This is a genomic window from Streptomyces asiaticus, assembly GCF_018138715.1.
Classification (GTDB): domain Bacteria; phylum Actinomycetota; class Actinomycetes; order Streptomycetales; family Streptomycetaceae; genus Streptomyces; species Streptomyces asiaticus.
In genome coordinates, this window is record NZ_JAGSHX010000006.1 from 7,254,185 (window position 1) to 7,311,724 (window position 57,540).

General features: G+C 71.0%; 49 protein-coding genes and 1 tRNA gene (1 of these 50 running past the window's edge). 29 read left to right on the forward strand and 21 right to left on the reverse strand.

Going from position 1 to position 57,540, the window contains the following annotated elements; genetic code table 11:
* Nucleotides 1–48 carry the start of an SDR family oxidoreductase gene (locus KHP12_RS38815; RefSeq protein ID WP_086882779.1) on the reverse strand. Its footprint begins 666 nt before the window's first position, so only the first 48 of its 714 coding nucleotides appear in the window; the start codon lies at nt 46–48; its stop codon lies beyond the left edge, outside the window.
* A gap of 104 nt (nt 49–152) precedes the next feature.
* Here KHP12_RS38815 and KHP12_RS38820 point away from each other — a divergent pair, with 104 nt between their 5' ends.
* The 4 genes from KHP12_RS38820 (at nt 153) to KHP12_RS38835 (ending at nt 3,320) form a co-directional block, all read left to right on the forward strand.
* Nucleotides 153–992, forward strand: coding sequence for a helix-turn-helix transcriptional regulator (locus KHP12_RS38820; RefSeq protein WP_086882781.1), 840 nt, complete (start codon nt 153–155; stop codon nt 990–992).
* An 830-nt stretch (nt 993–1,822) separates the two neighbouring features.
* Complete coding sequence (locus KHP12_RS38825) at nt 1,823–1,981, forward strand: hypothetical protein (RefSeq protein ID WP_167396636.1); 159 nt, start codon at nt 1,823–1,825, stop codon at nt 1,979–1,981.
* Nucleotides 1,978–2,526, forward strand: a complete 549-nt coding sequence (locus KHP12_RS38830) for a sigma-70 family RNA polymerase sigma factor (RefSeq protein WP_078956986.1) — start codon at nt 1,978–1,980, stop codon at nt 2,524–2,526. The genes KHP12_RS38825 and KHP12_RS38830 overlap by 4 nt, the downstream gene beginning before the upstream one ends.
* Entirely contained in the window at nt 2,523–3,320 is a 798-nt protein-coding gene (locus KHP12_RS38835; protein ID WP_086886230.1) for a hypothetical protein, read from the forward strand. Before KHP12_RS38830 ends, KHP12_RS38835 begins: the two co-directional genes overlap by 4 nt.
* A 110-nt stretch (nt 3,321–3,430) precedes the next feature.
* Here the strand turns inward: KHP12_RS38835 and KHP12_RS38840 are convergent, their stop codons facing one another.
* From KHP12_RS38840 to KHP12_RS38865, 6 genes are all read right to left on the reverse strand, one after another.
* Nucleotides 3,431–4,099, reverse strand: coding sequence for a potassium-transporting ATPase subunit C (locus KHP12_RS38840; RefSeq protein WP_086886229.1), 669 nt, complete (start codon nt 4,097–4,099; stop codon nt 3,431–3,433).
* A 5-nt stretch (nt 4,100–4,104) separates the two neighbouring features.
* Nucleotides 4,105–6,207 (reverse strand): potassium-transporting ATPase subunit KdpB, encoded by a 2,103-nt coding sequence (gene kdpB / locus KHP12_RS38845; protein ID WP_211834218.1) that lies wholly within the window; start codon nt 6,205–6,207, stop codon nt 4,105–4,107.
* Nucleotides 6,208–6,239: 32 nt separating this feature from the next.
* Nucleotides 6,240–7,901, reverse strand: coding sequence for a potassium-transporting ATPase subunit KdpA (gene kdpA, locus KHP12_RS38850; RefSeq protein WP_086886227.1), 1,662 nt, complete (start codon nt 7,899–7,901; stop codon nt 6,240–6,242).
* 8 nt (nt 7,902–7,909) lie between these two features.
* Complete coding sequence (gene kdpF / locus KHP12_RS38855) at nt 7,910–7,999, reverse strand: K(+)-transporting ATPase subunit F (protein WP_018566520.1); 90 nt, start codon at nt 7,997–7,999, stop codon at nt 7,910–7,912.
* Complete coding sequence (locus KHP12_RS38860) at nt 7,996–8,136, reverse strand: hypothetical protein (protein ID WP_167442805.1); 141 nt, start codon at nt 8,134–8,136, stop codon at nt 7,996–7,998. Before KHP12_RS38860 ends, kdpF begins: the two co-directional genes overlap by 4 nt.
* A 231-nt stretch (nt 8,137–8,367) precedes the next feature.
* Nucleotides 8,368–8,455: transfer RNA gene (locus KHP12_RS38865), tRNA-Leu, on the reverse strand.
* 243 nt (nt 8,456–8,698) lie between these two features.
* On the opposite strand from KHP12_RS38865, the gene KHP12_RS38870 reads away from it, so the two are divergent.
* A complete protein-coding gene (locus KHP12_RS38870) occupies nt 8,699–10,036 on the forward strand; it encodes a M20/M25/M40 family metallo-hydrolase (RefSeq protein ID WP_086881685.1) in 1,338 nt (445 codons plus the stop codon).
* A 363-nt stretch (nt 10,037–10,399) separates the two neighbouring features.
* Nucleotides 10,400–11,317, forward strand: a complete 918-nt coding sequence (locus tag KHP12_RS51600) for a chaplin (RefSeq protein WP_218053772.1) — start codon at nt 10,400–10,402, stop codon at nt 11,315–11,317.
* A gap of 179 nt (nt 11,318–11,496) precedes the next feature.
* On the opposite strand, the gene KHP12_RS38880 is transcribed toward KHP12_RS51600, so the two are convergent.
* Entirely contained in the window at nt 11,497–11,685 is a 189-nt protein-coding gene (locus tag KHP12_RS38880) for a DUF5703 family protein (protein ID WP_014059547.1), read from the reverse strand.
* Nucleotides 11,686–11,732: 47 nt separating this feature from the next.
* Here KHP12_RS38880 and KHP12_RS38885 point away from each other — a divergent pair, with 47 nt between their 5' ends.
* On the forward strand, nt 11,733–12,425 hold the full coding sequence (locus KHP12_RS38885; RefSeq protein WP_086881684.1) for a hypothetical protein: 693 nt from the start codon (nt 11,733–11,735) through the stop codon (nt 12,423–12,425).
* A gap of 227 nt (nt 12,426–12,652) precedes the next feature.
* Here KHP12_RS38885 and KHP12_RS38890 read toward each other — a convergent pair whose 3' ends face one another.
* Entirely contained in the window at nt 12,653–14,926 is a 2,274-nt protein-coding gene (locus KHP12_RS38890; protein ID WP_372455324.1) for a helix-hairpin-helix domain-containing protein, read from the reverse strand.
* Nucleotides 14,927–15,426: 500 nt separating this feature from the next.
* Entirely contained in the window at nt 15,427–16,407 is a 981-nt protein-coding gene (locus KHP12_RS38895) for an aldo/keto reductase (RefSeq protein WP_086881683.1), read from the reverse strand.
* A 127-nt stretch (nt 16,408–16,534) separates the two neighbouring features.
* Between KHP12_RS38895 and KHP12_RS38900 the strand changes: the two genes are divergently transcribed.
* Together KHP12_RS38900 and KHP12_RS38905 are read left to right on the forward strand one after the other, a co-directional pair.
* Nucleotides 16,535–17,584 carry an LLM class F420-dependent oxidoreductase gene (locus KHP12_RS38900; protein ID WP_037956505.1) on the forward strand — a complete coding sequence of 350 codons (1,050 nt, stop codon included), beginning with the start codon at nt 16,535–16,537 and terminating at the stop codon, nt 17,582–17,584.
* A gap of 280 nt (nt 17,585–17,864) precedes the next feature.
* The gene (locus KHP12_RS38905; RefSeq protein WP_086881681.1) at nt 17,865–18,671 is read left to right on the forward strand and encodes a ferritin family protein; all 807 of its coding nucleotides are present in this window, start codon (nt 17,865–17,867) and stop codon (nt 18,669–18,671) included.
* A 20-nt stretch (nt 18,672–18,691) separates the two neighbouring features.
* Here the strand turns inward: KHP12_RS38905 and corA are convergent, their stop codons facing one another.
* Nucleotides 18,692–19,684: a magnesium/cobalt transporter CorA gene (corA, locus tag KHP12_RS38910; RefSeq protein ID WP_086881680.1), complete on the reverse strand. Its 993-nt coding sequence runs from the start codon at nt 19,682–19,684 to the stop codon at nt 18,692–18,694.
* Nucleotides 19,685–19,784: 100 nt separating this feature from the next.
* Between corA and KHP12_RS38915 the strand changes: the two genes are divergently transcribed.
* The 4 genes from KHP12_RS38915 (at nt 19,785) to mshC (ending at nt 23,516) form a co-directional block, all read left to right on the forward strand.
* Nucleotides 19,785–20,480 carry a histidine phosphatase family protein gene (locus KHP12_RS38915; protein WP_086881679.1) on the forward strand — a complete coding sequence of 232 codons (696 nt, stop codon included), beginning with the start codon at nt 19,785–19,787 and terminating at the stop codon, nt 20,478–20,480.
* Between the two features lie 123 nt (nt 20,481–20,603).
* Complete coding sequence (locus tag KHP12_RS38920) at nt 20,604–21,194, forward strand: DUF3090 domain-containing protein (protein WP_037956497.1); 591 nt, start codon at nt 20,604–20,606, stop codon at nt 21,192–21,194.
* A complete protein-coding gene (locus KHP12_RS38925; RefSeq protein ID WP_086881678.1) occupies nt 21,158–22,048 on the forward strand; it encodes an SCO1664 family protein in 891 nt (296 codons plus the stop codon). The genes KHP12_RS38920 and KHP12_RS38925 overlap by 37 nt, the downstream gene beginning before the upstream one ends.
* A 238-nt stretch (nt 22,049–22,286) precedes the next feature.
* Nucleotides 22,287–23,516, forward strand: coding sequence for a cysteine--1-D-myo-inosityl 2-amino-2-deoxy-alpha-D-glucopyranoside ligase (gene mshC, locus KHP12_RS38930; RefSeq protein WP_086881677.1), 1,230 nt, complete (start codon nt 22,287–22,289; stop codon nt 23,514–23,516).
* 206 nt (nt 23,517–23,722) lie between these two features.
* On the opposite strand, the gene KHP12_RS38935 is transcribed toward mshC, so the two are convergent.
* The gene (locus tag KHP12_RS38935; protein WP_211834220.1) at nt 23,723–24,997 is read right to left on the reverse strand and encodes a PAC2 family protein; all 1,275 of its coding nucleotides are present in this window, start codon (nt 24,995–24,997) and stop codon (nt 23,723–23,725) included.
* A 337-nt stretch (nt 24,998–25,334) separates the two neighbouring features.
* Between KHP12_RS38935 and KHP12_RS38940 the strand changes: the two genes are divergently transcribed.
* The 7 genes from KHP12_RS38940 (at nt 25,335) to KHP12_RS38970 (ending at nt 33,125) form a co-directional block, all read left to right on the forward strand.
* Nucleotides 25,335–26,654 (forward strand): enolase C-terminal domain-like protein, encoded by a 1,320-nt coding sequence (locus KHP12_RS38940; RefSeq protein WP_372455326.1) that lies wholly within the window; start codon nt 25,335–25,337, stop codon nt 26,652–26,654.
* Nucleotides 26,651–27,427: an SDR family NAD(P)-dependent oxidoreductase gene (locus tag KHP12_RS38945; RefSeq protein WP_211834221.1), complete on the forward strand. Its 777-nt coding sequence runs from the start codon at nt 26,651–26,653 to the stop codon at nt 27,425–27,427. The genes KHP12_RS38940 and KHP12_RS38945 overlap by 4 nt, the downstream gene beginning before the upstream one ends.
* A 142-nt stretch (nt 27,428–27,569) precedes the next feature.
* On the forward strand, nt 27,570–28,604 hold the full coding sequence (locus tag KHP12_RS38950; protein WP_086881674.1) for a sugar ABC transporter substrate-binding protein: 1,035 nt from the start codon (nt 27,570–27,572) through the stop codon (nt 28,602–28,604).
* A gap of 2 nt (nt 28,605–28,606) precedes the next feature.
* Nucleotides 28,607–30,193 (forward strand): sugar ABC transporter ATP-binding protein, encoded by a 1,587-nt coding sequence (locus tag KHP12_RS38955; RefSeq protein WP_086881673.1) that lies wholly within the window; start codon nt 28,607–28,609, stop codon nt 30,191–30,193.
* A complete protein-coding gene (locus KHP12_RS38960; RefSeq protein ID WP_086881672.1) occupies nt 30,190–31,224 on the forward strand; it encodes an ABC transporter permease in 1,035 nt (344 codons plus the stop codon). Before KHP12_RS38955 ends, KHP12_RS38960 begins: the two co-directional genes overlap by 4 nt.
* A 16-nt stretch (nt 31,225–31,240) precedes the next feature.
* On the forward strand, nt 31,241–32,248 hold the full coding sequence (locus KHP12_RS38965; protein ID WP_244202767.1) for an aldo/keto reductase: 1,008 nt from the start codon (nt 31,241–31,243) through the stop codon (nt 32,246–32,248).
* A gap of 25 nt (nt 32,249–32,273) precedes the next feature.
* Nucleotides 32,274–33,125, forward strand: coding sequence for an amidohydrolase family protein (locus tag KHP12_RS38970; RefSeq protein WP_086881686.1), 852 nt, complete (start codon nt 32,274–32,276; stop codon nt 33,123–33,125).
* A gap of 373 nt (nt 33,126–33,498) precedes the next feature.
* On the opposite strand, the gene KHP12_RS38975 is transcribed toward KHP12_RS38970, so the two are convergent.
* From KHP12_RS38975 to KHP12_RS39000, 6 genes are all read right to left on the reverse strand, one after another.
* Nucleotides 33,499–34,170 carry a FadR/GntR family transcriptional regulator gene (locus KHP12_RS38975; protein WP_020872565.1) on the reverse strand — a complete coding sequence of 224 codons (672 nt, stop codon included), beginning with the start codon at nt 34,168–34,170 and terminating at the stop codon, nt 33,499–33,501.
* A gap of 148 nt (nt 34,171–34,318) precedes the next feature.
* Entirely contained in the window at nt 34,319–34,789 is a 471-nt protein-coding gene (locus KHP12_RS38980; protein WP_086879690.1) for a hypothetical protein, read from the reverse strand.
* 321 nt (nt 34,790–35,110) lie between these two features.
* Nucleotides 35,111–36,724, reverse strand: coding sequence for a glycerol-3-phosphate dehydrogenase/oxidase (locus KHP12_RS38985; protein ID WP_086879691.1), 1,614 nt, complete (start codon nt 36,722–36,724; stop codon nt 35,111–35,113).
* Nucleotides 36,725–36,727: 3 nt separating this feature from the next.
* Nucleotides 36,728–38,275: a glycerol kinase GlpK gene (gene glpK, locus KHP12_RS38990; RefSeq protein WP_086879692.1), complete on the reverse strand. Its 1,548-nt coding sequence runs from the start codon at nt 38,273–38,275 to the stop codon at nt 36,728–36,730.
* A 33-nt stretch (nt 38,276–38,308) separates the two neighbouring features.
* Entirely contained in the window at nt 38,309–39,103 is a 795-nt protein-coding gene (locus KHP12_RS38995) for an MIP/aquaporin family protein (RefSeq protein ID WP_037956482.1), read from the reverse strand.
* 274 nt (nt 39,104–39,377) lie between these two features.
* A complete protein-coding gene (locus KHP12_RS39000; protein WP_037956481.1) occupies nt 39,378–40,142 on the reverse strand; it encodes an IclR family transcriptional regulator in 765 nt (254 codons plus the stop codon).
* 238 nt (nt 40,143–40,380) lie between these two features.
* Here KHP12_RS39000 and metH point away from each other — a divergent pair, with 238 nt between their 5' ends.
* The 4 genes from metH (at nt 40,381) to KHP12_RS39020 (ending at nt 48,331) form a co-directional block, all read left to right on the forward strand.
* A complete protein-coding gene (gene metH / locus KHP12_RS39005) occupies nt 40,381–43,884 on the forward strand; it encodes a methionine synthase (protein WP_086879693.1) in 3,504 nt (1,167 codons plus the stop codon).
* Nucleotides 43,885–44,043: 159 nt separating this feature from the next.
* Nucleotides 44,044–44,745, forward strand: a complete 702-nt coding sequence (locus KHP12_RS39010) for an HAD family hydrolase (RefSeq protein ID WP_037956472.1) — start codon at nt 44,044–44,046, stop codon at nt 44,743–44,745.
* 338 nt (nt 44,746–45,083) lie between these two features.
* Nucleotides 45,084–46,682 carry an ABC transporter substrate-binding protein gene (locus KHP12_RS39015; protein ID WP_086879694.1) on the forward strand — a complete coding sequence of 533 codons (1,599 nt, stop codon included), beginning with the start codon at nt 45,084–45,086 and terminating at the stop codon, nt 46,680–46,682.
* A 53-nt stretch (nt 46,683–46,735) separates the two neighbouring features.
* Nucleotides 46,736–48,331 (forward strand): ABC transporter substrate-binding protein, encoded by a 1,596-nt coding sequence (locus KHP12_RS39020; RefSeq protein WP_086879695.1) that lies wholly within the window; start codon nt 46,736–46,738, stop codon nt 48,329–48,331.
* A gap of 59 nt (nt 48,332–48,390) precedes the next feature.
* On the opposite strand, the gene KHP12_RS39025 is transcribed toward KHP12_RS39020, so the two are convergent.
* Together KHP12_RS39025 and KHP12_RS39030 are read right to left on the reverse strand one after the other, a co-directional pair.
* Nucleotides 48,391–49,062, reverse strand: coding sequence for a response regulator (locus KHP12_RS39025; RefSeq protein WP_009719179.1), 672 nt, complete (start codon nt 49,060–49,062; stop codon nt 48,391–48,393).
* A 132-nt stretch (nt 49,063–49,194) separates the two neighbouring features.
* The gene (locus KHP12_RS39030; RefSeq protein WP_372455260.1) at nt 49,195–50,082 is read right to left on the reverse strand and encodes a RecB family exonuclease; all 888 of its coding nucleotides are present in this window, start codon (nt 50,080–50,082) and stop codon (nt 49,195–49,197) included.
* A 129-nt stretch (nt 50,083–50,211) separates the two neighbouring features.
* Here KHP12_RS39030 and KHP12_RS39035 point away from each other — a divergent pair, with 129 nt between their 5' ends.
* The 3 genes from KHP12_RS39035 (at nt 50,212) to KHP12_RS39045 (ending at nt 53,307) form a co-directional block, all read left to right on the forward strand.
* On the forward strand, nt 50,212–51,462 hold the full coding sequence (locus KHP12_RS39035; protein ID WP_037956467.1) for a site-2 protease family protein: 1,251 nt from the start codon (nt 50,212–50,214) through the stop codon (nt 51,460–51,462).
* 50 nt (nt 51,463–51,512) lie between these two features.
* On the forward strand, nt 51,513–52,508 hold the full coding sequence (locus tag KHP12_RS39040; RefSeq protein WP_244202509.1) for a tRNA (adenine-N1)-methyltransferase: 996 nt from the start codon (nt 51,513–51,515) through the stop codon (nt 52,506–52,508).
* 211 nt (nt 52,509–52,719) lie between these two features.
* Nucleotides 52,720–53,307: a hypothetical protein gene (locus tag KHP12_RS39045; RefSeq protein WP_086879697.1), complete on the forward strand. Its 588-nt coding sequence runs from the start codon at nt 52,720–52,722 to the stop codon at nt 53,305–53,307.
* Nucleotides 53,308–53,325: 18 nt separating this feature from the next.
* On the opposite strand, the gene KHP12_RS39050 is transcribed toward KHP12_RS39045, so the two are convergent.
* On the reverse strand, nt 53,326–53,616 hold the full coding sequence (locus KHP12_RS39050) for a ferredoxin (RefSeq protein ID WP_037956463.1): 291 nt from the start codon (nt 53,614–53,616) through the stop codon (nt 53,326–53,328).
* A gap of 257 nt (nt 53,617–53,873) precedes the next feature.
* On the opposite strand from KHP12_RS39050, the gene arc reads away from it, so the two are divergent.
* On the forward strand, nt 53,874–55,640 hold the full coding sequence (arc, locus tag KHP12_RS39055) for a proteasome ATPase (protein ID WP_037956461.1): 1,767 nt from the start codon (nt 53,874–53,876) through the stop codon (nt 55,638–55,640).
* A 259-nt stretch (nt 55,641–55,899) separates the two neighbouring features.
* Nucleotides 55,900–57,411 (forward strand): depupylase/deamidase Dop, encoded by a 1,512-nt coding sequence (gene dop, locus KHP12_RS39060; RefSeq protein ID WP_086879698.1) that lies wholly within the window; start codon nt 55,900–55,902, stop codon nt 57,409–57,411.
* Nucleotides 57,412–57,540 lie beyond the last annotated feature (129 nt).

Here is a 57,540-nt window from a genome sequence, read left to right on the forward strand (position 1 = left end):
CTCGAAGCCGAGACCCTTGTTCGCTCCGGTGATGAGTGTTGTCGTCATGCCGTCCAGGCTGCGTCAGGGGCCGCGCGGGCAGCCAGGTGCTCCGTCTTCCTGGGACCGCGGGTACCAGGCTCGTCCCCGGCCCGGGGTGCAGACTGGTGACCATGGCGACTACGGAGTTCGGGCAGGCGGTACGGCGCTGGCGGGACCGGGTCCCCCCGGAGGCCGCCGGGCTGCCGGCCGGCGGGCAGCGGCGCGCGGCCGGGCTGCGCCGCGAGGAGCTGGCCCTGCTCGCCGGGATCTCCGTCGACTACGTCACCCGCCTCGAACAGGGCCGGGCGTCCCATCCCTCGACCCAGGTCGTCGAGGCCCTGGCCAGGGCCCTGCGGCTGTCGTCGGCCGAGCGCGCCCACCTCTTCCGGCTGGCCGGGCTTGCCCCACCCGGCCCGGAGACGGTCCCGTCGTACATCACCCCGAGCGTCCAGCGGCTGCTGGACCGGCTGACCGGAACGCCCGTGGCCGTGAGCGACGCGTCCTGGACGCTGCTCATGGCCAATCCGCCGTATGTGGCCCTGAGGGGCGATCCGTCCCGGTGGCGCGGCAACGAGCGCAACGGAGTCTGGCGCCATTTCGTCAGCGAGGACACCGGGTCCCGGCAGACCCATGAGGCCCGCACCGAGTTCCAGGCTGCGCTGGTTGCCGACCTCCGCACGGCCGCCGCCCGCTACCCGGCCGACCAGCGGCTGCGGCGGCTGGTCGCGGAACTGCGCGCGAACAGCGAACGGTTCGCCGAGCTGTGGGACTCCGGCGCCGTCGGCCACCACGAGGCCTCGCGGAAGACCATCGACCATCCACGGGTGGGTCCGCTGACGCTGGACTGCGATGTGCTCACCGTGGCGGGCAGCGATCTGCGCATCGTGGTCTACACCGCCGAGCCCGACACCGAGGACGCCGAACGCCTCGCCCTCCTCACCGTCCTCGGCACCCAGTCGCTCACCGGCTAGGCGAGGCCCACCGGCCCACGCCGCCTGCGGCGGGCTGCTCCCCGCCCCCGGCCCTTTCCCACAGCCCCGCCATGCAGCCCCAGACACGCCTGCGGCGGGCCGTGCCCCTCCCCGCCCCTTCCCATAACTGGGGCTCCGCCCCAGCCCCCGTCCGGTGAACTGACCACGGCGACGGCCGGCTTGTCGCCCCCCTGGGGCCCAGGGGGAGTAAACCCGGGGCCCCGCCCCGGACCCCGGCCGGGCGGCCCGGATGTGCGCGGGCGTCCGTGCGGTCTTCCGCTGCATCGCGGGTGGCGCGGTCGTTGCCGTGGGCTGGTGAGGTGATCGCGGCGGCGGTCGGTTTGTCGTCCCCCGGGTCGAGGGGCGGAGCGGAGCCGGGGCGCCGCCCCGGGCCCCGGCCGGGTGGCCGGGACGTGTGCGGGCGTCCGTCCGGTCATTCGGCGCACCGACGTGCCGACCGCTATCTGCGCGCTGGCGCACGCGTTCACGGCGCGACGGCCGGCTCGTCGCCCCCGGGGTCCAGGGGCGGAGCCCCTGGTAGCGGGAAGGGGCGGGGAGGGGAAAGATCCGCCGGGCACCCCGTAACCCGCCGCTCGCGCCCAACGGCGCAGGGCGGCGCGGGTGGTACGGGGTCGGCCCGCACTCCTGAATCTGGCGATGAGATTTTCATATTTGCGTAATTGGATCGCTGCGTTCCGTAAGATTTTAGGCTCATCCGATGCACGAACCGGCGTTGGTACGCGCTATCTGAACAGAGGGCGCAACACCGCGCACTCGCGGGGCGTGTGGGGGCCACCCTCGTACGACGAACAGAAGGACAGCGAAGTCCGGTGAATCTTCAAACCGTGGTGAACGTCGTCACCGCCGTACTCGTCACCCGGGTATTCGGCAGTGACGCCATCGCCCTCCTGCGCCGCGCGGCCGCGATGGGAGTCCGCGTCGGCGTATCGGAACTGCATCGCAATAACCAGGAGGGAGGGGAGCGGTGACCAACGACTTCCCGCGCTCGCGCGAGATCACCTCGATGACCGCCGGACTCCCCGCCGACTTCCGTGCCTTCCACCAACTCCACCGGAAGGCGTACATCGACCGGGCCATGGTCTACCTCGGCAACCACGCGGACGCCGAAGAGGCCGTCGACGCCGCCTTCGAACAGCTCCTGCGCTGCTGGCCCAAGGTGCTGACCATGGAGAACCCGGCCGCCTACGCCTGGAAGGTGATGAAGAACCGGGTCATCGACCTCGCCCGGGCCCGCAACCGGGGCCCCGCCCTCCTGGACAACGCGACCTTCGAGACCGCGATCCTCAAGGACGCGGTCGACCCCATCGCCGCCCTGGAGGAGAGCCTGAACCTCTATCAGGCGATCAAGAAACTCCCCGAGCGCCAGCAGGACGTGGTCATCCTGCTCCACTGCCGCGGCTACAGCGTCGCCGAGACCGCCACCCACCTCGGCATCACCGAGGCCGGTGTGCGCTCCACCGCCCGCTACGCCCGCCGCCGTCTGCAACAACTCCTGGCCAAGGACAACCGATGACCTCACCCATTGACCGCATCCTCGCGCGGGCCCTGCTCAACCCCACCCCTCCCATCGACTTCGAGGCCGCCGAGGCCCGGCTCGCCGCCCGCCACGCCAACCCCGGCGGCGTCCCGCCCCAGGAGCGTCCCCCACAACAGGGTCCGGGGACCACCGCGGCCGCCGGAGCCGCGGTGCCAGGCGCGGACGAGCGGATGGCGCAGGATCTGCACACCCTGTGCGAGGCGATCATCGCCCGGCCCGACGCCCTGACCCAGCTGCGGGACTTCCTCACCCGCCGCATCCTCGAACCGCCCGGCTCCCGGGTCCTGGGATGCGTACTCCAGCTGGCCGGGCACGAGGACCACGCCCAGTTCTGGTGGCAGTTCGCCGCCGGGGCCGGCGACCCCGCCGCCGCGTACTGCCTCTACCTCCACCACATGGCCCTCGGCGAGGACGGCCAGGCGCACGCATGGCTCGAGTGGTGGCACGAGCAGGCGGGCAACGACATCCCGCCGGTCACCGACACCGTGGAGGACTGGACCGCCACCGACCACGAGATGGCCGCCGCCCTGCGCATCCTGCACGGCCTGAAGCGGGGACAGGAGGTCCCGCCCGCCACCAGGGCGGTCATCCACTACGTCGCCGAGGCCGTCGACTTCACCGACGACCCCGACATCGACCTCCCGCTGCCGGAGCCGGGGTTCGCCGACCGCATCGAGGACCTCACCACCACCAAGACCACCACGGACGCCGCGCCTCCCGCCGACCGCGCCGTGCTGCCGGAGCGGCCGCGCAGCGGTTCACCGGCGTAAGTGCGGCCGCCGCGTGGCAGGGGCTTCGCCCCCGGACCCCGGGGTCCAGGGGCGAAGCCCCGGTTGTGGGAAGGGGCGGGGAGGGGAACAACCCGCCGCAGGCGTCAACCTCAGCGCCGGGCCACCAGATCCTTGAGCGCGACGTTCAGCTCGAGGACGTTCACCCGCGGCTCGCCGATGAACCCAACCATGCGCCCCTCGGTCTTGTCCTTGACCAGCCTCTCCACCTGGCCGACGGACAGCCCGTTCCGCGCCGCGACCCGATGGACCTGGATCTCCGCGTACCGCGGGGAGATGTCCGGGTCCAGACCGGAGCCGGAGGATGTCACCGCCTCGGCGGGGACCTGGGATGGCTTGACGGTGTAGCCGGGCACCGAGTTGTTCCTGACGACCGCGGCCTTGGCGTCCCGGACCTGCTGGAGGAGGTCCTTGCTGTCGGCGGAGAGGTTGGTGGCTCCGGACAGCAGCAGCTTGTACTGGGTGTTGACGCTGTTGCTGCCGAGGCCGTTCGCCGGGCGGCCCTGGAACCACTTCAGATCGGGGTCCGGGGTCTCCTGGCCCTTCTTCAGCGGCAGGTCGTACGGCTGCCCGATCAGCGAGGAGCCGACGACCTTGCCGTGCGCCGTGATCTCGGAGCCGTTCGCCTTGTCGTGGAACAGCCCCTGGGCGACGCCGGTGACCAGCAGCGGGTAGATGACGCCGGTCACCAGGGTCAGCATCAGCAGGGCGCGCAGCCCGGCGCCGAACAGCCGGACGGTGTTCGTGACGGAGTGGTTCATGGCGATCAGCCGATCCCGGGGATGAGGGAGATGAGGATGTCGATGATCTTGATGCCGATGAAGGGCGCGATCAGGCCGCCGAGACCGTAGATCCCGAGGTTGCGCCGCAGCATCCGGTCCGCGCTCATCGGCCGGTAGCGCACCCCCCGCAGGGCGAGCGGCACCAGCGCGATGATGATCAGCGCGTTGAAGATGACCGCGGACAGGATCGCCGAGTCCGGCGAGGACAGCTGCATGATGTTCAGCCTGTCCAGGCCCGGGTAGACCGCCGCGAACAGCGCCGGGATGATCGCGAAGTACTTCGCGACATCGTTGGCGATGGAGAAGGTGGTCAGCGCACCCCGGGTGATCAGCAACTGCTTGCCGATCTCCACGATCTCGATCAGCTTGGTCGGGTTGGAGTCGAGGTCGACCATGTTGCCGGCCTCCTTGGCGGCCGACGTCCCCGTGTTCATCGCCACCCCGACGTCCGCCTGCGCCAGCGCCGGGGCGTCGTTGGTGCCGTCGCCGGTCATCGCGACCAGCTTGCCGCCCGCCTGCTCCCGCTTGATCAGGGCCATCTTGTCCTCGGGCGTGGCCTCGGCGAGGAAGTCGTCGACGCCCGCCTCCTCGGCTATCGCCTTGGCCGTCAGCGGGTTGTCACCCGTGATCATGACGGTCTTGATGCCCATGCGGCGCAGCTCGTCGAACCGCTCCCGCATGCCCTCCTTGACCACGTCCTTGAGGTGGATGACGCCCAGCACATGAGCGCCCTTGTCGTCCTGGACGGCCACCAGCAGCGGGGTGCCACCGGCCGCGGAGATCTGTTGGGCGAGCCCGTCCGCGTCCTCGGCGACCGTACCGCCCCGCTCCCGGACCCAGGCGATGACCGAACCGGCCGCCCCCTTGCGGATCTTCCGCTCGCCGACGTCCACACCCGACATCCGGGTCTGCGCGGTGAACTCGATCCACTCGGCCCCCACCAGCTCGCCCTGGTGGCGCTCGCGCAGCCCGTACTTCTCCTTCGCCAGGACGACGACGGACCGGCCCTCGGGGGTCTCGTCGGCCAGCGAGGACAGCTGGGCGGCGTCCGCGACCTCGGCCTCGGTGGTGCCGCGCACCGGCAGGAACTCCGCCGCCTGCCGGTTGCCCAGGGTGATGGTGCCGGTCTTGTCCAGCAGCAGCGTGGAGACATCACCGGCGGCCTCGACCGCCCGGCCCGACATCGCCAGCACATTGCGCTGCACCAGCCGGTCCATGCCCGCGATGCCGATCGCCGACAGCAGCGCGCCGATCGTCGTCGGGATCAGACAGACCAGCAGCGCCACCAGCACCACCATCGTCAGATGCGTGCCCGCGTAATCCGCGAACGGCGGCAGTGTGGCGCAGGCGAGCAGGAAGACGATGGTCAGCGAGGCGAGCAGGATGTTCAGCGCGATCTCGTTGGGAGTCTTCTGCCGTGCGGCGCCCTCCACCAGGTTGATCATCCGGTCGATGAAGGTCTCGCCGGGCTTGGTGGTGATCCTGATGACGATGCGGTCGGAGAGCACCTTCGTGCCACCGGTCACGGCCGAACGGTCGCCACCGGACTCGCGGATGACCGGAGCCGACTCGCCGGTGATCGCCGACTCGTCGACCGAGGCGACGCCCTCGACGACATCGCCGTCGCCGGGGATGACATCGCCGGCCTCGCAGACCACCAGGTCACCGATGGTCAGCCCGGTGCCGGGGATCCGCTCCTCCGCGCCGTCCCCCAGCAGCCGGCGCGCGACGGTGTCGGTCTTGGCCTTGCGCAGGGTGTCGGCCTGCGCCTTGCCACGGCCCTCGGCGACCGCCTCCGCCAGATTGGCGAAGATCACGGTCAGCCACAGCCAGGCGCTGATCGCCCAGCCGAACCAGTCGCCCGGGTTCTGACACGAGAACGCGGTGGTCAGTACGGACCCGACCAGCACGACGAACATCACGGGCGACTTCACCATCACCCGCGGATCCAGCTTGCGGAAGGCGTCCGGTAGCGACCGCAGCAGCTGCTGGGGGTCGAAGAGGCCCGCGCCGACACGGTCCTCGGCCGAGCTGTGCCCGGTGGGAACGCCGCTGTGCGGCGCCCTGGTCGGAGTGGCAGTGGACATGGAGTCCTCGTGTTCTTCTCTGCGGGGGGTCATCACGCCAGCCCCTCGGCCAGCGGCCCCAGCGCCAGCGCCGGGAAGTACGTCAGACCGGTAATGATCAGGATCGCGCCCACCAACAACCCGGTGAACAGCGGCTTCTCGGTGCGCAGCGTGCCCGCGGTGGCCGGTACCGGCCGCTGCCCGGCGAGCGAGCCCGCGAGTGCCAGCACGAAGACCATGGGCACGAAGCGGCCGAGCAGCATCGCGAGCCCGGTCGTGGTGTTGTACCAGTCGGTGTTCGCGTTCAGGCCGGCGAAGGCCGAGCCGTTGTTGTTCGAGGCGGAGGTGAAGGCGTACAGCACCTCGGAGAAGCCGTGCGCACCGGAGTTGAGCATCGAGTTCGGCGGCGTCGGCAGGGCCATGGAGGCGGCGGTGAAGACCAGGACCAGCGCCGGGGTGACCAGGATGTAGCAGGCCGCCAGCTTGATCTCGCGGGGACCGATCTTCTTGCCCAGATACTCGGGCGTACGGCCGACCATCAGCCCGGCGATGAACACCGCGATGATCGCCATGATCAGCATCCCGTAGAGGCCGGAGCCCACCCCGCCGGGCGCGATCTCGCCCAGCATCATGCCGAGCATGGTGATGCCGCCGCCCAGGCCGGTGAAGGAGGAGTGGAAGGAGTCCACCGCTCCGGTCGAGGTGAGCGTGGTCGACACCCCGAAGAGCGCCGAGCCGCCGACCCCGAAGCGGGTCTCCTTGCCCTCCATCGCGCCACCGGCGGCCTGGAGCGCCGGGCCGTGGTGGGCGAACTCGGTCCACATCATCAGGGCGACGAAGCCGACCCAGATGGTGACCATGGTCGCCAGGATCGCGTAGCCCTGCTTGACCGAGCCGACCATGACGCCGAAGGTGCGGGTCAGCGCCAGCGGGATGACCAGGATCAGGAAGATCTCGAAGAGGTTGGTGAACGGGGTCGGGTTCTCGAACGGGTGGGCGCTGTTGGCGTTGAAGTAACCGCCGCCGTTGGTGCCCAGCTCCTTGATGGCCTCCTGCGAGGCCACGGCGCCGCCGTTCCACGCTTGCGAGCCGCCCATGAACTGGCCGACCTCGTGAATGCCGGAGAAGTTCTGGATCGCCCCGCAGGCGACCAGCACCACGGCGGCGACCGCCGCCACCGGCACCAGGACGCGGACCGTGCCGCGCACCAGATCGGCCCAGAAGTTCCCGAGCTCACCGGTGCGCGAGCGCGCGAAGCCGCGCACCAGCGCCACCGCGACGGCGATGCCCACCGCCGCCGACACGAAGTTCTGCACGGCCAGACCGGCGGTCTGCACGACGTGGCCCATGGCCTGCTCGCCGTAGTACGACTGCCAGTTGGTGTTCGTCACGAAGGACGCGGCCGTGTCGAACGCCTGCGCGGGCTCGATCGAGGAGAACCCCAGCGAGCCGGGCAGGCCGCCCTGGAGCCGCTGCAACAGATAGAGGAAGAGCACCCCGGCCGCCGAGAAGGCCAGCACCCCGCGCAGATACGCGGTCCAGCGCATCTCGGTGTCGGGGTTGGCACCGATGCCCTTGTAGATCCACTTCTCCACGCGCAGATGCTTCTCGGAGGAGTAGACCCTGGCCATGTAGGTGCCGAGGGGGACATAGGCGAGCGCCAGCGCCCCCATGAGGGCGAGCAGCTGGAGCACGCCGGCGAGTACGGGACTCATGCTTGTTCTCAGAACCTCTCCGGGAAGATCAGGGCGAGGACGAGATAGCCCAGCAGGGCGACGGCCACGATCAGGCCGACGACGTTTTCGGCGGTCACAGCTTCGTCACCCCTTTGGCGACAAAGGCCACCAGCGCGAACACCGCGATGGTGACGACGACGAAGGCCACATCGGCCATCGCGAACTCCTGGAAAGAGGTCGGGGGAGATCCGCGAACAGCGGATCGAACGGACAACGCAAGAAGGAAACCCCGCCCCATGGCCGGATCCGGCCGCCGTTGACGGGTCCCATACGGCGATCAGCGCGCCTTTGACGCGCCTCTTACGGGCGCTGCGGCGAGGGGTGGCCGGAACCGATCGTTCTGCCGCCGAGGAGTGGCGCGGGGCGGCGCGGGAGAGGGGGAAGGAGCCGAAACGACGAACACCCGCACCCGGCGGAAAGCCGGAGGCGGGTGTCGATGTGTCTGTGGTGTCCGAGGGGGGACTTGAACCCCCACGCCCGATAAAGGGCACTAGCACCTCAAGCTAGCGCGTCTGCCATTCCGCCACCCGGACCAGGTGTCTGCCGGTCGGCCCGTGGCCGTTCCGACAGGGAAAACCATAGCAAACATCGGGGCGTGCTCGATCACGGCCGGTCGTGCCCCGGAGTGGCCGGGTGGGCGGGCTGTGTGACGGGGGCATGACGGCGGTATTGCCGCCTTGGGCTGGGCGGGCGAGCGGAGGAGTATGGGCGGGTGACCCCTGCCGCGGGGGTCCGTGGCAGGGCGTTCCGCGGCAGCGCAACGACGAGGAGGCATCGTGAGTGAGTCGCTTTCGGGCGCGACGACGACCGGGACGGTCAAGGGCGAGGACGAGGTGGTCGACCTCTGCCGTGACCTGATCCGGATCGACACCAGTAACTATGGCGACCACTCCGGCCCCGGTGAGCGCGCGGCCGCCGAGTACGTCGCGGAGAAGCTGGCCGAGGTGGGGCTCGAGCCCAAGATCTTCGAGTCGCACAAGGGCAGGGCGTCGACCGTGGCACGGATCAAGGGGGAGGATCCGTCCCGTCCCGCGCTGCTCATCCACGGCCACACCGACGTCGTACCGGCCAATGCCGAGGACTGGACCCACCACCCCTTCTCCGGCGAGATCGTGGACGACTGCGTCTGGGGCCGGGGCGCGGTGGACATGAAGGACATGGACGCGATGACGCTCGCGGTCGTCCGGGAGCGGCTGCGCAGCGGGCGCAAGCCCCCGCGCGACATCGTGCTGGCCTTCCTCGCCGATGAGGAGGCGGGCGGGGTCTACGGGGCCAAGCACCTGGTCAACAACCACCCCGAGCTCTTCGAGGGCGTGACGGAGGCGATCGGCGAGGTCGGCGGCTTCTCCTTCACTGTCAACGAGCAGCTGCGGCTCTATCTGATCGAGACCGCCCAGAAGGGCATGCACTGGATGCGGCTCACGGTGGACGGCACCGCGGGTCACGGCTCGATGACCAACAACGACAACGCCATCACCGAGCTGACCGAGGCGGTCGGGCGGCTCGGGCGGCACAAGTTCCCGGTGCGGGTCACCAAGACCGTACGGTCCTTCCTGGACGAGCTGTCCGACGCCCTCGGCACCCCGCTCGACCCGGAGAACATGGACGAGACGCTCACCAAGCTGGGCGGCATCGCGAAGATCATCGGGGCCACGCTCCAGAACACCGCCGCCCCGACCATGCTCAGCGCCGGCTACAAGGTCAACGTGATCCCGGGGCAGGCCACGGCGCATGTGGACGGGCGCTTCCTGCCGGGGTTCGAGGAGGAGTTCCTGGCCGACCTCGACCGCATCCTCGGCCCGCGGGTCAAGCGGGAGGACGTGCACGCGGACAAGGCGCTGGAGACCACCTTCGACGGGGCGCTGGTGGACGCCATGCAGTCGGCGCTGAAGGCGGAGGACCCGATCGCCCGCGCCGTGCCGTACTGCCTCTCGGGCGGTACGGACGCGAAGTCCTTCGACGACCTCGGCATCCGCTGCTTCGGCTTCGCGCCGCTGCGGCTGCCCCCGGAGCTGGACTTCGCCGGGATGTTCCACGGGGTCGACGAGCGGGTGCCGGTGGACGGGCTGAAGTTCGGTGTGCGGGTGCTGGACCGGTTCCTGGACGCCTGCTGAGGGCCTGTCCGAGGGGGCTGCCGGGTCCGCTGAGGGGCTGACACGATCGGCCTAATCGATCACACATACCGAAGGGACCAAAAAGGGTGAATGGTGTCGTAGCTTGATAGCTTGATTGCTCCTTCCTCGTTACATGGTGTGTGCGGCTCGTAACCGGGCCGTGATGCCGACAAGGGGGTGGTGCTGTGCCCCGCCTTCGGCAACTACCGCATCGATCACGTGACATCGGGTCACGGTCCACCGGGGTGTGATCCCGGGCGGTCTCGGAGTGTGCGCGCTCCGGGGCCGCCCGGGGATGGGGGTGCGGGCGAGATCGCCCGCGCGCACTCCGTCCGGGACGGAAGGCTAGGGGAGCAGAAAGTTATGCGACAGGTTGCGAAAAAGGGCCTGATCACCGTAGCCGCGGCCAGCGGCGTTCTCGCCGTGACCGGCGGCTATGCCCACGCGGCGGGGTCGGGCGCCGACGGTGGCGCCGCGTACTCGCCGGGCATTGTCTCGGGCAACAACATCCAGGCCCCGGTGCATGTGCCGGTGAACCTGTGCGGAAACACGGTCAGCGTCGTCGGTGTCCTCAACGGCGCGGGCGGGGGGCAGTGCGGCGACCGGACCGGCGGCGGCTCGGGCGACTCGTCCGGCGGTGGCGGCTCCCAGTCCGGCGGCTCGCAGGCGCAGGGCAGCAGCAGCGACTCATCGGGCATCGGCTCCGGCAACAACATCCAGGCCCCGATCGGCGTCCCGGTCAATGTGTGCGGGAACAACATCAGCGCGGTCGGGTACGGGAACAGCAGCGACGGCGGCGAGTGCGGGGAGACGGTGCCGGCGGTGCCGGAGAACCCGGGGAACCCTGGGAACCCGGGGAACCCCGGAAACCCTGGCAATCCGGGGAACCCCGGGAACCCGGGGAATCCTGGCAACCCGGGGAACCCTGGGAATCCTGGCAACCCGGGGAACCCTGGGAACCCGGGCAACCCGGGGAATCCGGGCAACCCCGGAAACCCCGGTCAGCCTGGGAACCCGGGCAACCCCGGCAATCCCGGTAACCCGAGCAACCCGGGGGGCTCGAACCCCGGTGGTGGCTCGGAGCAGCCCGGGGACTCCTCGCAGGGCCACCAGGCCGAGCACGCGGGAGCCCACGGCCTCGACCCGTCCGCGAACCTCGGCAGCAAGGAGCAGCTCGCGCACACCGGTGCGGGCCCCGTCGAACTGGCCATTCCGGCCGCCGCGGGCATGCTGCTCGCGGGCACGGTGCTCTACCGCCGGGCCCGCGCCGCGCAGCGCTGATCACACTTCGCGCTGATGGGCGCTGACAGGTGCCGGGCGGTGTCCCCACCGCACCACACACCGTGCACCGCACCTCACACGCCGCGCATCACACCCCGGATCCCGTACGCCGGGTGATGGTGGCGTCACTCCGGGCGGGCCCGCACCAAGCGGGGCCCGCCCGGTCATGCCCCGGCCCGCTACCAGGTCGCCCGTAGCTGGCGGATGATCCGGCGCCGCAATCGCACTCTGCGGCTGCCGTCGGGGTTGAGTCTCAAGCGATCCAACTCCCAGTGTCCGTACTCGGCATGGTCGGTGAGCAGGCGGGTAGTGGCCTTGCGGGAAACACCCCGCGGCACATACACATCACAGAATTCGTATTCCGGCATCGCATCTATTGTGCGGGAACTGCCCTGCTACGGATAGCGTCTGCACTATGTCTGATGCTGCGCAGCCATCCGCTGCCGAGGTACGTGCCGCCGCTGAAGCGGTGAAAGCCGCACTGGATCGTCACCTCGACGCCGTCGAACGTCGGTCGGGGGAAGGCGATCCGGCCGTCTACGCCGCGTTCAACGAACTGGCGGCGGCAGCCGAGGTCTACGACGAGCTGCTCTATGACGCCTACGACGAGGTGACGCCCTTCGAGATCCCTGGTGACGACCGCCTCCCCGCCTACACCGGGCCGGAGGAGCCGAGCGCGCTGAGCGTGCTGATCCGCAGGGACTACGTCGTCGCCGAACCGCAGCGACTGCTCTCGCAGGCGCAGCGGATCGCCGACCTGGATCCGGACATCGACACGGGGAACGACAAGCAGGGCGGCGGGGCGGCCGCCGGGGAGAGCGTGCACACCGCCCTGGGGGTGGTCTTCGGCGAGTTCGAGCCGGACGAGATCGCCTCTCGGCACAAGGAGTTCGGCCTGGAGGAGGGTGACTCCACGCTCTGGGTGGTGGCGGCCGAGGAGCCCCCGGAGCCGGGGGAGTGGCTCTCCGCCCCCTTCGACCAGGCGGATCCGCATATGGTCGTGTGCCGCTTCGACATGAGCTCGGTCTTCGACGAGGAGCTCGAGGACGACGAGGAACTCGAGGACGAGGACGAGGACGACCTGGAGGTCCTGGAGCCGGGCAGCTGAGGTCTGGGGTCCCGGGCCGCTTGGCCCGGGGTCGGTTGCCTTCGGATTGTTCGGTTCCGGGCGGCTCGGGCCCGGCGGTGGCTTCGAGCCGCCCGGAACCGGGTCACCCGGCTCCGTACCCCGGCCGTGTACCCCGGCCCCGGAACGCTTGGTCATGAGACCGGCGATCCGGGGCCGGGGGCGTGCTGGAGGCCCGTCGCGTGGTGGGGCCCGGCGCGGGCCGTCGGTCAGCCGGTGGGCGCGGGTGGGACCTGGGCCTGGAGGAGGGCTCGCAGGCGGGTGGTGCGGTCCTTGAAGGGGGTTTCCGCCACCGCTCGCGGCAGCGCCGCATCCGCGCCGTGGACCACGGACAGATGGCGCTCACCGCGGCCGAAGGCCGTGTAGACCCAGGCCCGGGTCAGCCCCGCCGTGGCGTCGCCCGGCAGCACCACCACGGCCGCGGGCCAGCGCGCTCCCGCCGCCTGGTGCGCGGTGAGGGCCCAGCCGTGCCGCACCAGCTCGCCGACCTCCTCGCGCGCCACCACGACCGGTGTGCCCGCACAGTCCAGACGCAGCCCCTCGGCGTCGGCCGAGACCACGGTGCCCGGCACCGTACGGCCCGGGGCCGGGGTGTACGCCACGCGGTCGCCCGGGTCGAAGCCGCCGAACCGGCCGGGGCCGGGGTTGAGGCGCTCCTTCAGGGCCGCGTTGAGCGCGCGGGTGCCGGCCGCGCCGCCGTGGCCCGGGGTGATCACCTGGGTCTGCTCCGGTGGGACGCCGATCGCACGGGGCACCGAGTCGGCGACGAGCTGCACGGTGCGGTGCACCGCCTCGCCCGCGTCCCGCACAGGCACGATCACGACCTCCTTGCCGGGCGCCTCCACCTGGTTGAGCTCGCCGATCCCGATGCCCGAGACCAGCTCGCCGATGGGGCCCGGGTCGGGGGTGCGGGAGACGACCTGCGGGCAGCGGCGGGCCGCCACCAGATCCGCGAAGACCCGGCCGGGACCGGCCGACCACAGCGCTCCCGGGTCCCCGCTGAGCACCAGACGGGCGCCGTCCGGCAGCGACTCGACCAGCATCGCGGCCGTCTCCACATCGAGCTGCGGGGCGTCCAGGACGACGAGCAGATCGAGCGCCAGAGCGCCCTCCTCGTCGCGTCCGGGGCCCTCGGCGTCGGCCAGCAGCCCGGCGACCGTGACGGCCGCGGAGGCGGCCTCCGGGGCCTCGTCCGGGCCCGCGGCGTCCGGACCGGCGCCCGGGTCCTCGCTCAGCGCGGCGGCCAGCCGCCGCCTGCCGTCCTCGGTGTGCGCGGCCGCGTAGGCCCGCAGGCCCATCGTGCGGGCGGCGGCGACCAGCGCCGCCGGTTCGGCGCGCGCCGCCTCGCCACCGCTGTGGGCGACCAGGCCGTGGGCCGCGACGGTACGGATGAGCTCCGCGGCGGAGGCGGAGGCCGCGGCGGCGGCCGCGCTCTCCCACTCGGCGTCGCCCACCGGCGCCTCGCCGTCCTGTGCGGGGGCGAAGGTGCTCGCCAGCCGGGCGAGACCGTCGGCCAGGCTCTCCTCCGCCAGGGCATAGCGGTCCAGCCCCAGCAGCACCCGCACCGGCTGCTCGGCGTCCTCGTCCTCGGCTGCCCGGGGCCGGGCCCCCGCCGGGGCGTCGAGCGCGTCCTGGAAGACCAGCACCGCGCCCTCCGCGATCGCGGTGCGCAGCGCCTCGTCCGGGTCCGGCACGGACGCCTTGGCGAGCGCGTCGCGCAGCGCGGACGACTCCAGCGCGGTGTGCCCCTCGAGGGCGGCGCGCTCCAGCAGCCAGCCGGTGAGCGCCAGCGCGCGGCGCTCGTCACCGGGCTCGCAGGCCGGGCCGAGGAGGCAGCGGGCGAAGCCGTCCGCCTGGTCGGGGCGTACGCCGGGCACGGCCAGGAGCTGCCAGGGGTCCTCGCGCAGCGCCTCGGCGGCGTGCTCCCCGAGCGTTTCGGCGACCTTCCCGGCCAGGGCTTCGGGGGCGCCGCCCGCCGCGAGCACCTCCCGGACGCCGCCACTGCCGGGGACCTCGCCCCCCGGCCCGCGCGCCGGACGGGCCGACGCCGGACGTACGGGAGCGGGCGCGGAGGCGGGCGCCGCCGCAGAGGCCCGCTCACGGGGGGTTGCGGGTGCGGCGGGCGCCGCCGGACGCGCTGCCGGGGCGTCGTTGAAGAACGACGCCGCCGACCGCTCACCGCTCTCCACGGCCCGCACGGCGGCGGCCAACGCCTCAGCCGCCGCCGACCGCCGCCCCTTGCCACCACCGGCGGAGGTTTCCGCGGCGCCGCCGGATGAGTCCTGTCCGGCGGGTCCGGAAGCGCCATCCCCCGCGCCCACGCCCGCGTCACCGCTCGCCTCGGCGCCGCGCCCGCCCGACCCCGGGCTTGACGCGCCGTCCCCGGCGGGAGCCTGCTCTCGGTCGGCGCCCTCGGCGTGGGGGCTCGCCCCGGCGCCGCCGGACCCGCCCTGCCCGGCCGGGGTGGGAGCATCTGCTCCCACGCCATCGCTCGTCCCGTCCGGACCCGGCGCTTCCGCGTCCCCGGCCCCGGCGCCCTGGCCCGCCCCTGAACCGCCGGACGGGCCCTGCTCAGCGGACGGGCCCTGCTCAGTGGATGGGGCCTGCCCACCCGTGGCGGGCCCGTCGGCCCCGCCTGCTGGGGGCTGTTCGCCGTCGGCGCCTTGGGCGCCGTGGGAGCCCGCTCCGGAGGCGGGGGCCCCTGCCTCGTCGGCCCCGCCCCGCCCGGCGGATTCCGCGGGTCCGGCGGCCGCGGCCGCCCCCGCGTCGTTCCGGTCCGCCCCCGCGGGGCCGCCCGTCCCCGCCGGGCCGCCCGTCCCCGCCGGGCCGCCCGTGGCGGCGGGCTCGCTGCGGTCGTCCGGGGCCGTCCCGGCAGCGGGGTCGCCCGGGGCACCCGGCGTGCGGGCCGCGGGGTTCGCCGGCTCCGCCGGCGGGTCGGCCTCCTCGGGCGCGGGTGCGGCGTCGCCGGCGAGGCGGTCGGTACTCACAGCGTGCTCCAGTCCTGATCGGGATAGCGGTGCACGGGCGCCGACACATCGTCGAGCGCCTGGCAGATCTCGTCCGGAAGACTAAGGGTCTCCGCCGACAACGCCGCCCTCAGCTGCTGGGCGTTGCGCGCGCCGACGATCGGGGCGGTGACGCCCGGGCGGTCGCGGACCCAGGCCAGGGCCACATTGAGCGCGGTGGTCGCCAGGCCGTCGGCCGCTATGGCGACCGCCTCGACGATCCGGCCCGCCTCCTCGTCCAGATACGGCTCGACGAACGCCGCGAGCTCGGAGGCGCCGCGCGAGTCGGCGGGTGTCGTATGGCGGTACTTGCCGGTGAGCACACCGCGGCCGAGCGGCGAGGACGGCAGCAGCCCGACGCCCAGGTCGAGCGCGGCGGGCAGCACCTCGCGCTCCACACCGCGCTGGAGCAGCGAATACTCCATCTGCGTGCTGGCCAGCCGGGTGTGCGCGCCCGAGGAGGCCAGCTGCCAGGTGGCGGCCTTCGCGAGCTGCCAGCCGCTGAAGTTGGACACCCCCACATAGCGGGCCCGCCCGCTGCTCACCGCGACGTCGAGCGCCTGAAGGGTCTCCTCGAGCGGAGTGAACGGATCGAAGGCGTGCACCTGCCACAGGTCGACATAGTCCGTGCCCAGCCGCTCCAGCGAGGCGTCCAGCGCGGCCAGCAGATGGCCGCGCGAGGCGTCGAAGCGGCGGTCGGGATCGGGCACACTGCCCGCCTTGGTGGCGATCTGGAGATCGCGCCGGGGCAGTAACCCCTCCAGCAGCTGACCCAGGAGGTATTCGGCGCCGCCGTCCGCGTACACATCCGCGGTGTCGACGAGTGTCCCGCCCGCCTCCCAGAACGCCTTGAGCTGATCCGCGGCGTCGTGTTCGTCAGTGTCCCGCCCCCAAGTGAGCGTGCCGAGCCCGAGCCGGGAGACGCGCAGGCCCGTGCGGCCGAGGTGCCTTAGCTCCATGAACGTCGAGATTACTGGCCGCAAAGCGCCACGTGGCAGCCTGTGGATAACCCACCCCTGACGTATCGGGGCCATGCGCGCTAGAGTCCCCGGAACAGCGACGTTACTGATCAGTAAGGGGTGCGGTATGAGGCTCGGCATCAACCTCGGCTACTGGGGCGCCGGAATGGACGCGGACAACCTCGCGGTCGCCCGCGAGGCCGACAGGCTCGGCTATTCCGTCTGCTGGGCGGCCGAAGCCTACGGTTCGGACGCCGCCACGGTGCTCGCGTGGGTCGCCGCGCAGACCGAGCGCATCGACGTCGGCTCCGCCATCTTCCAGATCCCGGCCCGCACCCCCGCCATGACGGCGATGACCGCCGCCACCCTGGACACCCTCTCCGGCGGCCGCTTCCGCCTCGGCCTCGGCGTCTCGGGGCCCCAGGTGTCCGAGGGCTGGTACGGGGTGCGCTTCGACAAGCCGCTCGCCCGCACCCGCGAGTACGTGGAGATCATCCGCAAGGCGATGTCGCGCGAGCGGCTGACCCACGAGGGCCAGAACTGGACCCTGCCGCTGCCCGACGGCCCCGGCAAGCCCCTCAAGCTCACCGTGCACCCGGTGCGGGAGTACATCCCGCTGTACATCGCGGCCATCGGCCCGAAGAACCTGGAGCAGACCGGCGAGATCGCCGACGGCGCCCTGGTCCTGTTCTACGACCCCGAGCACGCCGAGGAGACCACCCTCAGCTCGCTGCGCGCGGGCCGCGAGAAGGCGGGCAAGGACCTCGAGGGCTTCGACGTGGTGCCCACCGTCCCCATGGCCCTCGGCGACGACGTCCGCGCCCTCGCCGACCAGTTCCGCCCGTACACCGCGCTCTACGTGGGCGGTATGGGCAGCGCCAAGCAGAACTTCTACAACAAGCTCGCGCAGCGCATGGGGTACGAGAAGGAGGCCGCCGAGATCCAGGAGAAGTACCTCTCCGGGGACAAGGAGGGCGCCGCCGCTGCCGTCCCCCACGAGCTGATCGACTCCACCGCGCTGATCGGCCCCGTCGAGCGCATCGCCGACCGGATGCAGGCGTACGCGGGGGCCGGGGTCACCACCCTGTCGCTCACACCCGCGGGCTTCACGCTGGAGGAGCGGCTCGCCGGGCTGCGGGCGGGCGTCGAGGCCCTGGAGCGGGCCGGACTCGCGTAAGCGCCGAGTGCCGAGCCGAGCGCGGCGCCGGGAAAGTTCCGCGGCCGTGGTGGGGGCTCGGGGGTCTTCCCCGCCACGGCCGTCATCCAGCACAACGCCTCCGCCGCCCAGGGGTTACGCGGACGCGGCGTATGGAAGGTTCCCCCGTTCGGCCGAGCCGGGTGCCCCAGCTGTTGCCACCGCCCCCACCGGGCCGTTGACTTTTTCTGCGCACGGCGGCTTCCGCGCACGGCGGCTTCTGCGCACGGCGGCGCACGACCAGCGCACGGAGGTGGCGGCGATGCTCTCGGCGAAAAGCGTGTTCCAGGAGATCCTCGACAACGACGAGTCGTTCCGGCTCTTCTGCTCCGTCGCGGCCAGCGGGGAGGCCCAGGGAGGCTGGGAGAACGGCCGGATCGCCGCCCTGGTGCCCGAGAGCCGCCGCGACCTCGCGCCCAAGATCGCCCGCCATGGCGCCGACGAGGACAAACACGGCCGGATCTTCAACGCCCTGCTCCACAAGCGCGGTCTGGAGCCCATGGAGGTGCCGCGCGAGACCGACTACACGATGCTCCTGGAGGCGCGCGGCATCGGCCTCGCCCATGACAAGCTGCGCCGCGACGAGCCGCTCACCGAGCACGACATCGTGATCTACCTCGCCCACAGCCGGGTCACCGAACAGCGCGCCTCCGCCCAGATGACGATGTTGCGCGGATACTTCGGCGACCACCCCGACCTCGGCCGCGCGGTGCGCATGATCGCCGACGACGAGGACAACCACCTCGCCTACTGCCACGAGGAGCTGCTGCGCCTGGCCGCCGACGGATACGGCCGGACCATCCAGCGGATCCTGCGGGAGAGCGCGCTCGTCGAGATGGCGGTGTACCGGGACGTCAGCCTGGCCGTGATGGCCCACATGGGACGCGTTCTCGGCTGGCCCAGGCCGAAGTCCGCGCTGCTCGCGGCCGGGATCCACGCCCTGCACACGTATGAGCGGCTGGGCGGCTGGCGGCGCATGGTGTCACTGCGGATGCCCGAGCGGCGGAACGCGCTGGGCGGACCCGCGAAGAGCGCTTCCGGCGCGCCCGAGGCGCCCGAGTTCGTCTGACCGGGTCCCAAGACCTCCGCTCAGAGCCACCCACGCCGCTTGAACCAGCGGTACAGCAGCGCGATCACACCGCCCATGAGCACGACCACCGCCGGGTAACCCCAGGGCTGCTTCAGCTCCGGCATGTGCGTGAAGTTCATGCCGTAGATCCCGGCGATCATCGTCGGGACCGCGGCCATGGCCGCCCACGCCGAGATCTTCCGCATGTCGTCGTTCTGCCGCACGCCCATCTGCGCGAGATGGGCGGAGAGGATGTCCGACAGCAGCCGGTCCAGCCCCTCCACATGCTCGTTCACCCGGGTCAGATGGTCGCTGACATCGCGGAAGAACGGCCGGGAGCCCTCGTGCACGAACGGCACCCCGGCGCCGGTGAGCCGCTCCATCGGCTCCCCCAACGGCCCGGCCGAGCGGCGGAATTCCATCACCTCGCGCTTGAACGCGTAGATCCGCCCGGCGGTGTTCTGCCCGGCGCCCGCGTTCGGGGCGAAGACCTCCGTCTCCAGCTCCTCCAGGTCCCCGTGCAGAGCGTCGGCCACGTCCAGGTAGTGGTCCACGACCGCGTCGGAGACCGCGTACATCACCGCCGTAGGTCCGTGCTGGAGCACCTCGGGCATCTTCTCCAGGCGGTCGCGCACCGAGCCGAGCGGATTGGCCTCGCCGTGCCTTACGGTCACCACGAAGGAGTCACCGACGAAGACCATCAGCTCACCCGCGGTGACGGACCCGGCCTTCTCGTCGTACTGCACCGGCTTGAGCACCAGGAACAGCGAATCGTCATAAACCTCCAGCTTCGGCCTCTGGTGGGCGCACAGGGCGTCCTCGACGGCCAGCGGATGCAGTCCGAACTCGCTGGTGACCAGCTCGAACTCCTTCTCGGTCGGCTCATGCAGCCCGATCCACAAGAAGGCGTCCCCACTCGCGCGCGCCTCGTCCAGGGCGTCGGAGAAGTCAGCGGGTCCCTCGGTGCGGGCCCCGTCCCGGTAGATGGCACAATCCACGATCACGCTGCGCATTGTGCCTCGCGTGATGCCGGTCGGCACAGGGGGGGACCCCGGTGCGGGATCGGTGCGCATCCCCGCGGAGCGGCGCCGGAGGGGTCGTAGGGTGGCAGCCATGCCCATGCTGATCCTCGTACGGCACGGCCGGTCCACCGCCAATACCGCGGGCGTCCTCGCAGGGTGGACACCCGGTGTCGCCCTCGACGAACGCGGTACGGCCCAGGCCGCGGCGCTGCCCGGCAGACTGGCCGGGGTGCCGCTCGCCGCCGCCGTCACCAGCCCGCTTCAGCGATGCCGGGAGACGCTGGCCCCGCTGCTCGCCGCCCGCCCCGAACTGCCGCTGCACCCCGACGACCGGATCGGGGAGTGCCACTACGGCGACTGGTCCGGCCGGAAGCTGGCCGAGCTCGCCGATGAACCATTGATGAACATCGTCCAGCAGCATCCGTCCGCGGCCGCCTTCCCCGGCGGCGAGTCCATGCGCGCCATGCACGCGCGCGCGGTCGAGGCGGTGCGCGACTGGAACGCCCGGATCGAGAGCGAGCACGGCGCCGACGCGGTCTATCTGATGTGCTCCCACGGGGACATCATCAAGGCGCTGGTCGCGGACGCCCTCGGACTCCATCTCGATCTGTTCCAGCGGATCTCGGTCGACCCCTGCTCGGTCACCGCGATCCGGTACACCCCGACCCGGCCCTTCCTCGTCCGGCTCGGGGACACCGGTGACTTCGCCGGTCTGGCGCCGCGCGAGGAGAACTCCGGCCACCGCGGCGGGGACGCGGCGGTGGGCGGCGACGCGGGAGCACCGTGATCGCTGTGCGCAGTAGGGTGGTGCCGCGGTGCGAGGGCGCCGTGACAGCCGTGACCGGGCGGTCGTGACACCCAGCGGTCAGCAGTCAGTCAGCCGAGCAGTCGAATCAAATGGAGCAGGACGTTGTCCCGTCAGGTGTTCCTCTATGACCCACCGGACCGTTTCGTCGCCGGTACGGTCGGGCTGCCTGGTCGCCGTACCTTTTTCCTACAGGCATCCGCCGGCAGCCGGACCACCAGTGTCGCGCTGGAGAAGACGCAGGTCGCCGCGTTGGCCGAGCGGATAGACGAGCTGCTGGACGAGGTGGTGCGGCGCACCGGCGGAAACGCCCCGGTCCCCGCCGTCGCACCGACCGAACTCAGCGACACCGGACCGCTGGAAGTCCCCGTGGAGGAGGAGTTCCGGGTCGGCACCATGGCACTCGCCTGGGACGGCGAGGAGCAGCGGATGATCGTCGAGGCGCAGGCGCTGGTCGAGCTGGAGGCCGAGTCCGAGGAGGACCTGGCCGAGGCCGAGGAGCGGCTGCTCCAGGACGATGTGAACGGCCCGCCCATGCTGCGGGTGCGGCTCACCGGGACGCAGGCGCGCGCGTTCGCCAAGCGCGCCCTGGAAGTCGTCAACGCCGGCCGGCCGCCCTGCCCGCTGTGCAGTCTGCCGCTCGACCCGGAGGGACACGTATGTCCGCGCCAGAACGGATACCGCCGCGGAGCCTGACGCCCCCGGCCCCGGCCGAGTTGCTGGCTCTCGGTGAGCTGACGGTGCGCGGCCGGGTCCGGGAGGCGTCCAACGCGGTGCTGTACTGCACGGTCGAGTACGAGGGCCACAGCGCCCCTTGTGTCTACAAGCCGGTGGCCGGGGAGCGGCCGCTGTGGGACTTCCCGGACGGCACGCTCGCCCAGCGCGAGGTCGCGGCGTACGAGATCTCCGAGGCCACCGGCTGGGGCCTGGTGCCGCCCACGGTGCTGCGCGACGGGCCGTACGGGCAGGGGATGTGCCAGCTCTGGGTGGAGGTCGAGACGGCCACCGACGGGCCGGACGGGGCCGACGGCGGGCCGGACGGCGACGGCTCGGCGGAGACCGGGGGAGCGGAGCTGCTCGCGCTCGTCGAGGGCGATGAACCGGGTCCCGGCTGGAAGGCCGTGGGCTACGCCGAGGTGGGCGAGGGCCGTACGGCGCTGCTGGTCCACGCCGACGACGTACGGCTGCGCCGGCTGGCCGTCCTCGACGCGGTGATCAACAACGGCGACCGCAAGGGCGGCCATCTGCTGCCCGCGGCCGGCGGCCGGCTCTATGCGATTGATCACGGAGTGACCTTCAACGCCGACGACAAGCTGCGCACCCTGCTGTGGGGCTGGGCCGGGGAGCCGCTGCCGGACGATGTGCTGGAGGTGCTGCGCCGGCTGGCGGGCGAGCTGGCCGACGGCGGCCCGCTGAGCGCCCGGCTGGCGGAGCTGATCACCGGAGCCGAGATCGAGGCCCTGCGGGCCCGTGTGGCCGCGCTGTTGCGGACCGGGAAGCACCCCGAGCCCAGCGGCCAGTGGCCCGCCATCCCCTGGCCGCCGGTCTGATCGGACCGGACCGCTCCGGGCCCCTCCGGTCCGGGCGGACCGGCCGGTTCCGGGGGTTCCGGGGCCGTGGAGCCGTCCGTTCCCGGGCCGGGCGGGGCCCGCCGCGCCCCGCCCGGGGGCCCTGGAACGCGGATCGGGCGGCTCAAGCAGCTCGTGGACGTCCGCGCAAGACCGCCCATCCGGCCAACACCACAGGTCCGGTTCGTATACGGACGCTGCATCCGGTTACGCTCATTGCATGTATGCCTGGCCCGCTTCTGAGGTTCCCGCCCTGCCCGGCAGTGGCCGCGACCTGAGCATTCACGACACCGCGACCGGGGGACGGATCACCCTGACCCCCGGTCCCGTCGCGCGCATCTACGTCTGCGGGATCACCCCGTACGACGCGACCCACATGGGTCATGCGGCGACCTACAACGCGTTCGACCTCGTTCAGCGCGTATGGCTCGACACCAAGCGCCAGGTGCACTACGTCCAGAACGTCACCGATGTCGACGATCCCCTGCTGGAGCGGGCGCAGGAGAACGGCGACGACTGGACGGCCCTCGCCGAGCGTGAGACCGCCCTCTTCCGCGAGGACATGACGGCCCTGCGGATGCTGCCCCCGCAGCACTACATCGGTGCCGTCGAGTCGATACCGGGGATCGTTCCGCTCGTGGAGCGGCTGCGCGACCTGGGCGCCGCCTATGAACTCGAGGGCGACATCTACTTCTCCGTGGAGTCCGACCCCGCCTTCGGCTCGGTCAGCCGGCTCGACGCCGAGGCCATGCGGCTGCTGTCCGCCGAGCGCGGCGGCGACCCGGAGCGCCCCGGCAAGAAGAACCCCCTCGACCCGATGCTGTGGATGGCCGCCCGTGACGGCGAGCCGAGTTGGGACGGCGGATCGCTCGGCCGCGGCCGCCCCGGCTGGCACATCGAATGCGTGGCCATCGCCCTGGACCACCTCGGCATGGGCTTCGACGTACAGGGCGGCGGATCCGATCTCGCCTTCCCGCACCATGAGATGGGCGCCTCGCACGCCCAGGTCCTCACCGGTGAGCGGCCGTTCGCCAAGACCTATGTGCACGCCGGGATGGTGGCCCTGGACGGCGAGAAGATGTCCAAGTCCAAGGGGAACCTGGTCTTCGTCTCGACGCTGCGCCGCGACGGCGTCGACCCGGCGGCCATACGGCTCGCGCTGCTGGCCCGTCACTACCGCTCGGACTGGGAGTGGACGGACGGGCTGCTGCGGGAGGCCGAGGAGCGCCTCGACCGCTGGCGTGCCGCCGTCTCGCGGCCCGACGGGCCCTCGGCCGAGGCGCTGGTGGAGGAGATCCGCGCGGCGCTCGCGGACGACCTCGACTCCCCGGCCGCCCTGGCCGCCGTCGACCGCTGGGCCGCCGCGCAGTCGGCCACCGGCGGTACGGACGAGGGGGCGCCCGGTCTGGTGTCGCGCGCCGTGGACGCGCTGCTGGGCGTGGCCCTCTGAGTGACTCTCTGAGTGGCCCTCTGACGCGTCGTCGGGGCGCCGCGCCGCGACGGTGAACGCATGAGCCCGCGCCGGGGTCCTCCCGGCGCGGGCTGCTCGCTGTCTCGTGCGTGGCGTGCGTGGCGTACGCGACCTACGAGGCGTACGAGACGTGCGTGGTGTGGCGCGCGTGGCGTGACGTCGTGCGCCGTGTGTGGCGGTCGTGGTTACCGGTCGGAGCCGGACCCCTCGTCCCCGTCGCCACCCCGGTCCGTGCCGCCCTCGTCGCGGCGGTAGGCGTCCTGGCCCTCGGCGCTCCGGTCCTCGGCGCCCCGGCCGTCGTCCGCCCCCTTGTCGCTGTCGGCGTCCCTGGCGTCGCCCGCGTCCGAGCCCGAGCCCGCGTCCGAGCCCGCGCCCGCGTCCGAGCCCGCGTCCGAGCCCGCGCCCGCGTCCGAGCCCGCGCCCGCGTCCTTGGCCTCGTCCTCGGCGCCGCCGGTGTCCTCGGCGTCGTCGTCCTTGGCCATCTCGTCCTTGGGGGACGGCTTGCGCGGCCGCCCATGGCCGGTGGAGGGGTCGCGCAGATAGGGAGCGCCAGGGCCTCCCGCGCCGCCCTCCAGCCCCCCGCTCTCGGTCGCGTGGCCGCCGGCGGGGCCGGGCTGGCCGTCACGCCGCCGCAGATAGCGCTCGAACTCGCGGGCGATGGCCTCGCCGGACGCCTCGGGCAGCTCGGCGGTGTCCCGCGCCTCCTCCAGCGACTGGACGTACTCGGCGACCTCGCTGTCCTCGGCGGCCAGCTGGTCCACGCCCAGCTGCCAGGCCCGCGAGTCCTCGGTCAGCTCGCCGAGGGGGATGCGCACCGAGATGAGGTCCTCGAGGCGGTTCAGCAGCGCCAGGGTGGCCTTCGGGTTCGGCGGCTGCGAGACGTAGTGCGGCACGGCCGCCCACAGGCTCACCACCGGGACGCCGGCGTGGGCGCACGCCTCCTGGAGGACCCCGACGATCCCGGTCGGGCCCTCGTAGCGGGTCTCCTCCAGATCGAGGCTGCGGGCCAGGTCCGGGTCGGAGGTGACCCCGCTGACCGGCACCGGCCGGGTGTGCGGGGTGTCGCCGAGCAGCGCGCCGAGGATGACGACCATCTCCACGCCCAACTCATGGGCGTAACCGAGGATCTCGTTGCAGAACGACCGCCAGCGCATGCTCGGCTCGATACCGCGCACCAGCACCAGGTCCCGGGACTTCTCCCCGGTGTCCGCCCGGACCACCGAGAGCCGGGTCGTCGGCCAAGTGATCTTGCGCACGCCGCCCTCGAGGGCCACGGTGGGCCGGTTCACCTGGAAGTCGTAGTAGTCCTCCGCGTCGAGCGAGGCGAAGACCTCGCCCTTCCACTCCCGGTCCAGGTGCCCGACCGCGGTCGAGGCGGCGTCTCCGGCGTCGTTCCAGCCCTCGAAGGCACAGATCATGACCGGGTCGATCAGCTCGGGAACCCCCTCAAGCTCGATCACCCAGCGCCTCCTTCCGACCGGGGCGGACGGATGGTGCCGCCTCCAGCTCAGTTTCCCATTGCGTGCCACCCAAGCCTACGGCTTTCCGGAGCCCCGGCCGCAGCCCCTGTCCAGGAGCACTAAGAGATTCATCCGATCTGTCCTTCGAAAGTTCGGACGCACCTCTGGACGAAACCCCTAGGGCAGCGCTATACATCGGATCATCGCGAAAGGTCCGATGTTCTCTCTCGCGCATCGTTTCAGGGAGCCCCCATTGAGTCAGCGTCCATCCGTCACCGAGCTCGAGGTCCACGACATCCGGTTTCCCACCTCGGAGCAGCTCGACGGCTCGGACGCCATGAACCCGGACCCCGACTACTCCGCCGCCTACGTCGTGCTGCGCACGGACGCGGGGGAGGGGGCGGCGGCCTCCGAGGGACACGGCTTCGTCTTCACCATCGGCCGCGGTAACGATGTCACCGCGGCCGCCATCCGCTCCCTGCGCCCCCATGTGGTGGGCCGCCCCGCGCCGCTGACGGCCACCGAGCTCGCCGCCCTGCACCGCGAGCTGACCCATGACTCGCAGCTGCGCTGGCTCGGGCCCGAGAAGGGCGTCATGCACATGGCCGCGGGCGCGGTGGTCAACGCCGCCTGGGACCTCGCCGCCCGGCAGGCCGGAAAGCCCCTGTGGCAGTTCCTCGCCGAGATGTCGCCCGAGGAACTGGTCGAGCTGGTCGACTTCCGCTACCTCAGCGACGCGCTCACCCCGGAGGAGGCGCTCGCCATCCTGCGCGCCGCCGAGCCCGGCCGCGTCGAGCGCGCCGCACTGCTGCGTGAGCGGGGCTACCCCGCCTACACCACCTCGCCCGGCTGGCTCGGCTACTCCGACGAGAAAATGATCAAACTGGCGCAGGAGGCCGTCGCCGACGGCTTCGGCCAGATCAAGCTCAAGGTCGGGTCCGATCTGGACGAGGACCTCAGACGGATGCGGCTCGCCCGCGAGGCGGTCGGCCCCGATGTGCGCATCGCCGTGGACGCCAACCAGCGCTGGGACGTGGCGGAGGCGGTGCGCTGGATGAGCGCCCTGGCGCCGTACGACCCGCACTGGATCGAGGAGCCCACCAGCCCGGACGACGTCCTCGCCCACGCCGCCATCCGCGCCGGGCAGCCGGTCAAGGTCGCCACCGGTGAGCACGTCGCCAACCGCGTGGTCTTCAAGCAGCTGCTCCAGGCCGAGGCGGTGGACTTCGTCCAGATCGACGCGGCGCGGGTCGCGGGGGTCAACGAGAACCTCACGATCCTGCTGCTCGCCGCCAAGTACGGACTTCCGGTGTGCCCGCACGCGGGCGGCGTCGGGCTGTGCGAACTCGTCCAGCACCTGGCCATGTTCGACTACGTGGCCGTCTCGGGCAGCTGGGAGGACCGGGTCATCGAGTATGTCGACCACCTCCACGAGCACTTCGCCGATCCCGCGGTCGTCGAGTCGGGCCGCTACCGGGCTCCGACCGCGCCGGGCTTCTCCGCCCGTATGTACCCAGAGTCGATCGCCGCCTACCGCTATCCGGACGGGCCCGAATGGCGAACCCGCCTGGCCCGGCCCGTACCGGCACCGTCCACATCGGCTCAGCCCGTACCAGCACCGTCCGCACCCGCACAGCCTCAGGAGGACCACCAGTGACCACCGGCGACTTCGAAGGGCTGGCCGCACTCGTCACCGGCGGGGCCTCCGGCATAGGCGCCGCCATCGCCGCCACGCTGCGCGACCGGGGAGCGCGGGTCGCCGTGCTCGACCGCGATCCGTCGGCGGCCCCGGACGGCACGCTGCCGCTCAAGGCCGATGTCACCTCCGACGAGGGGGTCAGAACCGCGGTGGACGCGGCGGTGGCCGAGTTCGGCGCCCTGCACACCGTCGTCGGCAACGCGGGCATCGGCGCGATCGGGAGCGTCGAGGACAACTCCGACGAGGAGTGGCACCGGCTGCTGGACATCAATGTGCTGGGCCTGGTCCGCACCGCCCGGGCCGCGCTGCCCCACCTGCGCGCCGCCGCGGCCGACCGGCCCGGCGCCGTCTCCATCACCCACACCTGCTCGATCGCCGCCACCGCGGGGCTGCCGCAGCGCGCCGCCTACAGCGCCAGCAAGGGCGCGGTGCTGTCGCTGACCCTCGCCATGGCGGCGGACCACATCCGCGAAGGGGTGCGCGTCAACTGCGTCAACCCCGGCACCGTGGACACCCCGTGGGTCGGCCGGCTGCTCGGCCAGGCCCCCGACCCGGCGGCCGAGCGCGCCGCCCTGGAGGCCCGGCAGCCCACCGGACGGCTGGTCTCCGTCGACGAGGTGGCCGCCGCCGTCGCGTATCTCGCCAGCCCCGCCGCCGCGGCCGTCACCGGCACCGCGCTGGCCGTCGACGGAGGGATGCAGGGGCTGCGGCTGCGCCCCGCCTCCTCCTGAGACAACCGCCCGACCGCTCGGACCCACCGCCCGACCACTCGGGACGACAGTCCGACCGCCCGGGACAACGGCACAACCGCCTCCGCGCGAGGCCGGCACCACCCGCACGACTCGACCCAGGAACGACCAAGGACGGGACTCGATGACGAGACTCCGCACCACCGGCACCGCCGCCTGCGCCGTGCTGCTGGCCGTCGCAGCGCTCACCGGCTGCAACCGAGAGAGCAATGGCGCCGGCGGCGGCAAGGTCGGCATCGACATGCCGCGGACGGACACCGACTTCTGGAACTCCTACCAGCAGTACCTGGAGAAGGGCATCGACAAGGGCACGGTCTCCGCGCTCCCGCTGTCCAACTCGCAGAACGACATCGGCAAGCTGGTCGCCAACGTCCAGGCGTTCACCGACCAGGGCGCCAAGGCGGTCATCATGGCGCCCCAGGACACCGGGGCCATCTCCTCCACCCTCGAGCAGCTGGAAGAGAAGAAGATCCCCGTCATCAGCGTGGACACCCGGCCCGACTCCGGCAAGATCTACATGGTGGTGCGCGCCGACAACCGGGCGTACGGCACCAAGGCGTGCGAGTACCTCGGCGAGAAGCTGGGCGGCAAGGGCCGGATCGCCGAGCTCCAGGGCGACCTCAGCTCCATCAACGGCCGGGACCGCTCGCAGGCGTTCGCCTCCTGCATGAAGAAGAAGTACCCCGGCATCAAGGTGCATGAGCTGCCCACCGACTGGAAGGGCGATGTGGCCTCCGCCAAGCTCCAGAGCCTGCTGGCCCAGCACAAGGACGTGAACGGCATCTACATGCAGGCGGGCGGCGCCTTCCTCCAGCCCACGCTCGCGCTGCTGGAGCAGAAGCGGCTGCTGAAGCCCGCCGGTTCGGCCAAGCACATCACGATCATCTCCAACGACGGGATACCCGAGGAGCTGGACGCGATCCGCTCCGGGAAGATCGACGCCACGCTCTCCCAGCCCGCCGACCTCTACGCCCAGTGGGCCCTCAACTACGCGAAGGCCGCTCTGGACGGCAAGACGTTCAAACCCGGCCCGACCGACCACGACTCCAAGATCGTCAAGATCGAGAACGGGCTGGAGGACCAGCTCCCGGCGCCGCTGGTCACCAAGGAGAACGTCGACGACAAGAAGCTGTGGGCCAACCAGCTCGAGAAGAAGTGACCATGGCCGAGGCCGAACAGCCCGCCGTCGTACGGGCTCAGGGCATCGTCAAACGGTTCGGGCCCACCGTCGCCCTGGACCACGCCCGGCTGGCGGTGCGGCCCGGGGAGGCCCACGCGCTCGTCGGGCGCAACGGGGCCGGCAAGTCCACGCTGGTGTCCGTCCTGACCGGGATGGAGCGCCCGGACGAGGGCGAGGTGACCTTCGCGGGCGAGTCCGCCCCCGGCTACGGCGACACCGCCGCCTGGCAGCGCAAGGTGGCCTGCGTCTACCAGAAGTCGATGGTGGTCCCGGATCTGACGGTCGCCGAGAACCTCTATCTCAACCGCTTCCCGGGCGCCGGGCGCATCCGCTGGCGCGCCCTGCGCGAGGACGCCCGCGCGCTGCTGTCCGAGTACGGCGTGGAGGTGGATCCGCAGGCGCGGGCGAAGGATCTCAGCGTCGAGCAGCGGCAGTTCGTGGAGATCGCCCGGGCGCTCTCCTTCGGCGCCCGGCTGATCATCCTCGACGAGCCCACCGCCCAGCTCGACGCGGGCGGGATCGACCGGCTCTTCGCCAAGCTGCTGGAGCTGCGCCGGCAGGGGGTCGCCTTCCTGTTCATCTCGCACCATCTGCAAGAAGTCTACGAACTCTGCGACACCGTCACCGTCTTCCGCGACGCCCGCCATGTGCTGACCGCCCCGGTCGCCGGCCTCCCCAAGGAGGAGCTGGTGGCGGCGATGACCGGGGACGACGGCGGGGCGCCCGAGGGCGACTCCCGGGCCGTGGCCCGCGCTCCCGTCGCCCGTAAGGAGGCCGGCCCGGACGGGGAGCCGGTGCTGCGCACCGAAGGACTCGCCCTGGAGGGCGAGTTCGACCCGCTGGACCTGGTGGTGCGCCCCGGTGAGGTGCTCGGCCTGGCCGGGGCCACGGCCAGCGGCAACACGGCGGTCGGCGAGACCCTGGTGGGCTTGCGCAAACCGGCCGGCGGGCGGCTGTCGGTGCGCGGCCGGCCGGTGCGCCCCGGCAGCGTGCCGCACGCCATCGACGCGGGCATCGGCTACGTCCCGGAGGACCGGCACGACCAGGGCCTGGTCCTGGGCCGCAGCGTCGCCGAGAACGCCACCCTGACCGTCACCGACCAGCTCGGTCCCTACGGCACCGTGCTGCCCTCCCGGACCCGCGCCTTCGCCCAGCGGATGATCACCTCCCTGGACATCAAGACCTCCGGCCCCTCGCAGCCGGTTTCGGGTTTGTCCGGCGGAAATCAGCAGAAGGTCGTCATCGCGCGTGCGCTGGCCCGTGAGCCCAGCGTCCTGGTCGCGATCCGCCCGACCGCCGGGGTGGACGTGAAGTCCAAGGACGCGCTGCTCGGTGTCGTACGGGACGTGGCCGCGTCCGGGAGCGGCGCGGTCATCGTCTCCGACGAACTGGACGATCTGCGGGTCTGCGACCGGATCCTGGCGTTCTTCCACGGCCGGGTGGTCGCCGAGTTCGGCAGCGGCTGGAGCGACCGGCAGCTCGTGGCCGCCATGGAGGGCATCACGGAGCCGGGCACCAACGGCACGGCGGGGGACACCGAAGACCGCACAGAAGGAAGGCAGACATGACCGATACCGCACGGCAGCGGACCGCCGAGGCGGTGGCTGACGACCCGGCGGGGGGCCGGCCGCGGATCGACATCGCGCGCTGGCGCGATCTGTCGCTGGTCCCCGTGATCTTCGTCCTCGGGGTGATCGGCTTCATCGTCTCGCCCGCCTTCCTCACCGAGGACAACCTGATCGGGGTCGTCCAGCAGTCCACCGAGCTGGGGCTGCTGGTGCTGGGCGAGGCGCTGATCCTGATCAGCGGGCGGATGGACCTCTCCCTGGAGTCGACCATCGCCGTGGCGCCGGTGATCGCCCTGTGGCTCGTGCTGCCCGAGCACGGGGCGCGGTTCGCGGGCCTGGGGCTGCTGCCGGTGTGGACCGCGATACCGCTGTGCCTGGCGGTCGGGGCGCTGATCGGCGCGGCCAACGGCTTCCTGATGCTCAAGCTGCGCGTCAACGGCTTCATCGCGACCCTGGGCATGCTCACCATGCTGCGCGGGCTCCAGGTCGGCATCGCCGAGGGCCAGTCGATCGTCAACGTCCCCGAGTCCTTCCGCTACCTCGGCAAGGCCGAGTGGCTGGGCGTGCCCGCCGCCGTGTGGATCTGCCTGGGGCTGTACGCCCTCGGCGGCCTGGCCCTGGGCTATCTGCGGCACGGGCGCTCGCTGTACGCGATCGGCGGCAACCCCGAGGCCGCGCGCGCCGCGGGCATCCGGGTGGACCGGATCACCTGGATCGTGCTGAGCGTCGGCGGACTGCTGGCCGCCTTCGCGGGCATCCTCTACACGGGCCACTACGGCTCGGTCGCCGCGACCCAGGGCAACGGCTGGATCTTCCAGGTGTTCGCCGCGGCGGTCATCGGCGGGATCAGCCTCAAGGGCGGCCGCGGCACCCTCTTCGGCGCGCTCACCGGTGTGCTGACGCTGCAACTGGTCGTCAATGTGATGACCCTCGGCGGGGTACCGCCCCTGTGGAACCAGTTCATCAACGGCTCGATCATCATCGTCGCGCTGATCATCTCCCGCTACGCCAGCGGCGAGAAGCAGGACTGAGAGCCGGGAGGAAGCCATGGCGGTCGACGGCGGACGGGTCCCGAGCGGCCCGCGCGAACTGGGGCGCTCAGGGGTGTGCGTACCACCCCTGGGGCTGGGCTGCGCGCCGCTGGCCAATCTCTACGAGGCGGTGCCGGAGGAGCGCGCGCTGGACACCGTAAGGGCGGCGTTCGACACCGGTCTCACCTATATGGACACCGCGCCGCACTACGGCGTCGGGCTGTCCGAGGAGCGGCTGGGGCGGGTGCTGGCCGGGCGCGACCGCGCCGGGTACACGCTCTCCACCAAGGTGGGGCGGCGGCTGCGGCCGCGCGCCCCCGGGGAGCCCGTCCAGGCGGACGGGTTCGCCGACACCCCCGACCGGGTCCGGATGTGGGACTTCACCCGGGACGGCATCCGCGCGAGCCTCGAGTCCTCCCTGGAGCGGCTCGGGGTCGACGCCGTGGACATCGTCTACCTCCACGATCCGGAGGACCACGTCCGTGAGGTCTACGAGACGGCTTTCGCGGCGCTGGCCGAGCTGAAGCGGGAGAAGCTCGTCCGGGCCATCGGCTTCGGCATGAACCACAGCGACCTCCTCGCCCGGTTCGTCGCCGACTTCGACGTGGACGTCGTGCTGTGCGCCGGGCGCTGGACGCTGCTGGACCGCACCGCCTTCGACGATCTGCTGCCGGTGTGCGAGCGGCGCGGCACCTCCGTGGTGGTCGGCGGGGTCTACAACTCCGGGCTGCTCGCCGACCCGGCCCCCGGCGCCCGCTACGACTACCAGCAGGCGCCGCCCGAACTCCTCGCCCGGGCCCGGCGGCTGGCCGAGGTGTGCGCCGAGTTCCAGGTGCCGCTGCGGGCCGCCGCGCTGCGCTTCCCCTTCGGCCACCCGGCGGTGGCCGCGGCGGTCGTCGGCTGCGCCTCCCCGGCCGAAGTCCGGGACAATGCCGGGATGTTCGCCCACGACATCCCCGACGAGCTGTGGCAGGCCCTGGTCCGGCGCGGTCTGCTCGGCGACGACATCCCGCTGCCGGTCTGAACCACTGAGGAGTGCCCGAGTGCCCTTGCCGCGCCGTATCGACGCCCATCACCACCTGTGGGACCTGACCCGCCGTGAGCAGCCGTGGATGGACGGCGCGTGGGCCGAGCCCATCCGCCGCACCTTCACCCCGGACGACCTGACCCCGCACCTGGACGCCCATCGGATCGACGCCACCGTCGTCGTCCAGTCCAGCTCGTCCGTGGAGGAGACCCGGGAACTCCTGGCCCTGGCCGGCGGGTCGGACCGGATCGCGGGCGTCGTCGGCTGGGCGGACCTCACCGACGCCGGGGTGGGCGAGGTGCTCGCGGAGCTGGCCGCCGGGCCCGGCGGCGACCGGCTGGTGGGCCTGCGCCACCAGGTGCAGGACGAGCCGGATCCGCGGTGGCTGGACCGCGAGGACGCCCGCCGGGGGCTGGCCGCGGTGGCCGACGCGGGGCTGGTCTACGACCTGCTGGTCACCCCGCGCGAGCTGCCCGCGGCCATCGACGCCGTCCGCGAGCTGCCGCAGCTGCGCTTCGTCCTCGACCACGCCGCCAAACCGCCCGTGGCGAGCGGTGAGCGCGACCCCTGGGGGTGGCAGCTGGCCGCGCTCGCGGCCCTGCCGAACGTCGACTGCAAGCTGTCCGGTCTGGTCACCGAGGCCGACTGGGACGGCTGGAAGCCCGAGCAGGTGCTCCCGTACGCCTGGCACGTGCTGGACGCCTTCGGACCCGGCCGGGTGCTGTTCGGCTCCGACTGGCCGGTGTGCGTCCTGGCCGCGACCTACGACGAGGTGGTGGCCCTCGCGGACCGGGCCACCCTCCGGCTCGGCGAGGACGAGCGCGCCGCCGTCTTCGGCGGCAACGCGGCCCGCGCGTACGGTCTGGGAAGCTAGGGGTTTCCGGCGGTACGCGTACGCCTGCGGCGGGCCACGCGGCGGAGCCGCATATCGATGCTTCCCCCTCCCCGCCCCTTCCCGAAACTGGGGCTCCGCCCCAGACCCCGCTCCTCAAGCGCCGGAGAGGCTGGAAGGTGGGGCTCCGCCCCAAGACCCCGGGGTCCAGGGGCGAAGCCCCTGCCACGCCGGCGGAGCCGCATATCGGTGCTGCGGGAAGGGGGAGCCCCCACCCCATTCCCGCCGCACCCCGCCGCACGGCTCCGTCGCGACGCACGGCTCCACCCGGGGCCGGGGCGAGCCCGCCCCGGACCCGCCGACGGGGTCCGGGGGCGGAGCCCCCAGCGGGGGCCGGGGCGGAGCCCCGGTGGGCTCACAGCGTGGAGCGCAGCCACTGCTCCACGCTCGCGATGTGCACCGTCGCCCAGGACCGCGCCGCCTCCGCGTCGCGGTCCCGCAGGGCGGCCAGGATCGCCCGGTGCTCATGGAGGGTGCGGCTGACCGCGTCCTCCTGCGTCAGACCGCGCCACACCCGGGCCCGGGTGGTGGGCCCGGAGAGCCCGTCGAGCAGGGAGCAGAGCACCGAGTTGCCGGAGGTCTGGACGATGCCGCGGTGGAACTCCAGATCGCAGGCGACCAGCTCCTCCACCGAGGGCTCCTGCCCGAGCGCGTCCAGCTGCTCCTGGAGCCGGTCCAGCTCGGCGTCGCTGATCCGGGTGGAGGCCAGCGCCGTGGCCGCGGGCTCCAGGATCCGCCGCACCGCCAGGAACTCCAGCACCGTGTCATCGCGGTGGAAGTCCACGACGAAGCTCAGCGCCTCCAGCAGCAGCTGAGGATCGAGGCTGGTCACATAGGTGCCGTCGCCCTGACGTACGTCGAGGATCCGGATCAGCGACAGCGCCCGGACGGCCTCCCGCAGCGAGTTGCGCGACAGCCCCAGATCGGCGGCCAGCTCACTCTCCTTGGGGAGCCGGTCACCGGGGCGCAGCGCGCCCGAGACGATCATGCCCTTGATTTTTTCGATCGCCTCGTCGGTGACCGCCATGGTGGACCTCCCCGGGCCAAACATCCGATGTATCGGGTCCATTATGACGTGCTTGAACCGGCGGCGTCTGCCGGGGACGCCGCCGGTCCAGTGTGACCTTTTACCAGGAGGGCCCGAAGGCGGGCTCAGAGCCGGTTCATCGGATGGCTCAGAAGGTGAACGGCCCCGGGGACTGGGGCGTGGTGGCGGTGCAGTTCACCGTGATCAGACCGAAGATCACCAGCTTGAGCGACTTGGCCTCCAGGACGTCGCCCGCGGCCACCGTGCCCTTGAGCGGGCCGGTGGTCACATCGGAGCCGGTCGGGATCGCCGGGTTGGAGCTCCCGGTGAAGGTCTTGGTTCCGCCGCCCTTCTTCGACAGCGTCAGCGTCGAGCTCACCGAGCCCGCCGGAACGTCGATCGGGGCCTTGATCGCCCCCGAGGACAGGGTGATGGTCGCGGCGGTGCCGCTCTGTGTGGCGGTCAGGCTGGCCAGGCCCGATCCGAATGTCCCGCAGTCGGCCGTGAGGGTGGCCGTCGTGGGGGTGACCGCGGTCGCGGTCGGTGCCAGCGCCAGCGCGCCGGCGGCCAGTGCGGCTGTTCCCATTGCCGTGCTGATCCCGAGCTTGATCCGTCTCATGGGATTGCCTTCCGGAGTGGGGGAAGTGCGGCTGAGGTGTGGGGGGTTCGCGCCCGTCATCCACGGGCGATGTCATTGATGCGCGCACCGCCGAAGAAGGCAAGAGCGATTCAGCTGATTTTTAACGCGCGAGTAAGTTCGCCGACCCGCGGTGGATCGGCCGCCAACTGCCCGCCACGCGCCGCGAGTTCACAGGATCACGCAGAGACCCCGGCCGCGCGCCGCGGGGCGGCCGGGGACAGAGAGCGGTCCGGGCGGCCGGGTGAGGAGACGTTTCCTCTCACCCGGCCGCCCGGACCCGGGAAGGCGGCCCCGCGGGGGTCAGGGTCGCTTGGCCAGCAGATCCTCGACCCGGCTCCGGATGTCCTCGGAGTCCAGGCCGCGGATGGTCAGGGTGGTGCGGCGGCGCAGGACGTCGTCCGCCGTGCGCGCCCACTCGTAGTCCCGGGCGTAGACGACCTGCGCCCAGATCTCCGGGGCGTCCGGGTGGATCCGCTCCGCGAGCGCCGGGTCACCGCCGGCCAGCCGGGCGATGTCGAAGGAGAGCGAGCCGTAGTGGGTCGCGAGGTGGCGGGCGGTGTCGGCGGCCATGCGCGGGCCGGGGGTGCCGCCGTCCACCAGCAGCCGGTGCTCGACGGCGTGCGGATTGGCCAGGCCCGGCAGCGGCATGTGCCGGGGCAGCTGCTTGACCGGCTCCATGTCGTCGGCGAGCGGACGGCCCGGCAGCTCGGCCAGCTTCTGCATCACGGTGCGGCCGATGTGGCGGAAGGTGGTCCACTTGCCGCCGGCTATGGAGAGCATTCCGCCCTTGCCCTCGGTGACCACCGTCTCCCGCTTGGCCTTGGCGGTGTCGCCCGGGCCGCCGGGCAGCACCCGCAGACCCGCGAAGGAGTAGGTGATCAGATCGCGGGAGAGCTGCTGGTCGCGGATGGAGAAGGCGGCCTCGTCCAGGATCTGGGAGATGTCCGCCTCGTTGACCGCGACATCGGCCGGGTCGCCCTCGAACGCCTCGTCCGTGGTGCCCAGCAGCAGCATGTCCTCCCAGGGGAGGGCGAAGGTGATGCGGTACTTGTCGATCGGGGTGGCCAGCGCCGCCCGCCAGGGGGAGGTGCGCTTGAGGACCAGGTGCGCGCCCTTGGACAGCCGGATCGACGGCGCCGCGTTCGGGTCCTCCATCCGGCGCAGATGGTCCACCCAGGGGCCGGTGGCGTTGAGCACCAGACGGGCATTGACCCCGAACTCGGTGCCGTCGGTGCGGTCCCGCAGCTCGGCGCCGGCGACCCGGCCGTCGTTCTTGCGCAGGCCGACGACCTCGGCGTGGTTGAGGACGGTGGCACCCGCCTCCGCGGCCGCCCGGACCGTCATCAGGGCCATGCGGCTGTCGTTCATCTGGCCGTCGCCGTAGACCGCGACCGCCTTGAGGCCCTCGGTGCGCAGCTCCGGGACGTCGCGCGCGGCCCGCTCGGCGCCGATCACATGGCCCACGCCGTCACGGAACGCGGAGAGCGCCGAGTAGGCGAAGACGCCCGCGCCCAGCTTGGCCGCGCCGTGCGGACCGCCCTTGTAGACCGGCAGGTAGAAGGTGAGGGGGTTGGACAGGTGCGGGGCGACGGTACGGGAGACCGCGCGCCGCTCGAAGTGGTTCTCGGCGACCAGCTTGACCGCGCCCGTCTGGAGGTAGCGCAGGCCGCCGTGGAGCAGCTTGGAGGAGGCCGAGGACGTGGCGCCGGCGAAGTCACCGGCGTCCACCATCGCCACCCGCAGCCCGGACTGCGCGGCGTGCCAGGCAGTGGTGATGCCCAGGATGCCGCCGCCGATCACCAGGAGGTCGTACGTCGCCTTGGAGAGCTGTTCCCGGGTTTCGGCTCGGCTCGGGTTCGAACCGGCAGCCGGGTGCGTTCCGAGGGAGGACGGAACGCTCTGCAGGGTGGTCATTGATTACTCCTCGTCTTCGATCCAGCCCATGGTCCGCTGCACGGCCTTGAGCCAGCTCTTGTACTCGCGGTCGCGGACGTCCGCGTCCATTCGGGGGGTCCATTCGGCCGCCCGGCGCCAGTTCGCGCGCAGGGCGTCGGTGTCCGGCCAGAAGCCGACGGCGAGACCGGCGGCGTAGGCGGCGCCGAGGCAGGTGGTCTCGGCGACCATCGGGCGCACCACGGGTGCGTCCAGGGCGTCCGAGAGGGTCTGCATCAGGAGGTTGTTGGAGGTCATACCGCCGTCGACCTTGAGCGAGGTGAGCTCGACCTCGGAGTCCTTGGTCATCGCGTCGACGATCTCGCGGGTCTGCCAGGCGGTGGCCTCGAGCACGGCGCGGGCGATGTGCGCCTTGGTGACGTAGCGGGTCAGGCCCGCGATCACACCGCGCGCGTCGGACCGCCAGTACGGGGCGAACAGGCCCGAGAAGGCGGGTACGAAGTACGCGCCGCCGTTGTCCTCGACCGAGCTCGCGAGCGTCTCGATCTCGGCGGCGCTGTTGATCAGGCCCATCTGGTCCCGCATCCACTGCACCAGCGAACCGGTGACCGCGATCGAGCCCTCCAGGGCGTAGACCGGCTTCTCGTCGCCGATCCGGTAGCCGACGGTGGTCAGCAGCCCGTTGTAGGAGTTGACCGGCTTCTCGCCGGTGTTCATCAGCAGGAAGGTGCCGGTGCCGTAGGTGGACTTGGCCTCGCCCTCGGAGTAGCAGGTCTGGCCGAACAGGGCCGCCTGCTGGTCGCCGAGCGCGGAGGCGACCGGCACGCCCGCCAGGACGCCCTCGGCCGTGTGCCCGTAGATCTCGGCGGAGGAGCGTATCCGCGGCAGCACGGCGGCCGGGATGTCCATCGAGGCCAGGATCTTCTCGTCCCAGTCCAGGGTGTGCAGGTTCATCAGGAGGGTGCGGGAGGCGTTGGTGACGTCGGTGACGTGCACGCCGCCGTTGACCCCGCCGGTCAGGTTCCAGATGACCCAGGAGTCCATGGTGCCGAAGAGGATGTCGCCCGTCTCGGCCCGCTCGCGGAGCCCCTCGACGTTGTCGAGCAGCCAGCGGATCTTGGGACCGGCGAAGTAGGAGGCCAGCGGGAGGCCGGTCTCGCGGCGGAAGCGGTCCTGGCCGACGTTGCGGCCGAGCTCGCGACAGAGGGCGTCGGTGCGGGTGTCCTGCCAGACGATGGCGTTGTGCACCGGCTCACCGGTCTTGCGGTCCCACAGCAGGGTGGTCTCGCGCTGGTTGGTGATGCCGATCGCCTTGACGTCGACGGCGGTGATCTCGGCCTTGGTGATGGCGCCGGCGACCACCTCCTTGACGTTCTCCCAGATCTCGGTGGCGTTGTGCTCCACCCAGCCGGGCTTGGGGAAGATCTGCTCGTGCTCCTTCTGGTCGACCGAGACGATGCGGCCGTCCCGGTCGAAGACGATGCAGCGGCTGGAGGTGGTGCCCTGGTCGATGGCCGCGATGAACGGTCCCTGGCCGTGGGACGAGGCGCTGGTGGTGTGGGTGTCGGTCATGATCTGCTGCTCTCCTGCGGGTGGTGGGGTGGACTAGGCGAAGGCGATCTCGTAGATCCCGCCCGCGATGGCGCCGCCGATGAGCGGGCCGACGACGGGGATCCAGGCATAGCCCCAGTCCGAGCCGCCCTTGTTGGGCAGCGGCAGGAGGGCGTGGGCGATCCGGGGGCCGAGGTCACGCGCCGGGTTGATGGCGTAACCGGTCGGGCCGCCGAGCGAGAGGCCGATGCCGACCACCACGAACGCGGTGATCATGACGCCGATGACGCCGAGGCCCTTGCCGTCGCCGTTGAGCCCCTGGGTGAGGATGGCGAGCACCAGCACGGCCGTGGCGATGATCTCGGTGGCGAGGTTCTGACCGACGTTCCGGATCTCCGGGCCGGTGGAGAAGACGCCCAGCACCGGGCCGGCGCCGCTGGCCTGCTGCTTGTCCGCCGCCACCGTGTCCTGGGCGCCCGGGCCGCCGACGATCTCGCGGTCGGTGAGATGGGCGTGGAAGTGGCCGAGGTAGGCGAGCCACACCAGCGAGGCGCCGATCACCGCGCCGAGCATCTGCCCGAGGAAGTAGATGGGCACCTTGCTCCACTCGACGCCGCCCTCGATGGCGAGGCCGACCGTCACCGCCGGGTTGAGATGCGCGCCCGAGAGCGGTGCGGAGATATAGGCGCCGGTGAGCACGGCGAAGCCCCACCCGAGGGTGATGGCGACCCACCCGGCCTCGAACGCCTTGGATTGCTTCAGCACAACGCCGGCGACGACACCGCAGCCGAGCAGAATGAGAACGGCGGTACCGATGGTCTCGCCGATGAAGATGTCGGAGCTGGACACCCGCGACTCCTTTGTCCTTCGTCCAGGGGAAGGCGAACCCCCGGGGCTTCCGGTGGTCCGCGCCCTCGTGGGAGGGCGTTGGTCGGCCCGCGGCGAGTCCACCATAGCGAATATTGTCGTCAGGTGTTCGACAATGCCGACCGATGAACGGCAGTTTTCTTCACGCCGAAGACCCCGTCAAGGGTCGTGTGAAGGAAAAATTGCGCGTATGTGAAACCGTGATGAAGCAGGTCATGCGGGGATATGGGGGCAGATCCACACGCGTTGGCACGATTCAGAAACGCAGGGCACCCAGGTCCCGGGAGACGGCGCGCGCACAGTCCCGTACGGCGGCCACGAGCTCCGAGCGCAGCTCCCCGTCCGCGCACACCCGCTCGACCGCGCCCGTTATCCCCACCGCGCCCACGGGCAGCCGGCGCCGGTCGTGGATGGGGGCCGCGACGGACGCCACGCCCTCCCAGGTCTCCTCCACGTCGCAGCCCCAGCCGCGCGCCCGGGTCAGGTCCAGCACGTCCTCGAACTCGCGCTCCCCGGTCACCGTGCGGGGCGTGAACGCCTTGCGGTCGACCTCGGTCACCTCGCTGTGCGCGACCGGGTCGTAGGCGGAGAGCACCTTGCCCAGGGCCGTGGAGTGCAGCGGGTGCATCGCGCCGACTTCCAGCACCTGGCGGCTGTCGTCCGGCCGGAAGACATGGTGGACGATCAGCACGCCCTGCTGGTGCAGCACGCCCAGGTACACGCTCTCGCCGCTGGACCGGGCCAGGTCGTCGGCCCACACCAGGGCGCGGGCGCGCAGCTCGTGCACGTCCAGATAGCTGTTGCCCAGGCGCAGCAGCTCCGCGCCGAGCTGATAGCGGCCGGACGCCTCGTCCTGCTCCACGAAGCCCTCCTGCTGGAGGGTGCGCAATATGCCGTGCGCGGTGCCCTTGGCCAGCCCCAGGGTGGAGGCGATGTCGGACAGTCCCAGACGTCGCTCACCACCGGCGAGCAGGCGTAGCATCGCGGCGGCGCGCTCCAACGACTGGATGTTCCGGGCCATCGCCAACCTCCTGACTGCGGTTCGACAATGCTGAACACTATCGGTCCATGCCGACTGCGTGGTACCAGGCGGCCGTGTGTCGGCGATCAATGGATTCACCGGGGGCCGATCGGCCCCGCTCATCCCGGGTGATGGACCGACCCTCGCGAAATGACCACTGGCGGCTACCCTGGCGTGGTGCGCCGTCCCCAGGGGAGGGCGCAAAGCCGACAGCCGTCGCACTCCAGGGAGCACATCCATGGCCTCTCATACGCCATCGCCCACATCCGCCGCCCGAGCCGACGCGCTCCGCGAAGCGCTGGCCACCCGAGTAGTGGTCGCCGACGGCGCGATGGGGACGATGCTTCAGGCGCAGGAGCCCAGTCTCGACGACTTCCAGCAGCTCGAGGGCTGCAACGAGATCCTCAACATCACCCGCCCGGACATCGTCCGCTCGGTCCACGAGGAGTACTACGCCGCCGGCGTGGACTGCGTCGAGACCAACACCTTCGGCGCCAACCACGCGGCGCTCGGTGAGTACGACATCGCCCACCGCGTCCACGAGCTCTCCGAGGCCGGCGCCCGGATCGCCCGTGAGGTCGCCGACGAGTTCGGCGCCGACGGGCGCCAGCGCTGGGTGCTGGGCTCCATGGGCCCCGGCACCAAGCTGCCCACCCTCGGCCACGCCCCCTACACCGTCCTCCGCGACGCCTACCAGGCCAATGCCGAAGGCATGATCGCCGGTGGGGCGGACGCCCTCCTGGTGGAGACCACCCAGGACCTGCTCCAGACCAAGGCCTCGATCATCGGCGCCCGCCGCGCCCTCGACGCCACCGGCGCCAACCTCCCGGTGATCTGCTCGGTCACCGTCGAGACCACCGGCACCATGCTGCTCGGCTCCGAGATCGGCGCGGCGCTCACCGCCCTCGAGCCGCTCGGCATCGACATGATCGGCCTCAACTGCGCCACCGGCCCCGCCGAGATGAGCGAGCACCTGCGCCATCTCGCCCGCCACTCCCGGATCCCGCTGTCCTGCATGCCCAACGCCGGCCTCCCGGTGCTGGGCAAGGACGGTGCCCACTACCCCCTCACCCCCGGCGAGCTGGCCGACGCCCAGGAGACCTTCGTCCGCGAGTACGGGCTCTCCCTGGTCGGCGGCTGCTGCGGCACCACGCCCGAGCATCTGCGCCAGGTCGTCGAGCGGGTCCGCGAGCTGACCCCCACCGAGCGCACCCCGCGCCCCGAGCCCGGCGCCGCCTCGCTCTACCAGACCGTGCCGTTCCGCCAGGACACCTCGTACCTGGCGATCGGCGAGCGCACCAACGCCAACGGCTCCAAGAAGTTCCGCGAGGCCATGCTGGAGGCCCGCTGGGACGACTGCGTGGAGATGGCCCGCGAGCAGATCCGCGAGGGCGCCCATCTGCTCGACCTGTGCGTGGACTACGTCGGCCGGGACGGCGTCGCGGACATGGAGGAGCTGGCCGGGCGGTTCGCCACCGCCTCCACCCTCCCCATCGTCCTGGACTCCACCGAGGTCGACGTCATCCGGGCCGGGCTGGAGAAGCTCGGCGGACGCGCGGTCATCAACTCCGTCAACTACGAGGACGGGGACGGCCCCGAGTCGCGGTTCGCGAAGGTCACCCGGCTGGCCCAGGAGCACGGCGCCGCCCTCATCGCGCTGACCATCGACGAGGAGGGCCAGGCCCGCACGCCGGAGAAGAAGGTGGAGATCGCCGAGCGGCTGATCGCCGACCTGACCGGCAACTGGGGCATCCTCGAGTCGGACATCCTCATCGACACCCTGACCTTCACCATCTGCACCGGTCAGGAGGAGTCCCGTAAGGACGGCATCGCCACCATCGAGGCGATCCGCGAGCTCAAGCGGCGCCACCCGGACGTCCAGACCACGCTGGGTCTGTCCAACATCTCCTTCGGTCTCAACCCGGCCGCCCGCATCGTGCTCAACTCCGTCTTCCTCGACGAGTGCGTCAAGGCGGGCCTGGACTCGGCCATCGTGCACGCCTCCAAGATCCTGCCGATCGCGCGGTTCGAGGAGGAGCAGGTCAAGACCGCCCTGGACCTGATCTACGACCGCCGCGCCGAGGGCTATGACCCGCTCCAGAAGCTGATGGGGCTCTTCGAGGGCGCCACCGCCAAGTCCCTCAAGGCGGGCAAGGCCGAGGAGCTGGCCGCGCTGCCCCTGGAGGAGCGCCTCAAGCACCGCATCATCGACGGCGAGCGCAACGGCCTGGAGGCCGACCTCGACGAGGCCCTCCAGGAGCGCCCCGCCCTCGACATCGTCAACGAGACGCTGCTGGAGGGCATGAAGGTGGTCGGCGAGCTGTTCGGCTCCGGCCAGATGCAGCTGCCGTTCGTCCTCCAGTCCGCCGAGGTCATGAAGACCGCGGTCGCCCATCTGGAACCGCACATGGAGAAGTCGGACGACGAGGGCAAGGGCACCATCGTGCTGGCCACCGTCCGCGGCGACGTCCATGACATCGGTAAGAACCTCGTGGACATCATCCTGTCCAACAACGGCTACAACGTGGTCAACCTGGGCATCAAGCAGCCGGTCTCCGCGATCCTGGAGGCCGCCCAGGAACACCGCGCCGACGTCATCGGCATGTCCGGCCTCCTGGTCAAATCCACCGTGATCATGAAGGAGAACCTGGAGGAGCTCAACCAGCGCAAGCTGGCCGCCGACTACCCCGTCATCCTCGGCGGCGCCGCGCTCACCCGGGCCTATGTCGAGCAGGATCTGCACGAGATCTACGAGGGCGAGGTGCGCTACGCCCGCGACGCCTTCGAGGGGCTGCGGCTCATGGACGCCCTGATCGCCGTCAAGCGCGGGGTGCCCGGCGCCACGCTCCCCGAGCTCCGGCAGCGCCGGGTGCCCAAGCGGGACGTGTCCGTGACCGAGCCGGAGCCGGAGGGCCCGTCCCGGTCCGACGTGGCCACCGACAACCCCGTGCCCACCCCGCCCTTCTGGGGCACCCGCGTGGTCAAGGGCATCCAGCAGGCCGACTACGCCTCCTGGCTGGACGAGGGCGCGCTGTTCAAGGGCCAGTGGGGGCTCAAGGAGGCCCGTACCGGCGACGGGCCGAGCTACCGGGAGCTGGTGGAGTCCGAGGGCCGTCCGCGGCTGCGCGGCTGGCTCGACAAGCTGCACACCGAGAACCTGCTGGAGGCGGCCGTCGTCTACGGCTACTTCCCGTGCGTCTCCAAGGGCGACGACCTGGTCCTGCTGAACGAGGACGGCAGCGAGCGCACCCGCTTCACCTTCCCGCGCCAGCGCCGCGGCCGCAGGCTGTGCCTGGCCGACTTCTTCCGCCCGGAGGAGTCCGGCGAGACCGACGTGGTCGGCCTCCAGGTGGTCACCGTCGGCTCGAAGATCGGCGAGGCCACCGCCGAGCTGTTCGCCGCCGACTCCTACCGCGACTACCTGGAGCTGCACGGGTTGTCCGTCCAGCTGGCGGAGGCGCTGGCCGAGTACTGGCACGCCCGGGTCCGCGCCGAGCTGGGCTTCTCCGGTGAGGACCCGAGCGAGATGGAGGAGATGTTCGCGCTGAAGTACCGCGGCGCGCGCTTCTCGCTGGGCTACGGCGCCTGCCCCGACCTGGAGGACCGCGCGAAGATCGCCGATCTGCTGGGGCCGGAGCGGATCGGGGTGAAGCTCTCGGAGGAGTTCCAGCTCCACCCCGAGCAGTCCACGGACGCCATCGTGATCCACCACCCGGAGGCGAAGTACTTCAACGCGCGGTAGACGCGGGGTAGCCCTCCGGCGGCCTTCTGTGACCGCCTTGGGCTCTCACCGGGCGCGCCGGCGCGGCGCGACGTAGACTGGTCGATCCGGTAGAGGCCGGTCGCCTTCCCGTCAGCGGAAGGGGGCCGGCCTTCGTGCCCCTTATCCGGAGGTGTTTGGATGACCAGCAGCATCCCCGCCGTCGACACTCGTACGGCCGAAGGCTCGGCTCTGCAAGCCGTTCTGCTCGACATGGACGGCACCCTGGTCGACACCGAGGGCATCTGGTGGGACGCGGAGGTCTCCATCTTCGCCGAGCTCGGGCACGCCCTCGCCGAGGAGTACCGCCAGGTCGTGGTGGGCGGTCCGATGTCGCGCAGCGCCCAGTTCCTGATCGAGGCCACCGGCGCCGAGATCGCCCTCGCCGAGCTCACCGGCCTGCTCAACAGCCGCTTCACCGAGCTGATCGACGGCAGTGTGCCGATGCTGCCCGGAGCCCGCCGGCTGCTCACCGAGCTGGCCGCGCACTCCATCCCCACCGCCCTGGTCTCCGCCTCCCACCGGCGGGTGATGGACCGCGTCCTGCGCTCGCTCGGCCCGGAGCACTTCGCCCTGACGGTGGCGGGCGACGAGGTCGGGCGGACCAAGCCGCATCCGGACCCCTATCTGTTCGCCGCGGCCGGGCTGGCCGCCGAGCCGGGGCGGTGCGTGGTCATCGAGGACACCGACACGGGCGTACGGGCCGCGGAGGCGGCCGGGTGCCGGGTGGTCGCGGTGCCGTCCGTGGTGCCGATCGAGCCCGCGGCGGGGCGTACGGTCATCGGCTCGCTCGAAGAAGTCGATCTCGATTTTCTGCGCACTCTGGTCACGGCGGTGCACTGATCGCGCACCGAGCGTATTCCTGTAAATGACAAACTGAATAGCGCGGGTGGAGTTTTCACGTTCCGTTGGCGACAACGGAACGTGATGTTTATCACTGCATATGCCGTAGACGCGTGCGGTGGCTGACGGTCGCGCGTCCCGTCTGGTGCGTTTTGGGTGAGCCCTTGTGTCCGGATTGGTGGCATGGCGTACGAATCGCGGCCACGTCCGGATATCGGTCGATGATCGCTCGTTATCGGGGCGTGATATCGCCTCAACTTCGTTGTGTCTGAGTATCACTGGCACCGCGGACTAATCTCGTCGCGAGTAGTTGATCGATGGCAGGGAGACTCCCGACAATGACGCGCAAGTCGCTGGTGCTGCCGGCCGTGGCCGGCCTCCTGATCTCCACGCTCGCCGCGTGCGGTGGTACCGACGGCTCGGGCTCGGACGGCAAGACGCTCGTCCTGGGCAGCACGGACCGCATAGAGGCGTCGAAGGCGGCGCCCGCGCCGCTGGACCCCGCCCTGGCCTACGACTTCGCGTCCTGGAGCGTGCTGCACAACGCCTTCCAGACGCTGATGCGGCTGCCCCGCTCCGGAACCGAGCCGATACCCGACGCGGCCGAGAAATGCGGCTTCCAGGACAGACAGAGCGAGCAGTACCGCTGCACGCTGCGCGACGGGCTGAAGTTCTCCAACGGCCACGACCTCACCTCGAAGGACGTCAAGTTCTCCCTCGAGCGGGTGCTGCGCATCGACGACCCCAACGGCACCAAGTCCTTGCTGTCCAACGTGGACAAGATCGAAACACCCAGCGACCGCGAGATCGTCATCCACCTCTCGCAGCCGGACGCGACCTTCCCGTCGAAGCTCACCACCCCGGCCGCCGCGATCCTGGACAGCGAGGTCTACAAGCCCGACGCGCTGCGCGACGGCTTCGATATGACCGGCTCGGGCCCGTACAGCGCCAAGACCGAGGTGCGCGACAACCGGCTGACGAAGGTCGTCTTCACCAAGAACTCCCACTACAAGGGCGATGTCCAGCCGAAGGCCGGCAAGGTGGAGATGCGGTTCTACGACTCCGCGTCGACCATGGAGAAGGCGCTGGTCAAGGGCGATATCGACGTGGTCCACCGCGGCTTCGCGCCCGAGCAGATCGACAGGCTCAACAAGGGCGAGATCAAGGGCGTCCGCCTCTTCGAGTCCTCCGGCCAGGGCATCCGCTACCTGGTCTTCAACACCTCGGACCCAACGGTGAAGAACAAGGCGGTCCGGCAGGCCATCGCCCATCTCGTGGACCGCCAGGCGCTGGTGCGCGATGTGTACAAGCGGACCGCCGAGCCCCTCTACTCGATGATCCCCACCAGCATCTCCTCGCACATCAACTCGTTCCACAACGAGTACGGCGACCCGGATCCCGATGAGGCCCGGCGCGTGCTGAACCAGGCCGGTATCGACACCCCGGTGAAGCTGACGCTGACCTACACCACCGACCACTACGGCCCGGAGACGGCCGGGGAGTTCAAGGAGCTGCGCAAGCAGCTCAACGCCAGCGGACTGTTCTCCGTGACGATCAAGGGCTACCCGTGGCGGGACTTCCGCCCCGCGCTCGTCAAGCGCCAGTTCTCCGCCTCCGGGATGGGCTGGCTCCCCGACTTCCCGGATCCCGACAGCTACACCGCGCCGTTCCTCACCAAGGACAACTTCCTCAACTCGCCCTACCGCAACCGCACCATCCAGGACGAGCTGATCCCCAAGACCCGGCAGGAGGCCCAGCGCAGCCTCGCCGACAAGGACTACCAGTCCATCCAGAACGCCGTCGCCAGCGATGTGCCCTACCTTCCGCTGTGGCAGGGCAACACGTACGTGGCCGCCCGCGGGAACGTGACGGGCGCCGAGTACGCCTTCGACTCCTCGACCATGCTCCAGCTGTGGGAGCTCGGTAAGGGCGACTGAGAACGACTTACGGGGGCCGGACACGAAGACGTCGAGTGTGTGAGGAAATACCGTTGAGGAAACGTGATCAGTGGCTGGCAGCGCCCCTCGGGGCGGGACTGGCCGCCGCGCTGCTCACCGGCTGCGGCAGTGAGGACGGGGACGCGGCGGGCACCGGCGAGCACGTGGTCATGGGGATGTCGGACGAGGTGCTCGCCACCGACCCGGCGTCGGGCTACGACCCCGGCTCCTGGCTGCTGTTCAACAACGTCTTCCAGTCGCTGCTGAGCTTCCCGAAGGGCAGCACCACCCCGCAGCCGGAAGCGGCGGAGAAGTGCTCCTTCAAGGACAGCACCAGCCGGGTCTACTCCTGCACGCTGAAGAACGGCCTGAAGTTCACCGACGGCCATCCGCTCACCTCCGAGGACGTCAAGTACTCCTTCGAGCGCACCAAGCGGATCAATGACCCCAACGGCCCGGCGCTGATGCTCACCTCCATCGGGAGCATCGACACCCCGGACAAGCGGACCGTCGTCTTCCATCTGAAGGACTCCGACGCGACCTTCCCGCAGAAGATCGCCTCCGGTGCCGGATCCATCGTGGACCACGAGGAGTACCCGGCCGACAAGCTGCGCACGGACCACAAGGCGGTCGGCTCCGGCGTCTACAAGCTGAACTCCTTCACCAAGGACAAGGCGGACTTCTCCGTCAACGGCGACTACCAGGGGCCCGCCAAGCCGAAGAACTCCGGGCTGACCCTGAAGTTCTTCCACGGCGCGCAGGCGCCGCTGAAGTCCGCCGTGCAGAAGGGCGATGTGGACCTCGCCTACCGCGGGCTGGCCATGCGCGACCTCGCCGACCTCCAGGCGCAGAGCCTCGGCGGCGGCAAGAGCCTGAACGTGGTCGAGGGCACTGGTGCCGAGGTCCAGCACCTGGTCTTCAACATGAAGGACCCGGTGGCGGGCAAGCTCGGGGTGCGCAAGGCCATGGCGTACCTCATCGACCGCTCCACCCTGGTGCGGGACGTCTACAAGCGCACCGCCGAGCCGCTGTACTCGGTGGTCCCGGCCGGTATCACCGGCCACAACACCGCCTTCTACGACAAGTACGGCGACCGCCCGCAGCCCGAGAAGGCCAAGCAGGCGCTGCGGGAGGAGGGGATCTCCGGCAAGGTCAAGCTGACCCTGTGGGGCACCCCGATCCGCTACGGCCCCGGCACCGTCCCGGGGCTGCGCCGGATCGCCGAGCAGCTCAACGCCAGCGGGCTGTTCGACGTCGATGTGAAGAGCGCGGACGTCGCCACGTACGAGAAGGGCGTGGCCGACGGGAAGTACGGCGTCTATGTGAAGGGCTGGGTGCCCGACTACCCGGACCCGGACAACTTCGTCGCCCCGTTCTTCGGCGCCGGCAATGTCCTGGCCAACCACTACACCTCGCCGCGGCTGACCGCGCAGCTCATCCCCGCCACCGCCGAGCAGCCAAGCCGCGAGGCCACGGTCGGCGACTTCCAGCGGATCCAGGACATCATCGCGGACGAGGTGCCGATGCTCCCGCTGTGGCAGGGCAAGCAGTACGCGGTGGCCCAGGACGACATCACCGGGCTCCAGTGGACCCTCGACTCCTCGACGGTCTTCCGCTTCTGGGAGATCGGCAAGTCGTCCGACAGCTGACGGACTGACGGGGACGACCGGCCGGCCGCCCCCGTCACCCCGAGCCGCTCCGGTGGTGCCTACTGCGCGCCGGGGCGGACCAGCCCGCTCTCATAGGCGTAGACGGCGGCCTGCACCCGGTCGCGCAGCCCCAGCTTGGTCAGCACATGGCCCACATGCGTCTTGACCGTGGTCTCGCTGACGAACAGATCCGCGGCGATCTCCGCGTTGGACAGCCCCCGGGCCACCAGCTTCAGCACCTCGACCTCGCGCTCGGTCAGCGTGTGCAGGGTGTCCGGCACCGGCTCCTCGCCCGACGGCAGATGCCCGGCATACTTGTCCAGCAGCCTGCGGGTGATGCTGGGCGCCAGCATCGCCTCGCCCGCCGCCACCACGCGGATGGCCTGCACCAGCTCGGTGGCGGGCGCGTCCTTCAGCAGGAAGCCGCTGGCCCCGGCGCGCAGCGCCTCCACCACGTACTCGTCCAGGTCGAAGGTGGTCAGCACCAGCACCTTGGCCGGGCCGTCCCGCCCCGGGCCGGTGATCTGACGGGTCGCCTCCACGCCGTCCATCCGCGGCATCCGGATGTCCATCAGAACCACATCGGGCTGGAGCGCCCGCACCTGGTCGAGGGCCTGTAGACCGTCCCCGGCCTCACCGACGACCGCCAGATCCTGCTCCGCCTCCAGAATCATCCGGAATCCGGTGCGCAGCAGCGGTTGATCATCGACCAGTAGGACGCGGATCGCCACGGGAACTCCCTCTCCTAGACCGCGTCCATTCTGCCCGCCCGTCACCCACCACCACCCTCAGGGGCCGCTACGCGGCACCTCTTTTCTTGCCCGTCACCCACCACCACCCTCAGGGGCCGCTACGCGGCTGCCTCAATTCTGCACAGGCACCACCGCCAGCGGATACGGCGGCGGCGTACCCCCGAATTCCGGACAGTGTGCCTGGTGGTCGCACCAGCCGCAGAGCCTGGTCTGCCGGGGCACGAAGGCACCGGTCTCCGTGGCCAGCCGAATCGCCTCCCACAGCGCCAGCACCTTGCGCTCCACGGCCCGCAGATCCCGCTCCTCCGGGTCGTACGTCAGCACATCCCCGCTGCCCAGATAGACCAGCTGGAGCCGCCGCGGGATCACCCCGCGCAGCCGCCACACCACCAGCGCGTAGAACTTCATCTGGAACAGGGCCTCGCCCGCGTACTGCGGCGCGGGGGCCTTGCCCGTCTTGTAGTCCACGATCCGCACATCACCGGTGGGAGCGATGTCGATCCGGTCGATGATTCCACGGAGCGTCAGCCCGGACTCGAGCTCCGTCTCCACGAACAGCTCGCGCTCCGCGGGCTCCAGACGGGTCGGATCCTCCAGCGAGAACCATTGCTCCACCAGCGTCTGGGCCCCCGTCAGCCACTCGGCCAGCCGGTCCGGCGCCGGAGTGCCGTCCTCCTCCTGGAACAGCTCCGCCAGCTCCGGCTTGGCCGCCAGCAGCCGCTCCCACTCGCCCGGCACCATCGACCGGGCCCGCGGCGCGGTGCGGTCGGCGGCCGGGGCGTCGAAGAGCCGCTCCAGCACCGCGTGGACCACGGTGCCGCGGGTGGCCGCCGCGCTGGGCTTCTCCGGCAGTTTGTCGATCACTCGGAAGCGGTACAGCAACGGGCACCGCATGAAATCGGCCGCCCGTGAGGGTGACAACGAGGCGGCGGGGCCGGACTTGGGTGGCCCGTCGGAGGGTTCGGCCTTCCCGGTGGTGGTTCCCGTGGTGGTTCCCATGGCGAAGACCCTACGACCCGCCACCGACAGCCGGACGCATACCATCGACGTTCGAGCCCCCGGCACTGCATGATCGTGGGGACCGTATCAAAAAGAAGGGTGCGACCGAGCATCCGACGAGGGGACACCGTGGACAACAGCGGGCAGCGGCAGTCCGACAACGGGGAATCGGACCGCGCGACCGAGCCCGAGGGCGGCAAGCAGCCGCGCCCACGCGACGTGGGCGGCGGCTTTCTCATGGGCCGGCCCTTCGGCGTGCCCGTGTATGTCTCGCCCAGCTGGTTCCTGGTCGCCGCCCTCATCACCTGGGTCTTCGGCGGCCAGCTCGACCGGGTGCTGCCCGAGCTCGGCGCCGCCCGCTACCTGGTCTCGCTCTTCTTCGCGGTGGCCTTCTACGCCTCGGTGCTGGTGCACGAGCTCGCCCACACCGTGGCCGCGCTCCGCTTCAAGCTGCCGGTGCGCCGGATCCAGCTCCAGTTCTTCGGCGGGGTCTCGGAGATCGAGAAGGAGACCGAGACCCCCGGCCGGGAGTTCGTGCTCGCCTTCGTCGGCCCGCTGCTCTCGCTGGTCCTGGCGGGTGTGTTCTACCTGGGCATGATGGTCGTGGAGCCCGGCACGGTGCCCGGGGTGCTGCTCGCCGGGCTGATGATCTCCAACCTGATCGTGGCCGCGTTCAACCTGCTGCCCGGGCTGCCGCTGGACGGCGGGCGGATGCTGCGCGCCGTCGTCTGGAAGATCAGCGGCAGGCCCATGACCGGCACCGTCGCCGCGGCCTGGAGCGGCCGCGCGCTCGCCGTGGCGGTGCTGGTCGGACTGCCGCTGCTCACCCAGGCGGGCGGGCTGGGCGAGGAGCCCAAGAGCTTCGGCAGCGTCGACTCGCTCACCGACGCGCTGCTGGCCGCCATACTCGCCGCGATCATCTGGACCGGCGCGGGCAACAGCCTGCGGATGGCCCGGCTGCGGGAGCGGCTGCCGGACCTGCGTGCCCGTACGCTCACCCGGCGCGCCGTCCCCGTGGCGGCCGACACCCCGCTCTCGGAGGCGCTGCGCCGGGCGAACGAGGCCGGGGCCCGGGCCCTGGTCGTGGTGGACGGCCACGGCGCCCCGACCGCCGTGGTGCGCGAGGCGGCCATCGTGGGTGTCCCCGAGCACCGCCGCCCCTGGGTCGCGGTCAGCGGTCTCGCCCAGGACCTCAAGGACGGTATGCGGGTCTCCGCCGAGCTCACCGGCGAGGAACTGCTGGACACCCTGCGGGCCACCCCGGCCACCGAGTACCTGGTGGTCGAGGAGACCGGCGAGGTCTACGGGGTGCTCTCCACGGCCGATGTCGAGCGCGCCTTCGTGGCGGCCATGGCCAGGACCCCCTCGGGCCCCTCCTGAGGCCCCCGGGCGTGGTCCGGGCACGGCGAAGTGCCCGGTAGGCTGTTCACATGTCCGAACCGACCGGTGCCGCCCGCCGTCGCGGGCCCTTCCAGGTCGGGGACCAGGTCCAGCTCACCGACCCCAAGGGACGCCACTACACCTTCACGCTCGAATCCGGGAAGAACTTCCACACCCACAAGGGATCCTTCCCCCATGACGAGCTGATCGGCGCCCCCGAGGGAACCGTCGTGCGTACCACGGGAAACGTCGCGTATCTCGCGCTGCGCCCCCTGCTCCCCGACTATGTCCTGTCCATGCCACGCGGTGCCGCCGTGGTCTACCCCAAGGACGCGGGGCAGATCCTGGCGATGGCCGACATCTTCCCCGGCGCACGTGTCGTCGAGGCGGGCGTCGGCTCCGGCTCGCTCTCCACCTTCCTGCTGCGGGCCATCGGCGACCAGGGCATGCTGCACTCCTACGAGCGCCGGGCCGACTTCGCCGAGATCGCCGCCCAGAACGTCGAGCGCTACTTCGGCGCCCCGCACCCCGCCTGGCGGCTCACCGTCGGCGACCTCCAGGACAACCTCAGCGACACCGACGTGGACCGCGTGATCCTGGACATGCTCGCCCCCTGGGAGTGCCTGGAGCCGGTGTCCAAGGCGCTCGTCCCCGGCGGCATCCTGTGCGCGTACGTCGCCACCACCACCCAGCTCGCCCGCACCGTGGAGGCCATCCGCGAGCACGGCACCTTCAACGAGCCGTCGGCCTGGGAGACCATGGTGCGCACCTGGCACGTGGAGGGCCTCGCGGTACGGCCCGACCACCGCATGATCGGCCACACCGGCTTCCTGCTCACCGCCCGCCGGCTCGCGGACGGTGTGGAGCCCCCGATGCGCCGCCGCAGGCCCGCCAAGGGCGCCTACGGCGAGGACTACGTGGGCTGGGGCACCGCCAAGGACTCCGGAGCCGCCGGGGACACCGGCACTGCCAAGGGCACGGGCGTCGCCAAGGACACCGGCACCGCCAAGGACACCGGCCAGGACGCCCCCTCCGGCGACGCCTGACGGCCGTCCGGGACCCGTCCGGCGGCTGCCTGAGGCCCGGCCGTCCGGGACCCGTCCGGCGGCCCCCTGAGGCCCGTACGACGGAAACCGGCGCACAACGGCTCGGCGCGGCCACCGAATTCCCCGTGTGAGGGCGGTGGCCGCGCCCCTGTGAGATGTGGCACCATGCGGGTCATCTCCCGCCTCAGCCCCTCACATGGAGTCATCCCGCGTGCAGCCTCTGGGCCCGGATCTCGCGCACACCCAACCCCGTCCGGTGCACTGGGTGGCGACCGCGGCCGCCGTCGCCGCCGTCATCGCCGGAGGGTCGTTCTTCCAGCCCTCGGACGCCAAGGCCACCACGTCCACCACCGCCTCCGCGCCGGGCACCGGGGGACTCCCGGCCGCCAAGGCCCCCGACCCCCGGGCCGCGGACTATCCGATGAACTGCGGACGGGCCCGGCCCGACGTCATCGACCGGGGCTCGGCGGACCTGGACGGGGACGGGCGGCCGGAGACCGTCGCCGTGGTGCGCTGCCCGACCGCTTTCGGTACCCCGCCCAGCGGCGTCTACGTGCTCTCCCAGCCGACCGGCCACGCGGGCGCCGCGCCCCGTGTGGTGGCCACCTTCGTGGATCCGAAGGAAGGGATGAGCATCAGCGATTTCGCGGTGCGCGGAAAGAAGGTTTCGGCCACGTTGCTGGGATACTCGTCGGCCAAGGTCCCGCGGTGCTGTCCGGATCTCCAGCGCAAGGTCAACTGGCAGTGGCGGGGCGGAAAGTTCGTATTGAAGGCGCTGCCGGTTCCGGGGAGTGTGTGAGCGGTTACTCGCGGTGGGTCACTCCGCGTCGGGTCCGTAGACCTCGACCCGGTCCGTGACGCGGCGTACATGGATGCAGTCGCCGGGGCACTCCTTGGCGGAATCCCTGACCTCGGTCAGCAGGGCCAGGGGGACCGGGGTGGTCGCGCCCTTGTCCTGCAACAGCTCATCGTCGGCGCTCTTGACGTAGGCTAGACCGTCGATGTCGAGTTCGAAGACCTCGGGAGCGTACTGGGCGCAGATGCCGTCCCCGGTGCACAGATCCTGGTCGATCCAGACCTCAAGACCGCCGAGCTCCTCGTTCCGCACGGTGTGCCGCCTCCTGTTCCTTCGATACGTGATTCAACAGTGTCTAAATATCGCCAACCCTGACGGGTGTTGACCGTGTCGACGATACAACCGCTCGCTTTCCGATGTTGTTGGGTGGGTATTCACCTGGCGTGAGGGAGTGCGCAAGGGTGAAGATCGGACACACGCCGACCGGGTTTGTGATCTAGGGGTTTCAACCCGCACCGGCCCAGGTAGGGTCAGGAAGCGTCCAGCTCCCCTTGGAGGAGGTGAGGACCGTGGCAGCCCACGACGACGACATCAACCGCGGCATCCGGCCGGGGCGGGGGTCTGATGACCCTGCCGGTCAGGTTGCCTATCTCGAGCAGGAAATCGCCGTCCTGCGCCGCAAGCTCGCCGACTCTCCGCGTCATACGAGGATTCTCGAAGAGCGGATCGTCGAGCTGCAGACCAATCTGGCGGGAGTCTCCGCACAGAACGAGCGGCTCGCGAACACACTCCGTGAGGCCCGCGACCAGATCGTGGCCCTCAAGGAGGAGGTCGACCGGCTCGCACAGCCGCCGGCCGGTTTCGGGGCCTTTCTGCAGGCGAACGAGGACGGTACGGCGGACATCTTTACCGGGGGCCGCAAACTCCGGGTGAATGTCAGCCCAAGCGTCGAGCTCGACGACCTCAAGCGCGGCCAGGAGGTCATGCTCAACGAGGCGCTCAATGTGGTCGAGGCCATGGAGTTCGAGCGCGCCGGGGACATCGTCACCCTCAAGGAGGTCCTTGAGGACGGCGAGCGCGCCCTGGTGATCGGGCACACCGACGAGGAGCGGGTGGTGCGGCTGGCGGAGCCGCTGCTGAGCACCACCATCCGGCCCGGTGACGCCCTGCTGCTCGAGCCCCGGTCCGGCTATGTCTACGAGGTGGTACCGAAGAGCGAGGTCGAGGAGCTCGTCCTCGAAGAGGTCCCGGACATCGACTACAACAAGATCGGCGGTCTGGGAAACCAGATCGAGCTGATCCGCGACGCGGTCGAGCTCCCGTATCTCTACCCCGACCTCTTCAAGGAGCACGAACTGCGGCCGCCCAAGGGTGTGCTGCTGTACGGCCCGCCCGGCTGCGGTAAGACGCTGATCGCCAAGGCCGTGGCCAACTCCCTTGCCAAGAAGGTCGCCGAGGTGACCGGCAAGCCCGCGGGGAAGAGCTTCTTCCTCAACATCAAGGGCCCCGAGCTGCTCAACAAGTATGTCGGTGAGACGGAGCGGCACATCCGGCTGGTCTTCCAGCGGGCTCGGGAGAAGGCCAGCGAGGGCACGCCCGTCATCGTCTTCTTCGACGAGATGGACTCCCTCTTCCGCACCCGTGGCTCCGGGGTCAGCTCGGACGTGGAGAACACCATCGTCCCCCAGCTGCTCTCCGAGATCGACGGTGTCGAGGGCCTGGAGAACGTGATCGTCATCGGTGCCTCCAACCGCGAGGACATGATCGACCCCGCGATCCTGCGCCCCGGCCGCCTCGATGTGAAGATCAAGATCGAGCGTCCGGACGCCGAGGCCGCCAAGGACATCTTCTCGAAGTACCTGACGGAGTCCCTGCCCCTCCACGGCGACGACCTCTCCGAGCACGGCGGGTCGCCCAAGGCCGCGATCGGCGGGATGATCCAGTCGGTGGTCGAGCAGATGTACACCGAGTCCGAGGAGAACCGCTTCCTGGAGGTCACCTACGCCAATGGCGACAAGGAAGTCCTCTACTTCAAGGACTTCAACTCCGGCGCCATGATCCAGAACATTGTGGACCGCGCCAAGAAGATGGCGATCAAGGACTTCCTGGACCACAACCAGAAGGGCCTTCGCGTTTCCCATCTGCTCGCCGCCTGCGTGGACGAGTTCAAGGAGAACGAGGACCTGCCCAACACCACGAACCCGGACGACTGGGCCCGGATCTCCGGTAAGAAGGGCGAGCGGATCGTGTACATCCGCACCCTGGTCACCGGAAAGCAGGGCGCGGACACCGGACGCTCCATCGACACGGTGGCGAACACCGGTCAGTACCTGTAACACCGCGGTCCGGCTGCGGATGTCCTGGACGGGGCATCCGCAGCCGGATGCGCTTTTCGGACCGCATTCTTCGTATGAGTCCTACGAGCCCGACCGGAGCAATGACTGTAATGATCTCCGCAGCACCGCTTGGCCGTTCTAGGCTCTTCGGTACCGCAGTATCGCGGCACGGGGGATCGGGGGCCGCAGATGGACCGGGAGCGCAGCGGTACTTGAGCGCCGATCCCAGCCGGGGGCGGCGCCGGGCAAGGAGGGCCGCATGACCGTACGGCGCGTAATGGGAATCGAGACGGAGTACGGGATCTCCGTTCCGGGGCACCCGAACGCCAATGCCATGCTCACCTCATCCCAGATCGTCAACGCCTACGCGGCGGCGATGCACCGGGCGCGCCGCGCCCGCTGGGACTTCGAGGAGGAGAACCCGCTGCGGGACGCCCGCGGATTCGACCTCGCGCGCGAGTCCGCCGACGCCAGTCAGCTCACGGACGAGGACATCGGCCTGGCCAATGTCATCCTCACCAATGGCGCTCGGCTCTATGTGGACCACGCCCACCCCGAGTACTCCGCCCCCGAGGTCACCAACCCCCGGGACGCGGTGCTCTGGGACAAGGCCGGCGAGCGCATCATGGCCGAGGCCGCGCTGCGCGCCGCCGAGCTGCCCGGCGGCCAGACCATCCACCTCTACAAGAACAACACCGACAACAAGGGCGCCTCCTACGGCACGCATGAGAACTACCTGATGAAGCGGGAGACCGCCTTCTCGGACATCGTGCGCCACCTGACGCCCTTCTTCGTCTCCCGCCAGGTCGTCACGGGCGCGGGCCGCGTCGGCGTCGGCCAGGACGGCCATGAGCACGGCTTCCAGATCAGCCAGCGGGCGGACTACTTCGAGGTCGAGGTCGGCCTGGAGACCACGCTCAAGCGCCCGATCATCAACACCCGCGACGAACCGCACGCCGACGCCGAGAAGTACCGCCGACTCCACGTGATCATCGGCGACGCCAACCTCTCCGAGCTGTCGACGTACCTCAAGCTGGGCACCACCGCCCTGGTGCTGTCGATGATCGAGGACGGCTTTATCGCCGTGGACCTCGCGGTGGACCAGCCGGTGCGCACCCTGCACCAGGTCTCGCACGACCCGACGCTGCGCCGTCTCGTCACGCTGCGCAGCGGCCGTACGCTCACCGCGGTGCAGCTCCAGATGGAGTACTTCGAGCTGGCCCGGAAATACGTCGAGGACCGCTACGGGGCGGACGCCGACGAGCAGACCCGGGACGTCCTGGCCCGCTGGGAGGACGTGCTGAACCGGCTCGAGCGCGACCCCATGAGCCTGTCCGGCGAGCTGGACTGGATCGCCAAGCGGGAGCTGCTCGAGGGCTACCGCCGCCGCGACGCCCTGGAGTGGGACGCGGCCCGGCTCCATCTGGTGGACCTCCAGTACGCCGACGTACGCCCGGACAAGGGCCTGTACAACCGGCTGGTGGCCCGCGGCAAGATGAAGCGGCTGCTGGACGACCAGGACATCGCACGCGCCCAGAACAAGCCCCCGGAGGACACCCGCGCCTACTTCCGCGGCCGCTGCCTCGAGCAGTACGCGGACGACGTGGCCGCGGCCTCCTGGGACTCGGTGATCTTCGACTTGCCGGGCCGTGACTCTCTGCAACGGGTTCCCACCCTGGAGCCGCTGCGCGGCACCCGCAACCACGTCAAGGAGTTGCTGGACCGCTGCCGCACGGCCGAGGACCTGGTCCGGGTGCTGTCCGGAGGCTGAAATGCCCTTGGGCCGGGAATCATCGAGGTGGCCTCCGTGCGTTGTAGCGAGTGGGAGGCCGATGTCGGACCCTGCTTGTAGGGTCTGATCTTGAGACCGATCGAATCAGCGGGCGAACCGAGCGGGGTG

What these genes read in the sequence shown, in the direction of transcription:
- KHP12_RS38980 (WP_086879690.1), bottom strand. Translation starts at nt 34,789, where the DNA reads ATGAGACGGATCAAGCTCGGGATCAGCACGGCAATGGGAACAGCCGCA.
- metH (WP_086879693.1), top strand. Translation starts at nt 40,381, where the DNA reads ATGGCCTCTCATACGCCATCGCCCACATCCGCCGCCCGAGCCGACGCG.
- KHP12_RS38925 (WP_086881678.1), top strand. Translation starts at nt 21,158, where the DNA reads ATGTCCGCGCCAGAACGGATACCGCCGCGGAGCCTGACGCCCCCGGCC.
- KHP12_RS38955 (WP_086881673.1), top strand. Translation starts at nt 28,607, where the DNA reads ATGGCCGAGGCCGAACAGCCCGCCGTCGTACGGGCTCAGGGCATCGTC.
- KHP12_RS38915 (WP_086881679.1), top strand. Translation starts at nt 19,785, where the DNA reads ATGCCCATGCTGATCCTCGTACGGCACGGCCGGTCCACCGCCAATACC.
- KHP12_RS51600 (WP_218053772.1), top strand. Translation starts at nt 10,400, where the DNA reads ATGCGACAGGTTGCGAAAAAGGGCCTGATCACCGTAGCCGCGGCCAGC.
- mshC (WP_086881677.1), top strand. Translation starts at nt 22,287, where the DNA reads ATGTATGCCTGGCCCGCTTCTGAGGTTCCCGCCCTGCCCGGCAGTGGC.
- kdpB (WP_211834218.1), bottom strand. Translation starts at nt 6,207, where the DNA reads ATGTCCACTGCCACTCCGACCAGGGCGCCGCACAGCGGCGTTCCCACC.
- KHP12_RS38975 (WP_020872565.1), bottom strand. Translation starts at nt 34,170, where the DNA reads ATGGCGGTCACCGACGAGGCGATCGAAAAAATCAAGGGCATGATCGTC.
- KHP12_RS39010 (WP_037956472.1), top strand. Translation starts at nt 44,044, where the DNA reads ATGACCAGCAGCATCCCCGCCGTCGACACTCGTACGGCCGAAGGCTCG.
- KHP12_RS38905 (WP_086881681.1), top strand. Translation starts at nt 17,865, where the DNA reads ATGCTCTCGGCGAAAAGCGTGTTCCAGGAGATCCTCGACAACGACGAG.
- glpK (WP_086879692.1), bottom strand. Translation starts at nt 38,275, where the DNA reads ATGACCGACACCCACACCACCAGCGCCTCGTCCCACGGCCAGGGACCG.
- KHP12_RS39015 (WP_086879694.1), top strand. Translation starts at nt 45,084, where the DNA reads ATGACGCGCAAGTCGCTGGTGCTGCCGGCCGTGGCCGGCCTCCTGATC.
- KHP12_RS38985 (WP_086879691.1), bottom strand. Translation starts at nt 36,724, where the DNA reads ATGACCACCCTGCAGAGCGTTCCGTCCTCCCTCGGAACGCACCCGGCT.
- KHP12_RS38895 (WP_086881683.1), bottom strand. Translation starts at nt 16,407, where the DNA reads ATGGAGCTAAGGCACCTCGGCCGCACGGGCCTGCGCGTCTCCCGGCTC.
- KHP12_RS38960 (WP_086881672.1), top strand. Translation starts at nt 30,190, where the DNA reads ATGACCGATACCGCACGGCAGCGGACCGCCGAGGCGGTGGCTGACGAC.
- KHP12_RS39030 (WP_372455260.1), bottom strand. Translation starts at nt 50,082, where the DNA reads ATGGGAACCACCACGGGAACCACCACCGGGAAGGCCGAACCCTCCGAC.
- KHP12_RS38880 (WP_014059547.1), bottom strand. Translation starts at nt 11,685, where the DNA reads ATGCCGGAATACGAATTCTGTGATGTGTATGTGCCGCGGGGTGTTTCC.
- KHP12_RS38950 (WP_086881674.1), top strand. Translation starts at nt 27,570, where the DNA reads ATGACGAGACTCCGCACCACCGGCACCGCCGCCTGCGCCGTGCTGCTG.
- KHP12_RS38940 (WP_372455326.1), top strand. Translation starts at nt 25,335, where the DNA reads ATGAACCCGGACCCCGACTACTCCGCCGCCTACGTCGTGCTGCGCACG.
- KHP12_RS38820 (WP_086882781.1), top strand. Translation starts at nt 153, where the DNA reads ATGGCGACTACGGAGTTCGGGCAGGCGGTACGGCGCTGGCGGGACCGG.
- kdpA (WP_086886227.1), bottom strand. Translation starts at nt 7,901, where the DNA reads ATGAGTCCCGTACTCGCCGGCGTGCTCCAGCTGCTCGCCCTCATGGGG.
- KHP12_RS38885 (WP_086881684.1), top strand. Translation starts at nt 11,733, where the DNA reads ATGTCTGATGCTGCGCAGCCATCCGCTGCCGAGGTACGTGCCGCCGCT.
- KHP12_RS38840 (WP_086886229.1), bottom strand. Translation starts at nt 4,099, where the DNA reads ATGAACCACTCCGTCACGAACACCGTCCGGCTGTTCGGCGCCGGGCTG.
- corA (WP_086881680.1), bottom strand. Translation starts at nt 19,684, where the DNA reads ATGCGCAGCGTGATCGTGGATTGTGCCATCTACCGGGACGGGGCCCGC.
- dop (WP_086879698.1), top strand. Translation starts at nt 55,900, where the DNA reads ATGACCGTACGGCGCGTAATGGGAATCGAGACGGAGTACGGGATCTCC.
- KHP12_RS39000 (WP_037956481.1), bottom strand. Translation starts at nt 40,142, where the DNA reads ATGGCCCGGAACATCCAGTCGTTGGAGCGCGCCGCCGCGATGCTACGC.
- KHP12_RS38835 (WP_086886230.1), top strand. Translation starts at nt 2,523, where the DNA reads ATGACCTCACCCATTGACCGCATCCTCGCGCGGGCCCTGCTCAACCCC.
- KHP12_RS38965 (WP_244202767.1), top strand. Translation starts at nt 31,241, where the DNA reads ATGGCGGTCGACGGCGGACGGGTCCCGAGCGGCCCGCGCGAACTGGGG.
- KHP12_RS38900 (WP_037956505.1), top strand. Translation starts at nt 16,535, where the DNA reads ATGAGGCTCGGCATCAACCTCGGCTACTGGGGCGCCGGAATGGACGCG.
- KHP12_RS39040 (WP_244202509.1), top strand. Translation starts at nt 51,513, where the DNA reads ATGTCCGAACCGACCGGTGCCGCCCGCCGTCGCGGGCCCTTCCAGGTC.